Origin of the sequence: Polycladidibacter hongkongensis (genome assembly GCF_001561995.1) — a bacterium.
GTDB lineage: Bacteria > Pseudomonadota > Alphaproteobacteria > Rhizobiales > Stappiaceae > Pseudovibrio > Pseudovibrio hongkongensis.
On record NZ_LLWC01000012.1, the window covers coordinates 1 to 56,789 of the forward strand.

The window sequence follows — 56,789 nt, forward strand, 5'->3', positions numbered from 1 at the left end:
AGGTGCACAACGATTTTGCAGGGACGCCGCGCGTTGAGAATAACGGCCCGGGCCGCTACACCATGCAGGATATCGGCGAGCTGGCCTCGCTACTCTATCGCCAGCTGGATGCGCTGGCTTTGGCGCAATCGCGTCAACGCTTGGCAGACCGTGAGCCACCGGCAAGATACGGCATATTTGCCGATGCGCATGTGGATGACCGCTTTCGTGATGCGGGGGCAGTGCAGACACTGGCCTCCTCTGGCGGCGTCTTGGCGCTGGCACTGACACCAACCGTGCATAATCTGGCGCTGCAAACCGTGGCGACATTGCCCTACACGCTGGAACCAATTGTCGAGCAGCCCCTTAAAAACGACTGCGTGAAAATCAACCGCTTTGCCAATTTCGAGCCTGATCCGGCAGAGATCGAGGTTACTCCTGCCAGCGATTTCTGGGTGGATGTGCGCGAGGAATGGGCCAGCCAACGCACCCGCACCATTCGCGGCGGCGGGCCGCGCACGGTCAGCAGCGTGGAGCAACTGGGCGCCCGCGAGGAACCTGCCAGCTTCATCCGCGCGCAAACGCTGGCAATTGATCTCACCCGCATGGCCGCAGGCGAACGGTTGGAAACTCTGGAGTTTGACGGCGTGGACATGACGCCCGCAGGCGATCATGTGGCCGATGAGGACGGCGCTTTGCAGATCGCCCTGCAAATCCCTGCGCACACATTCCCCACCGGCGAAAAACTGGTGCGGGTGACGGGCATGGCTGGATCGTGGGCCGAGGCGAGCTTTACCGCCAGAGGGCGCACACTGGTGCAGATGCGGCGGCGCGTGATCACCCGGTTTGAGCAGGTGCCACGGCGGGTGCGCCGCCGCCGCAATGATCCGCGCGGCCAGATCGTCATATTGCCAGAGCAGGGCCGCCACCTGGGCGCGTTCTGGGTGGAGTTTTGCGCCATTGGCGACAAGGCGAAACCCGTGGTATGCGAGCTGCGCGCCGTTGGCGGTGATGGCGATGTGCTGGATGAGGTATTGGCGCAAACGCAGGTGGATATGAGCACTGTGAGCGCAGGCAACTGGACACAGTTTGTATTTGCCGATTTGCCTTATTTGCCACGTGACCGGCGCTATGCGTTGTGCCTGCTCACCGGCGATAATGATCACGCCATTTCCCGCGCCATTGTGGGCAATGCGGTGGATTTTAACGATCAGATCCGCGTGACGAAAAACGCTTACGCATTGGGCAACGAGGTGGAGAGCTCTACCGGTTCCAGCTGGAACCATTTGCATGACAGTGATTTGAAATTTGCCCTGCAAGCACCGCGCTTTACCCAGCTGGAAACCCGGATTTCCCTTGGCATGGTGGCGCTAACCGCCTGCTCGGACCTGCTCATTCGCGCCGCTGTGGAGCTGCCCGAGGCGGGGTGCAGCGTTCATTTCGAGGTGGAGCGCGCCAGCGGTGAACTGCTGGTGCTTGAGGCCGACACGCCGTTGCAACTGGATGCGTTTTTAGATGAGCATGTGGAGGTGTTTGCAGTGCTCAAAGGCACGGCCACCGCCAGCCCGGTACTCATGCCCGGTGTGCAGCTCATCGCCAGCCAATTGGCATCGAGCGGCCAGTATGTCAGCCGTGCATTCAAAGTGGGCGGTGCGGATAGTCTGCCGGTGCGGGTGGATGCGCGCCTGCCCGTAGGGGCAGGGGCTAAAATTAGCCTGCGCGATAAAGCGGGTGGCTGGGTGGAGCTACCGCAAACCGATAGCGAGCCGCTGGATCTGCCCGGCTGGCAGGATTTGCGCTTTAGCGCGGATCTCACCGGTCAATTGGGGCAAATGAGTGCGGTGAAAATCGAGATGACGGGCACACCGGCGGCGCGGCCCTACATTGCGGCCACCCGCGCTGCGGCGATTTAGGAGAGGTGAGCGGACATGGCAAAAACGGATAATCTCGGCCTTGATCTGATCGACGGCACCACCAAAAATGTCGCTGAGGAATGGCCCAAAATCAACCATAATGCGCAAAAACTCGACAGTGAGGTGAGCGCGGTTAAAACGCAAGTCGCGGCCAAAGCGGGGGCCGATCACGGCCACCAGATTGAGGAGGTGCAGGGGCTGGCGCTGGAGCTGGTCAAGAAAGCCCCGGCCAATCACGGCCATAAACTGGACCAGTTGAGCGATGTTGAGGCGCAGGCCGCGCCCATCGGGGCGGTGCTGGTGAAGCGCCCCTCCGGCTGGCAGCCACTGCCCGGCGCGGCTGCGGAAATCGCCAAGGTGAAGGATAAGGCCGATGCCGCGACCACAGCCACCGCTCTCCAGCAGGTAGAGGCAGATGTACAAACAGCGCTAGAGACAAAGGCGGATAAGACAGAGGTTGACGGGTTAAAAAGCTACGTCGGCATAGAAGAAATAATCATTACTAAGTCAGGCCCATTCCCACTACCTCAAAGCGCTTTCGGTCCTCTGAGTATCGAAGTTGTTGGCGGCGGTGGGTCTAGGATCAGTGGGGAATCCTATACCGGCGCTGGCGGGTATTCCAAAAAAATACTGTCTCCAATCCCGAGCGGGCTTGTTTTGGATTGCGAAGTAGGGCGCTCCTCCCGGCCCACTGGGGGGACAACATCAGTGACGGCGGTTGGCGTGAGTATGCACGCTACGGGGGGCAGCAAGGGCAGGAAACGGGGGCTAGGTAGCGGTGGGGACGTAAACCTTGGCGGCGGCCAAAGCATATACCCCACAGGGGAATATATTCCTATCAAACGCTCCGCCGTATGGCTCGTGCATGGCATGGGTGCGTGGGCGGGGAGTGGCGTTGAAGTAAATGGGCAGAACGGTGCAATCCGTCTCAGGTATCTAGTCAATAAGCCGTATAATGATGCAATCACCTTGTGAGGTCACATGACAGCAACCTTCAAAATATTGTCTACGAAAAATGTGATTGTTGGCCGCGCTACCCCTGAGTTTGAAAACTGGCTCACCGGCAAATACGGCGCGGATGGCTGGGAACGTGTTCCGGACCCAGAACCAGAGCCCCCAACCCGCACCGAGATAATCACGCAAATCAAAGCCGAAGCACATCGCCGCATTATCGCGTTTTGTCCCGAGTGGAAACAGCGCAACCTGACAGCTCGCGGCACCGAGTTTGCGCTTAAACTCTCGCAGGGCGGCACACTCACTGCGGCAGAGCAGGCAGAGGTCGAGGCTGGGCAGGCGATCTGGGACCACATCACCGCTATCCGCAATGCGTCGGATGCACTTGAGGCCATGGAGCCACTGCCTGATGACATAACCGCCGCTGAGCTGTGGCCTGATACGCCAGACTAAACCACGAAAACCATAACCCCATAGTTAAACCACCCCGCCCACTGAGGCGGGTTTTTTATTGCCTGCCGTCCGGCGGGGCGACACGCGATGGAGACCAGACATGAGCAAAATTATCGTTGGCTCTCGGGCCAGCTGGAGTATGGGCGGCGAGCCCCGCCCCGTCCGCAATGCGGATTTTTCCACCCTTGGCATTATCGGCACCGCGCCAAACAAGGCCGCTGAGCTGGAATTTAACCGCTGCTACACTGCGGCCAGTAATGATGCAGCATTTTGGAAAAAGCTGGGCGATGGCCCCATTGCCGAGCAAGTGCGGGCCAGCGCCATGGCACTGGCCGAGGGCATACACGCCCACTGGGTCACCATTGTCATCGTGCCGGAAGGGGAGAGCGACGATGCGCTCACCAAGGCGCGGCAGGAGGTGGCCAATGTGGCCGGTGATCCGGTGCTTGGCACTGGTATCTACACGTTTAAATCAGCGCCCGCGCATCAGGCGCGCACGCCGCGGCTGCTCTCTATCGCGGGTGGACTTTCTGCTGTGGAGCCGGCCGGCGGCGGCGCTAATCCGGCGGTGCAGGCCATGGCGGCGGTGTGTGACGCGCTTTACGGATTTGGCTTTGTGGATGGCAGCAGCAGCACACTGGCCGGTGCCACAACGCAGCGCGGGCTCTACACCTCCAAGCGGCTGCACATTATCGAGACAGCGGTAGAGGTGGCGCGGCCCGATGGTACGGCGATCAAACCGGCGTCCGGTTACGTTTGCGGCCTACAGGCTGCGGTTGACTACGAGCACGGCGGCATTCCCAGCCATGTGGCCGGTATGCGCGAGATCCGCGTGGCGGGGCCTGCCCGGGAGATCCCGTTCGCGCTCAATGATGGCAGCACCGAGGGGCAGCGTTTGCTGGAGCTTGGCCTCGGTATTCTGGTGCGCGGCGATGCGGCCTCCGATTTTGCGGCCAGTGATGGCGGTACGCTCTACATCGGCGCGCATACCTGCGCCAATGAACCACTGGAGCAGTTCATCAACGTGGTGCGCATGCAGGACTACATCGCCGTTAACCTGATGAAGGCGCTGCGGCCGTTTTTCGTCAAATACAACATGGCCGAGCGCGCGGTGCGGCAAGCGGCGGTGAAAACCCAGCAGCTATGGCTGAGCAAGCTGGCCCATAAAAATGTGATCTATCCGGACCCGCGGGTGAAGTTTGTCCCCGGCCCCAGCGCGCCGGAGGATTGGCGTCAGGGTAAATTTGTCACCACCGCTGCGGCAGAGCCCTCCGCTCCGCTGATGCGTATTGACACGCAGATTACGCGGGACCGGCAGGCGATCGAGCTGGAGATCGCGCAGATGCAGGCGTGGAGCGCCAACTACCTCTAGGCCCACGCTGGCCTACATGGTGAAGCCCTGATTTTTTAAAGCAACTGGAGGCATTTATGGCCGAAACATTCCGCATATTGAAAAAGGTGAGCGCCACCTGTTCGGCGCTGCCCGATGTACTGTTGAAAAACACCATCGAGGAGGTGGCGCTGCCGAACCTTGAAGAGGTTTTTGAGGATTTCGAGGGCGCAGGCAATGCGGGGCATACCGTGGAATTTTCCACCGGCCTGCGCGAAAAACTGGAGGTCACCCTAAAACTCATGGGCACCCATAGCGAGCTGCTGCCCGCCTTTGGCCAGCGTGCCATCTGGACGCTGAACGGCGTTGTCGAGGATGAGCGCGATGGCAGCCAGCAGGCGCTGGAGGCAGAGATCACCGGCCAGCTGGCCAAACTTACCGCCGACAGCAAAAGCGGGCGCGGCCTGCATGGCCACGATGCGGCGCTCAAGGGGATTATGAGTTACCGCCTCACCGACAATGGCGCGGTGGTGTATCACTGGGACTATTTCGGCGAGGCGGGGCCCGTCATCGGCGGCATCGATCGCGGCCTGCGTGAACGCCAGATCCTGATGGGCTAGGCGCAGCGGCGAATTAACTATCATTCACCCCTGAGGCGGGCCGCATGGGTCCGCCATTATTATGAGGTTTTATATGGACCAGATTGCTGTGATTGCCCATGAGGACGGGGCGGAGAAAATTATTCAAACCCTGCATCTGCCGCTAAAAACCGATGATGGCGCTGAGCAGGCAACGCTGATTTACCGCGAGCCGTCGCTGAGCCAAATTCGCAAAATCGATGAAGCGTTTAACGAGCGCGGTGCATTGGCGGGGCGGCTGGCGGCCATTGCGGCCATGAGCGGGGTCGCGGAGGATGAATTGCTGAAGGGCCTGCACCGACGCGATTGGGAAACAGCTGGGGCGATTGTGGATCGGCTGTTTTTCGGGATTGCCACTGAGGGTGACGCCAAAAAAAACAGTTAGCGCCGCTGGCAGCATGGCGCGGCTGGCAGTTGCCGCGCCGCCGCGCGCGCGAACTGGAGGCGTTTGCGCTGCTGGCGCGCACCTACGCGCTTTCCATGAAAGAATTTGAACAGCTTTCCTTAAGTGAAATCAAAGCATTGCTAAAGAGCATTGATAAATGAGGTGATGCCCCATGAGCCGGACAACAGTTGAAACCTCGCTCTCCGTAAAAGCGATTAACCAGCTTTCTGCGCCGCTGAAGAAAATGGCGGGTGATACCAGCAAATTTGCGCAGGCCGCCAAGAATGATCTGGCAAAGCTGGAGCGATTGCGCGGGCCGGTGCGGCTCATTGAGGATTTTCGCGGGGCCGAGCACGCCAGCAAAAGTGCGCAGGCAAAATTCCAGCGGCTGCGCGACCGTGTCCGCACGCTGAAAACCGAGATCAAGGCAACTGAAAACCCGACCAAGGCCATGCGGCGGGCGCTGGACAGTGCCCGCAAAGCTGCCGAAAAAGCCAACCGCCAGTGGCGGGAAACCACAGGTGCGGTGAAAGAAAAGCGCCGGGCCATGGACAAAGCGGGCATTGCTACCAGAAAACTGGCGGAAGAGGAGGAGCGGCTAACGCGAGAACTGCGCGGCTCCAAATCCGCGCTGGATAGCAATTGGCGTGCCTATAAAACCCATTTGCAACAGCGCGAGCGGGCCATGGAGCGCCACCGGCAGTTTCAGGAGCGTATGCAGCGCGGCATGGCGAAAGTGGGGGCGGGCGTCGCGGCAGGCTACGGAGTTGCCCGAGCTGGTGGTTATGCCTGGCGCAAAATCACCAGCGAGGCGCAGTACAAGCAGGACCTGACCCGTTTTGGCATTAAGGCCGAGATTGCCGATGAAGGGGCAAAAGACAAGCAAGGCAACCGCAAAATAGGCGTTGATGATTTTGATGCGCGCATCAACGCGGTGGCGCGCACCTACGCCATGGATCGTTTTGAAATTGCCCGTGCAGCGTTTACAGCAGCGGAAGCGGGCATGAGCGCGGATGATATTTTTGCAGCCCTGCCCACATGGGGGAAAATGGGACAGGTGTCGCTGGCCGAACAAACGGATCTGGTGAACCTGACAGACAGTCATCTGCGGCACTTGGGAATATCGAAAGACAACCTCGATAAAGCCTTGCAAATTCAATACGCCATTGGCAATGCGGGCAAGTTTGAAATGGATGCCATGGCCAAGTATGGCGCCACCATCGGCGCGAATATGAAGGCGTTTGGCTGGACCGGCATGGATGCGGTGGCTGGCATGTCTGCCGCGCTGCAGGTGAGCCGCAATGCAACGGGTGATGACAGCACCGCTGCCAACAATATGAGTAACTTTTTCTCAGCCCTTGGACAGCGGGAAACAAAAGAGAGATTTAGCAAGGCTGGGATCTCCATCGAGGATGAGTGGAAAGCCGCCATTGCTGCGGGCGCCGATCCGCTGCTTCACATGGTTGAGGTTATCCGCGATCACACAGGCGGCGACCAGTTTCGCATGGCCGAGCTGCTCGGCGATCGGCAGGCGCGTGATTTTGCTGTGGCGATGGCGCAGCAGCTGGAGGATTATCTGGGATACAAGGGGGTTGCCGATAAATCGGAGGGTGTGGTCACCCGCGATCTGGCCCGGATCCTGCACACACCGGCGGCGGATCTGGCCCGCGCCGCGCAGTCGCTGGAGCGCATCACCGGCAATGTGGCCGGATCATTGCAGGGCGCTGCTGCGGGCGCAGCACGTAGCACCCAAGGCACGCTTGACAAGGTTGAGGATTTCACCGCGCAAAACCCGGGTACAACGGCGGCAATAGCCGGTGCCGCAGCAGCGGGAACAACTGTCGTTGGCGGCTGGAGCGCCTACAAAATGTTCAGTGGTGCCCGCGAGATGCTAAAGGGCCTGCGTGGGCTGGGTGTGCGCGGGGCGGTTTCCGGCTCAACTGGGACTGGCGTTGCCACAGGGGCGGCAACAGGCAGTGCGCTTGGTAGGGCCGCAGGTTGGAGCGGACGGTTGGTCGGGCGTTTTGCCGGGCCTATCGGCTTGGGGCTGCTTGGCTATGAGACTATTGAATATTTGCGTGGTTTACGCGGGGAAAAAAGCCAAGAGCAGGTTGATGGCGAGCTTAAAGCACTGATGCGCACACCCTCGGCGACTGCGTCTGGCAAAACGGCTGCCGATGACGGCTTGGCAGAATTGCGCGGACTGCTGGCAGACGTGGAGCGGCAGATTGCGCAGATCAACCCAAACGGCCCGTTGGCAAGCACTTTGCTGCGGCCACTGGAGGCGGAGCGCGATGCTCTGGCCGCAGATATTGCCGAGATAGAGCGGGATATCGAGCGTTTTTCGCGGGAGATTGGTAGGGCGGCAGATGCGGCGCAAAACGCTGCGGCTGGCTTTAACCGCGCGGGCGGCAGTGCAGGGGCAGGGAATGATGCCGGGGCGGGCGCCAGTGGGCCCCAAGCTCCGTTGCAGCCGATGAGCTACCAGCCCACCATTCATATTCAAGGGGGCGGTAATCCGGAGGAAATCGCACAGGCGGTGCGTACCGCGATCGATGACAGCTACGCGCTGATGCGCGATCGCGCCTACCACAATCGCACATTCGCCTGATCCGGATCGGGGCGAATGGCGCAGAGCTGCAATGAACAGCTAAGGGGGACTTATGTCGGTTACTTATATTTTTGGCGGCGTGATGTTCGAGGGGCAGGCTATTGGCTCCATGCAGCTCTCGCGCGAGGCCGGCAATCGGATTGCGCGCCATCAGGTGCTGGATGGTGGCATCGCCATGGAGCGGGTTGGTACTGGGGAAGAACCCTTTGCGATCACGGGTGTGCTGGCGCCGTTTGCCGGTTTTTCCGCGCTCGATCTTATGGGGCAATTGCGCGCAATACAGGCGAGCCCACAGTTGCTCATGCGCGGCGATGGCCGCCTGCTTGGCTGGTACCTCTTGGAAAATCTTTCCGAGAAACACCAGTACATCAGCGGCGGCGGAACGGGGCGCAAGGTGGAGTTTACCGCCAAGTTTACTCGCATGGGCGGGGCAGGTGGCGGGGTATCCGGCCTCCCTGTTTTGGGATCACTCCCGCAGATTGCGCAGATGCCTGGCGTGGGGGCGCTAACCACGCTTTCCGGTTTGCCGGGGACGGCGGCCATACCTGGGCTGAGCAAAATCTCGCAAATTCTAGGCGGTGCGCGGCAGGTGGCAAACCAGGTGGCGCAGGTGCAGAAATTTGTCACCAAGCTGTTTTCGTAGGCTGCGCGGCAACGGGAGGTTGGGATGGCGGCAACTCTGGTAAAAATTGCAGGCACGACAACGGTAAAAACGCGGGGCATGAGCCTGTCGCGGTTTATCTGGCGGCATTTTGGCCAGCGCGATCCGCAGGTGCTCACTGCGGCGCTGGCACTTAACCGGCATCTGGCCAATGCCACCGAGTTACCGCTCGGGGCCACCGTGTATTTGCCCATGGGGCCGACGAGCGGCGCTGACAGCACTGCGGCGCAGGCAGAGGCGATTGTGCAGCTGTTTGATTGAGGCCGACAAAAAAAACAGGCGAAATGGGCATGGACGAGAGCTATTACCGGATTGTCATCAGCGGCAAGGCGGGGCAAAAAACGCTGGAAAACCGTTCTGGCGGCACCCTGCCAGATCTTGCGAAAACGCCGGGTGCAGGTGACCTGCTTTTGCTTAGCGTGAGTGATGTGGAGGGCAGCGCCAGCGACAGCGCCAGCCTGACATTTTGCGATAAAAACGGCGCCATGGTGCTGCCGAACGAGGATGACGAGATCGAGATTTTCCTCGGTCGTTCAGGTGCTTATGGTGGCAAACTTCATTCTGTGTTTAAAGGCCGCTTGCGGGCTCCGCGGGCCAAGGGCGGGGCGCAGGGACGCATCGTTGACGTGCGGGCCGAGGGCGTCGCGGCGAATTCTGCGGCCAATGCACCCAAAACCTGCCAATACAGGGGCCAAACCGTCACGATGATGCTGGCCGAGGCCGCAAAGGCAGCAGGCGAGCCAGCACCTGCGATAGATAAAACGCTCGGCGCGCAGAAAATCGATGTAGAATTACAGGACGGCGAGAGCTATCTGGAGTTCGGCGCCAGACTGGCGCGGCAACTCGGCGGCCAGTTTAAACAGGTGGCAGGGGAAAAGGCGGTGTTGCTGGCTGCAGGAAGCGGAAAATCGGCCAGCGGTAAACCTTTGCCGCGCATTGCTGCGCGCGCAGGCGAGGGCGGCAATCTCATCTCTTATGATATCGCACCGCGGGCGGAGCGGGCGCGGGCACAGGCCGTCATCTGCGCTTATTACGATAAACAGAGCGGCACCGTGAAACAGCTGCAAAAACGTGACGAAACCGGCACTGCGGCCGCCATGCACTTGCCCGGGCAAGCGGCGAGCAAAAAGGAGGCCAACGCCCGCATCGCGGCGGCGCAAAACCAGCTGGCGCGGGATGTGGGCTCGGGCCGCGTGGTGCTGCGCGGCGAGCCGCTGGCGCGCGCTGGCGGCCTGTGTGACCTCACCTGCCGGGCGGGGCTGGACGGGGAGTATCATATCAAATCGGTGCGCCACCAGCTGGGCCCTTCTGGCTGGCAAACCACGCTGCAGCTGGATCAGCCAAAAGGCGGTGCGGGCAAAGACAAGCGGGCCAAGCCACCGCCAAAGCCAACAGCCAAACCGGAGAGTGCAAGCACGCGCGGCGGCGCGGCGTCGCTCCGCCCCGCAGGATTGCAGGAGTAATCATCACCTCATTTATTTTGTTGAAAATTCGGGAATGGGTGGATCAATACGCGCATCTCCGTGGCCCGGCATGGGGGCGAACAGAGAGTTGAGAAGCACGGTGCGTTCGTTTGCTTCCACATTTCCATCAGCCACCAAGTGCTCATAGGTTTTCAGGAATGTCAGGCGCTGGCTGGCATCATCCATCAAGAGCAGGGATCTGAATGTAAAGCGGACAGACAAGCGCAACATCCAGAAATAGACAAATAGCGGCACCGTAATGAAGGCAAGCTTGCCGAATATGTTTGTCAGTTGGACGCTGACCAGTCCCGCTATCTCCGGTACTTGTGTCCCGTTCAGGCTTGTGGATATGCTGGAGATATAGGCGATGACGTTAGCATGGTGATCAAACAACAGCTTCAAAGGCAAACTAAATAATGCGATGCAAATAGCAGCGCTTGTCCAAAATGACTTTTTGTAGGCTTCTTCTTTGTCGGACCATTTTTTTTGCGCGGAGTTTAGATTTGCATTCTGTTCAATGGCCCTGATGCAGTCATCTTTCTTTTCTTCTAGCTGTTTTATCAGCTCTTTCGTCGTTGTCTCTCTGAGTTCTTTCATATCATTGGCAGCGGACTTGCTGAGTTCACTTAGATGCTTCTCGGTTCTATCGCTGAGTTCTTTTAGTTTCTGTTGTTTATCGCTTAGAGAGATTCCGGTTACATCAGTTGATTTCCCTACGTAGGTTGCAGCGTAAATAGAATAGGCTTCCGCAAAATTGCTATTTCCAGCGATGGCGCTTCTAATTTTACCTAGCAAGTCGGCATCTGCTTTTTGTAATTCATGCGCGATTGCGGCAAGCCCGATCATAGAATACACAGTCATTTGTTTTGATAAAATGTTTGCTGACTTTTCGTCTAGTGAGGATACTATAAATCGAATTTGGCTTCCTTTTGCTTCAACCAGCTTATTGCTCGGATTTTTAAGTGAAGCCAAAAGAGCGTCATATACAGCTTTCGTTTCGCTATCAATCGTACTAACTAACAACTTGATAAGTGCAGTGTAGAGGCGTTTTTGCTCGCGATCTAAGTTGAGCAAATCGTCATTAATGCTGACGCCTGGTGCTGCTTCGACGATTTTCTGCGTGGAGAAGAAAAAAACCAGCCACTCGCCATAGGCTTTATCACGATCAAACATAAACAACTCTCTTTGGTGGAAATAACTAATCTATTGCCACCATAAATAGTGGCCTTTGGCAATAGCAGCCGATGCAGTCTAGCAGAAGTGTTAGGATGCGATGTGCCGGCTGTATTCCCTAATCCCGATCGAAAAAGCCCAGGTGGGCGTGATGCAGGCCCACCTGCACAATGCGCTTGTTAAACCGCTTGTTGAGGTGATCCACGGCGCTTGAAAGGGCCTCATGCTTGTTTTGCTGGCCCGCCTCGTCTTGTAAAAACAAATCGGCGGTGCGCTGATCGAGCGCATAGAGCTCGGCAATGGAATAGATGCGGGCACGGTGAAGTTTTTAGGTTACTTTGCCACTGACCGATGGTATATCCCCTGTATTAAGAGGAGCTTAGTTGTAAAATTCTGCTGCCAGTTTTAGTTTGTGGGCAGGGGGATACTTGGCTTTTAACTGAATGGATATTAAGTGTCGCTTTTACAAGAAAACAAATTTTACGCACCTCCTACGTTTGAGGGGCCGAACAATACTTCGATAGAGAATTTCGTTCTTAGTTATGCAGCCGATTATAAAAAATGGAATGACTATTGTATGCGTGTTTCTGAAAGCCTCCGAGAGAAACCAGCCGCCGAAAAGCTTAGAGAGATGGATGGTTTTTCGGAGCTGTATCGGCTTTTTCTAACCCCATTTTTAGCAGATGGAGTCCATCTACAGTTGATAGCTTTTGGCACATCGGCGGATTTTGACCCCAACAGAATTTCCATTTTAAATATTAAAAATGACGTTTCTCGATATCGTGTATTTTTCAGTGTGGCGAGCGAACATTTAGATTGTAGCAACGATTTTTTCGCCGAGATTTCAAGCAATGACGCAGGTGACTGGTTGCTCCATCAGGTGTTTTACATTGATCCGTTTCCAGAAGATGGGAAAGTTTTTTTGCCGTATCTTTAGCGCAGTGCAGATAGTTTCCAACAGTACCCGAAAAATGGGCGTCGGTATTCTTTGGGAAATTTCCCTTGAAAGCTTTCGCTGCCGCCAGCATCCTGCGCAGCAGGCTCTGGTGCAGATTAAGCGAGGGGCGCACTAGTCCGTAAAGAACAAAACTTCATTCGATGTACTATGGAGATCTTGTGTGCGGGGCTTTGGCTCGACGCTTAGAATGACGCTGTCATTGTTTTGAAAAGAGTTTTTATAGTGAGCGGCAAGATTGATCGGGTCATTCTTGAATGCCGTAGCCTGGAGGCCAAAATCATCCATAACCCGCCCTATCAGCTTTCCGTTTTGTGTCTGGGTCAAGAATTTACTGATCAGTTCCTGTTGGGTGTCGCCCTGCCGTAATGCATGATCCAGAACCTCGATTGTTCTTTCATTGATGATGGTCGCAACTTCAATCTTTCTGGGCAGATCTCCATGGCGTATCTGGGATCCCGGCGTCTTGGTCGCTTGCTCATACTGAAACCGAATGACGTCGCTGCCGTAGAACTCTAAACCGGTGCTTGCGTGGCGGTAATGATCCTCAAACATCCAGTGGTTTGGCGAGAAACTGCTATTAAACAGATGAGATTTATCGATATCGGCAGGTGCGCGCATCTTTTGTGGAACAGAAGTTTGCACGGTTGTCCATTTCCCCTCAACTTCAACCTCCGTATCTATGAGCCACAAAGACGCCTCGCGAATACCTGCCTCACCATTATTGGCATCTCGCAGTGAGTTAAGCGCGTTTTTGAGGTTTGGATCAAAGTACCTTTTTAGTTTCCCGTTTTCTAATAGTGGATCGACGGAATTATAACCGGGGGTGCTGCGTGCGATAGTAAAAGAGCTGCTGGGCCCTGCGCTTTGGCTAAAAACATTCTGAACAGGCGCTAAATCCGAGGCGGTGTTAGGCGGCTCCCTTCGCAATCTCTTTTCGAGGTGCTGTTGGTCTTCAGGGCCAGCTGGCCTTTTATGTCCTGCGGCAGGAGTTCTCGCTAGAATGATCTCTCCGGCAGTCCTCTGCCCGCTGGTCTCTGTTTTAGGCAGTGCCGGTTGTTGAAGTGGTAAGCTGTTTGACTTTGATACATGAAAGGGCATGGCAAACTCCTCTATCGATAAAGTAACGGCATACCAAACAGCTTATTGTGTTGCAGAACACTCTATTCAATACCGCTAAATAGCGGGCGAACTACTCGCGAAACACTGGTGATCTCCAGTTCCACGTCAAAACCAAATCAGGAAAATCAATCATGGCAAATCGTTTATCGAGCCGTGGTGCGCGGTTTATTGCGCGCCACGAGGGTATTGTGACGACCGCATACCGGTGTTCTGCCGGGGTGATGACCATCGGCTGCGGCTTTACCGAGCGCAGTCGCATATTCAAAAGCTGGTGGCGGGCCAAGCACGGCCGCCCGTTGCGGCTGGGTGATAAAATCAATCGTGGTGATTGCCACATGCTGCTGAAAAAAATGTGTGATGAGGAGTATGGAGCGGCGGTAAGCCGTACGCTGCCAAAGCTGCGCGGCTATGAACACGACGCCTGCACCTCTGTCACGTTTAATCTGGGCACGGGCGCGCTCAAGTGGCGGTGGGCGCAGCCGCTAAAATCTGGCGGGATTAAACAGGCCGCGCAAATTCTGCGAGGGGGCTACAATCGGGCGGGCGGTCGTGTGCTGCCGGGGCTGACTGCGCGGCGTGAGAGTGAGGCGCGCCTGCTCGTATCAGGTGATTATGGTCTCGATGCCCCTGCGCCGCTCCCGGCTAAAGCTCCGGCGTTCCCAACCGCTAAAAAACAACTGGCGGCGCTCGGCTACGGCGGCGCGCATTTTGCCCGTGAGCTCAAGCGGTTTCAAAAAGATCATCCGCCGCTCGTGGCAGATGGCCAATGGGGCCCTGCCTCGGCAGCAGCCGTACAGCGCAAGCTGGAGCGGAAGCGAGCCGCGCAAAGCGGTGGAGGCCTCGCCGCGATAGGAGCGGCGGCAGTTGGCGGCGGCGGGCTCGACCCCGCCTCACTCGCGATCGGGCTGGCCAGCGCAGGCGTCCTGTTTGGTCTCTACCAGTTCCGCGGCAAGGTTTTAAAACGTCGGCGCACGTAAGCGCAAATCTCACATCTCACCAACACAACTTATGGAGGCTCTCATGTCACTTCTAAAAGGCTGGCGCACGCGACTTGCAGCGCTGTCACTGTTTTTGCTCGGGCTATTGGAGGCGGTAGATCCACATCTGCTGGTGACGTTTCTGGGCGAAGAGGCCCGCTCAGGGGTGCTGTTGTTCTACGCGGTTGCCTTTTATGGCCTGCGGCAGATCACCAGCACTCCCGCAGGCCGCAGCGAGGAGCCCCCGCGATGACATGGTTCCTCTCTAAAATTATGGGAGCGTTGGGGGGCGGTTTGTTCGACCGCCTTTTCCAATCCATAGACCATGCCGGCCTGCAGGAAACCGAACGCCAACGCCTGCGGGCGCGGGTGATCGAGGCGCAGGTTGAGGCGGATGCGGCAACGCGGCAGCAGGCCATGCAAAACAAATGGTTTTGGCGGGCATGGTCATTATTCGCCTTGCCGTTGGGGCTGTGGTGGGCGCTGGTTCTCATCGATACGGCGCTCGATCTGCCCATTGTGGTGCACGATTTGCCAGACTCAGTGCGGCCATGGGCCGATACGATTTTTTATGGGCTGTTTGGGGCAGGCGCGGGCCTGCGTACAGCTGAAACCATAGCAAGCGCCATCACGCGGCGGCGCTAACTAACCGGAGCCAACATGAGCGACCCAATTCAGGCCCTGCTGGGCCTCAAAATTATGCATCTGATCGCCGGGCTCTGTGGTGGTCTGGTGCGGGTGATCGTGCATCCGCGTGCCAGCCTTGCTAACACCATCGGCGCAACTGTGGTGGGGGCGCTGGTGGCGGGCTATCTTACCCCTGTGGTCGCGCCCGTGCTGGAGCGCTGGCTCGGCCCGACTGATGCAGGCGTGGAGGGGGCTACCGGTTTTATGCTAGGCATGTGCGGCCTAGCGCTATCGGAGGGACTTATTAAACTCGCCCGCCGCTGGCGCGATGACCCGACACTGCCTAAGTAGGTGGATAAAAAAATCAAATAACTGTGCTGTAATATTTAATTGTAATTCCTGATTTGAAGTAGTAAATGCCGAATAAAAAAAGTACTGTGGGTATAATTGCAATGATTACAGAAATGATATGTAATAGTAATTTAAAGTAGGTAAAGTGATTTTCGTACTTACTACCTCGGTTATTCATTACTGATAGGGCAGTGAAATTTGTAAGGTATGCTAAGGCAATAGAAAAGACCGCTAGAGCTGTTCCTACAGAAAAACAAGTTAACGCATTTGCTGCATATGGTAGTATGTTAATCAAGTATTTTTGTTCTTTTAAAATTGAACTTAAAAACCAAGTATTGAAACTGCGGCTCCACCATTGATAAATAGAGAGCTCTTTAAATAAAAATTTGCAGTCTCAATGGTTTTCTCATTAATCATTTGAAATTGCTCAAATGCAGCGCGATTGCTCTGGTCTAATTCATTCATAGTTACCTCATAAAACTCATAGTCGTTAATAATGTTGGCACTTTGTTTCAATTGCAAGATGTATCTCACTGTGAAACTAATATCAGAGTTGAGATGGGAGAATTGCAAGATGAATAGGTTACTATATTCACTGTCATTTTTACTGTTAATCGCTTCGCAGGCTTATGGGCAGCCTGTGACCATCATGGCCTACAACGTCGAAAATCTGTTTGATGCCACTGACGATACGGGCAACCCGCGTGATGACACCTTCCTCTCCTTGAGTGACAAGCAGCAGCGCGGCGCGGCACACCGCCAAGCCTGCCTTGAATACAACGAGGAGGGCTCGCGTTATTTCAAGGAGTGTATGGAGCTGGATTGGTCACCGGCCACCTATGCAAGCAAGTTGGCCAGTTTGCGTAAGGTATTTGCAAGCTTTGCCCCTGCGCCGCAGGTGATTGTTGTGCCAGAAACAGAAAACCGGCAGGTGCTTGAGGATTTGGTGGACGGGTCGCTTGCCGCAAAGGGCTACAACACCATTGTGCAGCTGGATACATCGGACGAGCCGCAAAGCCGTGGCATCGATGTGGGCATGGTCGCATCATTGCCCTTGACCGGCTCACCGCAAGCCATCAAGGTGTTTGACGCGGCGCATCCGGCACCGCAGGACTGCCGGCCGACGCGCGATATTTTGAAAGCGCAGTTTGAATTGCCAGGCGGTGAGGGGCTGACGGTGTTTGGCGTGCATTTTCCGGCGGGACGCGGCTATGAATGCCGCAAGGCTGCCATGCGTGTGTTAAATGCGGAAGTGGCGAAGTTGCCAACCGGTGCGTTGGCCGTGGCTGCGGGTGACTTTAACTTCAACTGCGATGATTTGAAAAATGGTGAGTTTCAGGCGTTGGCGAAGGCAGGTGGTTGGCTGTTCCCGCCGGAGATCGCCGGTTGCCGGGCGCCGGGCAGCTCGTTTTACGGTCGCAATCAGACCTGGTCCTTTCTGGATATGATTCTGGTGAGTGAAAGCTTGAACCCGGAGCAGGTTCCGCCAAACAATTGGGTAGCAGATCTTGGGAGTTTTAGAACTGTGGTGACACAGCCCGGCCAATATATGGTTGATCCTAAATACAAGAATTTCAAGCCGCGCCGGTTTGATCCAGCCACTGGTGAAGGGGTGAGTGACCATTTCCCGATTGAAATGCAGCTGCTGCCCATTCGGTAGGCTGCTTTGCACCTCTACACTAGTTTAAAATCGTCAATCTCAGAACCACATTTCAAGAAAAAATGTTCGATATAAAGCGCGTAAACAATGGCAACAGTCTCAGATTGATTTACAGTTCTTTAATTTAGTATGGCTGTATGTATATGGAGGAGTGTGGACGCGCCGTAAAAAGCAGAGAGTTTCTGGGGGCCAAACAAAGAACAACTGTTGGTAATCTGTTGGCACATTCAAACAAAAAGTCCCAATAGCTCTAAAAAAAGACCGATTTCAACCACGGTTTGTTCTTTTTTAAGCAACAAAAAAGCCCACTCGAAAGCGGGCTTTTTTTGTTTACTATCAATAGGATAGTGGCGGAGAGGGTGGGATTCGAACCCACGAGACGCTTCCACGCCCGCCGGTTTTCAAGACCGGTGCATTCAACCACTCTGCCACCTCTCCGGCTGTCGTGGTTGAGCGCCTTTTGCGCTATTCGGAGCCTCCTGTCAAGCAGCACCAATCATTTCCCACAGGATAGCCTTTGTCCCTGTCAAAACGCACCGGCAAAAATGCTCAAGCCACGAATATTTGCGTATTACGCCTATGATTTTTCTTGCCTTAATTATTTCGAAGGATTCTTTCTCTTATTTTTGCTAATATCTAGTCGTTGTCCTGTGTCACCACAAAGACCACTCATTGAATTTGCACCGAGTATCCAATGATCCACTCTGTTTTTTCGCCAGATATGAAGGATTGCACCTTGTCTTTTAGGCGTAGTCGTGCCTCCGCACTTTTAACCACCGTGGCACTGTGTGTAGCGGTTGCCAGTTGTGGTGATAGTGGTAAAGTCAAATTCTCTGAGGAAAAGTATGGCGTAGCCGCGAGTCCACGTGTTGTTGCCAACAATAAATCCGTGCCCAAGGGCGGGGGGCGAGCGGTGGTCGGCAAACCCTACAAGGTTGCAGGCAAATGGTATAAACCCAAAGTCGACCCGAACTATAGCAAGGTTGGTTTGGCTTCTTGGTATGGGCCCACATTCCATGGCCGCATGACTGCTAATGGTGAGGTGTTTGATCGCAACGGCCTCACTGCGGCGCACACTACCATGCCGTTGCCAAGCTACGCCAAGGTGACCAACCTAAACAATGGACGCTCTATGGTGGTGCGGGTAAATGATCGTGGGCCATTCCACGGGAACCGTATTATTGACTTATCTGAGCGCGCGGCAACCCTGCTTGGCACCAAATCGGCCGGTGTGGGCAAAGTTAAGGTAGATTACATTGGGCGTGCGCCATTGCATGGCCGGGATGAGCGCTATCTGCTGGCCTCGCTTTCCGGTCCCGGTGCGCCGGCCTCCTCCGGTCACGGACAAACCATGCTAGCCTTCGCTTCTGGGACAACAGGCGCTCCGGCGATCGTAGGTCCGGCACCTGTGCCCCATGCCCGCCCTTATCATCCCGCTGCGCCGGACCCGTATGTAGCTATGGTAGCTGCCGCAGATCCCGGACAACTCTACGAGCAGATGGGGCGCGTCGACGTGGCCGCAGTTCAAAGCTTTTCCGACCAGATTGGCGCCTACTTGCAAACACAGCCGAACGCGACCGGGCAAGCCGTTGCGCTGCCCCAGCAAACCACCCAAATCAATGGAACCAAATCGACCATTATCTACCGCAACACACCGCAGCCACCGCAACCGGCATGGCAACGCCCGCAAGATTCCGCGCTATCCTCTTATAGTGCACAGCAGCGCGTGGAAGCTGCAAGTCCGGCCTTTGATCACATTGAAGGGGGAATGGGACTGAAAGCGCTTTTGATTGCTTCGGCAAAACGTCAGCAATAAATGTGTTTGAGTGTGCTGGCCCTTCGTTGCGATGCCGCGCTCCGCTACACCGCAAAAAAAACACGCAAGGACGGGTCAGGGCTGCTGTGATATTCTGATGCGGAAGTAAAGAGGTCAAAAGCAGATGGCGATGCATACTCCGCAAAAGAATTGGCGAATAAGGGCAGGGCAGCAACTGCAAGCAGTAATAATTGCAGCTGCGCTTTGCTGCGGCGCTGGCAGCGCGGCGCTGGCCGTAGACTTACAGTCAAAATCTGCACTGCTCTTAAACGACACTGATAAAACCCTCGTGTTTTCTCGGCAAATTGATCGACGCATTCCCCCAGCAAATCTAACTAAGCTTCTTGTTGCTGCCACGGTTATGGATGCCGTGCGCAAAGGGGAAATCGCGCTTGAGACCACACTTAAAGTGAGCGAGCACGCGTGGCGTACCGGCGGTGCACCAGCGCAAGTCACGACCATGTTCGCACGAGTAGGCTCGCTGGTGAGCGTTGAAGATCTGCTGCGCGGTTTGATTATCCACTCAGCGAACGACGCGGCAATTGTGCTTGCCGAAGGCATCGACGGTTCACAGCTGCAATTTGCACAGCGAATGAACAAACTTGCGCAAGCAATTGGCATGGGCTCAAGCAACTTTGTCAATCCCACCGGTTATCCCGATAAAAACCAGTATACAACCCTGCGAGATCTGGCACGCCTTGCCAGCCATATGGGCCGTAATGAAGCAGGCCTGACACGCCTTTACAGTGCGGAAGACTTCACATGGAACAAGATTCGCCAGCGCAATAAAAACGAACTAATTCGGGATATTAAAGGCTTAAATGGTTACGGACAGGCATACTCCGAGGATGAGGGGTTTCTCGGCCTTGGGCGCATGCAGGTAGGAAACAAGCAGCTCATTGCCATTGTTTCCGGTGCGTCTTCCAAGCAAGACCGGCTATCGGACATGGAATTGCTGCTCAATCCGGCCTCGAAAGGCTGGCGTATTCGTCCTTTGTTTGCAGAGGGCCAATATGTCGGCGGGGCAAGAGTTTATGGCGGAAAAAAGGACTATGTGTCGCTTGTAACCCCGGATGCGGTGGCAACTTTGCTAAATCCTTCGGTTAAGGAAGGGTACTCATTAGAGTACAGCTATGACGGCCCGCTAAAAGCACCGGTAAAACCCGGTGTAATCGTCGGAGAATTGCGGGTTATGCAAAAAAAAGACGTGATTTATCGCGCCCCGCTGGTTACAGGTGAGGCGGTGGCACGGGGCTCGCTGAGCGAGCGGGCCGGGGACGCTGTCGGGGAGTTGCTCTACAAATCCACGCAGGGCCTCGTTAATCTTATTCGCCGTTAGGCGAGCGCAAACGTTTTGGGGTGGCATTGGCGCATCAACATCAGCAGCTGCAAGGAAAGTTGATCACATTTGAAGGCGGCGAGGGGGCCGGGAAATCGACCCAGATCCGCCGCTTGAGCGAACACTTGCAACAGCGCGGGCTGCAAACGGTGGTGACGCGTGAGCCGGGCGGTTCTGCTGGCGCAGAGATGGTGCGTGAGGTGCTGCTATCGGGCGCTGCACGTGAGCATGGCCCCATGGTTGAAGCGCTGCTGTTTGCCGCCGCCAGAACCGACCATATAGACGAGCTGATCCGGCCCGCAATGCAAGCCGGCAAGTGGGTGCTTTGCGATCGCTTTGCCGATTCCTCAAGGGTGTACCAAGGGGAGGCAGGCGTTGCCAGCAACACCATCGAACGGCTGCAGGATGTGGCACTGGATGGCATTAAACCACACACAACCGTGCTTATCGATGTACCTGCCGAAGTTGGGCTGCGCCGCGTGGGTTCTCGAGCTGGGCAGGCACCTGAAAATGCGCCGGATCGCTTTGAGCAAGATTCGCTTGCCACCCACCGCCGTCGCCGTGACATGTTTTTGGCCATGGCAGAGGCCGAACCAGACCGTTTTGTGGTTATTGATGGCACCATGTCGCCCGATCAGGTCGCCAGCAGCATCTGGCAGGCTATGGTACAGCGATATCCTTACCCGCTTGATGAAAAGGTGCAAAAACCGTCATCCAATCCGGCGAGCAAGCGCAGCACGTCACGGCGGGTGCGCTCGCGCCGTAAATCGTAGGTTCAGGAACGCGCCATGGCCAAAGCCCCTATCATAGAAGTGGCACCGGAAGTAGATAGCCTCGAAAATGCCCCCTTGCCACGAGAACAGCAGGCGCTCTTCGCCCACCACGGCGCTGAGCAAGAGATGCAGGAAGCGTTTGCTGGTGCGCGCATGCACCACGCATGGCTGCTGGGAGGCCCGAAAGGCATTGGCAAAGCAACACTAGCCTTCCGTTTCGCCCGCCACATATTGGGGCAGGGAGAGGGGCAAACACCTCAACACACCACGGCACAAATCTCGGCAGGCTCTCATGCCGATCTTTTGCATTTGCGCCGCCCGTGGGATGATAAAGGCAAGCGCTTTAAACGGGATCTTCCGGTAAGTGAAGTGCGCCGAACCTTGTCGTTTTTCGGGTCAACCGCTGCTGGTGGTAACTGGCGCATCTGCATAGTGGATGCCGCAGATGACATGAATGCGTCGGCCGCCAACGCCCTATTAAAAATTTTGGAAGAACCGCCAAAGCAGGCACTGTTCCTGCTGCTGTCGCACAATCCCGGCCGCCTATTGCCAACCATCCGTTCCCGTTGTCGCCGTCTGGATCTGCGCCCGCTTTCTGCGCCGCAAATACTGGAAGCGCTTGCCGCCATGGGAGAGCAGGTGCCACAGGCAGGAGAAGACCGCCGCCGCCTCACCACACTTGCAGATGGCAGTTTGCGCAAGGCGCTGTTGTTGTGCTCTGGAAGTGCGTTGCAACTGGCAGCCGAATTTGAAGCTTTGATGGCGCATCCGCAGCAAATGGATTTTGCCGCCGCGCACAAATTTGCAGACAAGGTGGCCGCCCGCGGGGCAGAGGATGCATGGGAGACCTTTCAAGACCTTGCCCGCAATTTTTTGTCAGCCAATCTGCGTAAAGACACCGCCGCCACCGCATCCGCCCTTGTCACTTGGGCTCAGCTATGGGAAAAGATGGGCCACGCCGTGGTGCAGGCTGATGCCTTGAACCTTGACCGCAAACAAACCGTGCTCTCGTTCTTTATGGATGTACGCAGCGCGGCCCGCGGCTAAGGCCGACCACGCAACATAATTCGTCCGCTGCAGGGCTTGCCGCTTTCCACGCGGCCAGCTCCCAACAACACCGAGATCAAGCTCGCATTATGAGTACCAAACAGCCCTTTTACATCACCACCGCCATTTCTTATCCCAACGGTGTGCCGCATATCGGCCACGCCTACGAAGCGCTGGCCACAGATGTCCTCGCCCGTTTTCAGCGTCTGGACGGCCGCGAAGTCCATTTCCTGACCGGCACCGATGTGCATGGCCAGAAAATGCTGCAAACCGCGCAGAAACTTGGTGTGACACCAAACGATCTGGCCAATGAAAACTCCATGGCGTTTCGTGAGATGGTGGCATTGATGGGGTGCTCCAACGACGACTTTATCCAAACCAACGAGCCGCGCCACTATGAGGCGTGTAAGGCGATCTGGCAAAAAATGCTGGACAATGGCGACATCTACAAGGACAGCTACGCCGGCTGGTATTCTGTACGCGATGAAGCGTATTATCAGGAGGGCGAGACAGAGCTGCGCGAGGATGGCGTGCGCTACGGCCCGCAAGGAACACCCGTTGAATGGGTTGAGGAGGAAAGCTATTTCTTCCGCCTGTCGGCCTATGAAGACAAGTTGCTTGCGCTTTATGAAAGCCAGCCAGACTTTATCGGCCCGGCCACCCGCCGCAACGAGATCATCTCTTTTGTAAAGGGCGGCTTGCGCGATCTGTCTATCTCCCGCACAACGTTTGACTGGGGCATTCCGGTACCCGGCGATGAAAAACACGTCATGTATGTGTGGGTTGATGCGCTGACCAACTATATCACGGCCCTTGGCTATCCGGATATGGATGGTGATATGGCCAAATTCTGGCCAGCAAATGTGCATGTGATCGGCAAAGATATTATCCGCTTCCATGCGGTGTATTGGCCGGCGTTCCTCATGTCTGCCGGTGTGCCATTGCCCCAGCGCGTGTTTGCTCACGGCTTTTTGTTTAACTCTGGCGAGAAGATGTCTAAATCTCTGGGTAACGTGATCGCGCCAGCTGATCTGGTTGGTCAATACGGTCTTGATCAGATTCGTTATTTCTTCCTGCGCGAAGTGCCCTTTGGACAGGATGGCAACTACTCCCACGAGCAAGTGGTAGCGCGCATCAACGCTGATTTGGCCAACGACCTTGGCAATCTGGCGCAGCGCTCCATCTCCATGATCTTTAAGAACTGCGAGGGCAAAATCCCGCAACCCTCTGCGTTCTCTACAGCAGATAGCGAAATCTTGGGCATGGCAGATGCCATGCTGGAAAAGTGCCGCGTTCACATGCAGCGCCAAGAGATCCACAAAGCGCTTGATGTCATCTGGACGGTTGTAGGCAAAGCCAACCAGTATTTTGCTGGGCAGGAGCCTTGGGCACTGAAAAAAACCGACCCAGAGCGCATGAACACCGTGCTTTACACCACCGCTGAAATTATCCGTAAAGTGGGTATTCTCATTCAGGCAGTGATGCCGACATCCGCTGAAAAGCTGCTCGACCTTTTGGAAGTGCCGCAAGATGCGCGCAGCTTTGCCGCCCTGGAAGGGGAGGTTCGCTTGCAAGCTGGCACGCCGATCAGCAAGCCAGCAGGTGTATTCCCACGCTACGTGGAGCCAGAAGCCGACGCATAAGGCGTCATTTCAATCTGCTAAAACGGAGCGGGGCAGGCCTGTGGTGCTCCCGCTCCGTTGCCTTTTTGCCTTCTTCTGCCGCCACCCCCCCCAAGCGGCCACTTTCCAAGGACTGCCGATGCTCGTAGATAGCCATTGCCATCTGGATTTTCCCGATTTTGCCGAGGAGCGCGATGAGCTGATTGCCCGTGCCAAAAGTGCAGGTGTCGGGCTCATGGTCACCATTTGCACGCGTGTGCGCAAATTTGATCAGGTGCAAGAAATCGCCAATGCCTATGAAGAGGTGTATTGTTCGGTTGGCACACATCCGCACAACGCCGCAGAAGAGCAGGATGTTACCCTTGAGGAACTGCTTGCACTGGCAAACCATGAGAAGGTTGTGGCCATAGGAGAGGCCGGGCTCGATTACTTTTACGATAAAGCCCCGCGAGAGGCGCAGGAAAAAGTGTTGCGCACCCACATTGCCGCCGCCCGTGAAACTGGCTTGCCGCTGGTCATCCATAGCCGCGATGCCGATGAGGACATGATCCGCATCTTGAGTGAGGAAACCGAAAAAGGGGCGTTTCCTGCGCTGCTGCACTGCTTCTCCTCAGGAGAGAAACTGGTGCAGGCCGGATTGGAACTTGGCCTTTATGTGTCGTTCTCCGGCATTTTGACCTTCAAGCGCTCGCAGGAGCTGCGAGATATCGCGGCCAAACTGCCCATGGATCGCTTGCTGGTCGAAACCGATGCGCCTTATCTGGCACCCCAGCCATGGCGGGGCAAGCGCAATGAACCGGCCTATGTCGCCCACACCAACAAAGTATTGGCAGAGGCGCACGGGGTGAGTGAGGCAGAAATGGCCGCCGCCACCACTGCCAATTTCCGCCGTTTGTTTACCAAAGTCCCCGCCAGCGCTTTTTAGCGTAGCCTAAAGCATACTTGTAAAGAGGCCCGCACATGGACACACAGCTGAACATCACCATTCTTGGCTGTGGCTCGTCCACAGGCGTTCCGCGCATTGGTGGAGATTGGGGCAACTGCGACCCGCAGGAGCCCAAAAACCGCCGTCGCCGCTGCGCTTTGCTGGTGGAACGGCACGGACCGCAAGGCACAACAACACTGCTGGTTGATACCGGCCCGGATATTCGCGAGCAGTTGCTGGCCGCCAATACCCAGCACATCGACGCAGTTCTTTACACCCATGCCCATGCCGACCATGTGCATGGCATCGATGATCTGCGTTTCTTCGTTATGGTGTCAAAGCGAAAAATGCCTGTTTATATGGATGCCAGCACCAGCGAACGTATGATGCAGGCTTTTGGCTATTGCTTTGAAACCCCGCCGGGCTCCAGCTATCCGCCAATCATGCAGGAGCACCGCCTGCAAAGCGGGCAACCGCTGATCGTAGAAGGGGCTGGCGGGTCAATCCCCGTGCTGCCGTTTCTTGTAAATCATGGCGATATTGATGCCCTTGGTTTCCGTTTCGGCGGGCTGGCCTATTCGCCTGATCTGCATGATATTCCGCCTGAAAGCTTGCAGCTGCTGGCCAATCTTGATCATTGGATCATTGATTGCCTGCGCGAAAAACCCCACCGCAGCCACCTTTGCCTGGCTGATGCACTCGCGTGGCTGGAGCGGTTGCAGGTGCCCTCCGCAACCTTGACCAACATGCATGCGGATCTGGATTATAACGCGCTGCGTAGCCGGTTGCCGCAGCATATATCACCAGCCTATGATGGCATGGAGTTGCTGCACGAATTTCGCAACTATTGTGCCGAGAGTGCGAATTCGTAGGCCATAAAGCCAGAGCCAGAGAGGAGGGCGTATGCATCGTTCCGCTGGAGTTCGTGATTGGGACGCCGCCTACTACAACACAGGCGTTGTTCCCCAAGCCCCTGAAATCTTTAAGGTGTGGTACCAAAAGGCAGACGCATTTCGAGTGGAGCTCGCCGCCCAAGGCCGCGCCCGCCTTGATATACCCTATAATGCCAAGCAACAGCTGGATGCAGATGGGCAGACCCGCTGCGCCTATGATTTGTTTCTCCCGGCGATCGCGCAACCAAAGGGGCTGGTCACCTTCGTCCATGGTGGGTACTGGATGGCATTTGATCGCAAAGGCTCTTCGCATTTGGCCGCTGGCGCGCTCGCGCACGGCTATGCAGTCGCCATGCCCGGCTATCAACTGTGCCCGCAAGTCTCTATCACCACGATTACTCATCAAGTGCGACAAAGCATATGTCATGCGGCCAGCACTATCGCAGGGCCGATCTTCTTGACCGGCCATTCCGCTGGTGGCCATCTGGTTGCTCAGTTGCTTTGCAAGGACCACGCTTTACCGCAATCACTGGCATCGCGCCTATGCCATGTGCTGGGCATTAGCGGCGTTTACGATTTACGTCCGCTCACCCGCACAAAGATGAACGAAACTCTACGTCTGACCTTTGAGGATACACAGACACAAAGCCCGCTTTTACAAGAGCCGCTAGAACATAGTAATTTCACTGCATGGGTCGGCGCTGAAGAGCTACCAGAGTTTCTGCGTCAATCCCGCGCTCTCTATCAAGTCTGGGGTGGAAGCGAGCTGGATGTGTCATTCTACGCCGCTCCAGATAAGCACCATTTTAATGTGGTCGATGATTTATCTGATCCCGATAGCAAGCAAATAGCGCAACTCTTGCAATTATGAATATGTTCCATAATTCTGATTATCCGATTTTTGGATTTTAAGGTTCTATGCGCTTAATCATTTGCCACTCCTGAATACGTATTGTTAATATCCATTGGCCCTGAATTATTTGGAGAGACTTTCAATGGGTAATCTGAGTGGCGGATGCCAATGCGGTGCTGTTCGTTTTACAGCTGATGGTGCGCCTGATCGCGTTGGAATCTGCCACTGCATGGATTGTCGCAAGCACCACGGTGCTTTGTTTCACGCTAGTGCGGTCTACCAGCAAGATCGTGTCAGGATCAGCGGTACCACTAGGGATTATCAGGGGCGCCATTTTTGCCCAGAATGCGGGTCTTCGGTGTTTTCGACGAGCCCGGGCGAGATTGAATTACACCTTGGCGCGTTTGATACACCCGACACACTCACCCCCACCTATGAGTTATGGGTATGCCGCCGCGAACAATGGCTGCCGCGCTTCCCTCAAACCATCCACTATGAGAAAGACCGGGAAGACAAAAGCTAAACATAGCCGCTGAACCAAAGGAAAATGAGCGCCTGCCCGCCATAGTAAAGAAACCACAGTGTGATCGAGACAAGCTTGTTTTGCCCCCCGTTGGGGCCCATTCGAAACAGCTGTAGCGACAAAACAATGTCCGAGAGTACAAACAGCATGGCCCCCACCATCAACACAGCCGTAACCTGACTGGCAAGCAGACCCATAATACATATTAGCACCACGTAGCCTAAGACAGGGATCTTTAGCTCTCCGGTATGCGGCAACAGCCACCAACGTGTTGATAGCGCAAGTGTGCCAAAAACCAACCCGCCAAGTACGAGCCTTACCTGATCTACTTCGCTAACTAATTGAACATAGAGAAGTATGTAAAAAATATGTGCGCAGGCGAAGCTCACCAGCCCAAACAAGAAGCGTTTGTCGCCCTCCTCTGCCAACGCAGCATCTCCTATTGCCGAGAGTGCCAGGGCGCCTACAAGCAGCAAAGGTGCTGATTGTAGATAGGCTGCGATGGCCAGCAATGCCAAGCAAGCTGTCTTTAACAGAGTTTTCGCAACGGACCCCAAACGCCAACAAAAAAAGAATCCATAAACAACAGCAGCAGTAAGGCTGAGAAAAACCAGGAGTTCAATTTGGTGCAAAACCCACCTCCCCAATCATGTCTACTAATGGATACTACTTAGCCTTATTGGTTGAGTAGGTGCAACAGGGACAATTTGCTAGGATTTAGTGCTTGCACCCGCGGGATTTAGAAGAAAACTCTTAGTTTTCCATCGGGATATCGCGGTGCCCTTGCCATTTAAGCTGACAAAGTTGTCAGGGCCCTGTATTTTAAACCATTAAAACCAGCGGTAAGAAAAACTGAAATTGCCATGATGAAACTTGATCCAACGGTCCTGCGGGCCCTTGCTCCTTTTGCCGAAGCAACAGAGGAGGCAATCAGCCGAACCATGTCCACCGGATCAGTCCGCCTGATTGCCAAGGAAACCGCAATCTTTGATCAAGGTGCCGCAGCCACTCAGTTTTTTGCACTTATTGATGGTTATGTTCGTGTGGTCTCCTCGAACGCGCAAGGGGAACAAATAATAATGCGCTACATATGCGCTGGCAGCTTGTTCGGCCTCGCCCCTGCCCTCGATAGAGACACTTACCCGGCCTCGGCCATTGCGGCAAAGGACTGTGTGCTAATATCTTGGCCACGCAGTTGCTTTGATGAGTTTTGCAACATCATTCCCGGCTTTGCAAAAAAAAATGCACAAACCATTGCCTGCCGTCTGCAAGACACTCAGGCTCGGGTCATGGAACTGTCGATTGCGCACGTGGAAAAACGTGTGGCTGCAACATTACTCCGCCTCACCGAGACCGCCGGCAAACCCGTTGCCGAAGGCATCGAAATCAACTTTCAAATCTCACGTCAAGACATTGCCGAGCTAACCGGCACAACCCTTCATACCGTCTCGCGCCTGCTTTCTGCATGGTCGAGCAAAGGCTATGTGAGCACTGGCCGAAAAAAAATTATTGTTTGCAACATGAACGCTTTAGAGGCCATGGGCGTCAATGCCGAGATTTGACGCCCCAACGTAGCTAGGCCAACAGATCGCGCAGCGTTCGCGCAATCACTTTGGTTGCTGCCATGAGGTCGGCCAGTTCCACATGCTCATCAGCGCCATGTGCACCGGCCTCAAGTATCGAGCGCGGACCAGCGCCGTAAAGTACCGTTGGCACACCAGCGCCCGCATAGTGGCGCGCATCGGTATAAAGCGGAACGGCATTTGGCTGCACATCTACCCCCAAAACATCCCGTGCGTTGTTGCTCAGGGCCTCTACCAGTGGCTGTGCCCCGGACAGAGCGCGCAATGGCTCTGCCAGCATAATCCGGCGGCACTCGACTTCCAGTCCAAGGCTGGGGGGCACCGCCCGCTGCAGCAGTTCCTCAAGCGAGGCTTCGATCTGCTCGCCATGCTCTTCAGGAACCAAGCGACGATCAATGCGCATGCAAACACGATCAGGCACCACATTGGTGTTAATCCCGCCGGAAATAAGACCTACAGTAATCGTTGGGGAGCCAATTCCCGCAACAGGGCTATGAACACGCGCAAGCCGTTTACGCTCTGCATAGACTGCGCCTAGAATATAGCTTGCGCCTTCAAGAGCATCTGCACCGCTTTCTGGCATAGCGGCATGGGCTTGCTTGCCGCGAACAATCACTTCCATATGCAGGCAGCCATTGTGTGCTGTGGTAATTGCATAGGAAAAACCGGCTGCAATGGCCAAGTCCGGTTGGCAATGCCCTTGCTCCAACAACCACTTAGGGCCGATGAAACCACCCGCCTCCTCATCATAAGTTAAATGCAGCTCAACGGTACCATTGAGCCCGTCACCGTTGTCCCGCAGCGCCAGCAGCGCAAACAGGTACGTGGCAAAGTCTGACTTGGAAACGGCCGCGCCGCGCCCATAAAGTGCCCCCCCTTGCACCTCACCACCATAAGGGTCTTTGGTCCAGCCTTCGCCAGGGGGCACCACATCCCCGTGAGCATTTAAGGCGATAACGGGCCCTTGCCCGTCACCGAAGCAGTGTCGCACAATGAGGTTGCAAGCCGAGATCATACCGTGTTGGCGCACAAACGGCTCTGGAACCGGCAAGCGCTCCACGTCAAAACCATAGGCCTCTATCAGCTTCGCACTCAGCTCCGCATGAGCTGCCGTATCACCAGCAGGATTGTCACTTGGCGCTTGTACCAGCTTTTGTAAAAACGCCACTTGCTCATCAAATCGTCCTTCAATCGCGGCGTCCATTAACAAATCCTTCCCTAAACAATATATCTTCAATCCAGTTGGCCATAGCCAAAACACACAGGCCTAAATCATCGGGCAGTGTCGCTTCGCTTGGATTGTGGCTAATTCCTTTTTCACAACGAACAAACAACATCGCAATAGGACAAAGGGCTTGCATTGCCTGCCCATCATGCCCGGCACCAGATAAGATCGGCGCCCCTCCGCAGCCAAGAGCAGCAAGCGTGTTCTCTAGCGCGTTTTGCAGGCGGGTATCGCAGGGTATGCTCTTGCACTCATGGTATTTATCAAAGCAGATTTCGCAGGCGCGTGCCTTGGCAATTTGTTGCGCCGCGACCATAATTTCATGCTCGGCCTGCAAGCGCAGTGCATCTGCCGGTGCGCGCACATCCAGCGACAACTGCACTCCGGCAGCAATAACATTAACTGCACCAGGGCGAACTGTGACTTCCCCTATGGTTGCAACCAGTCCATCATTGCTGTGTTTTCGCGCGATGCTCTCAACGGCTAGTGTCAACTCCGCGGCAGCGCACACTGCATCCCGTCGCAAAGACATGGGAACAGTGCCCGCATGCCCGGCCATGCCACTTACATCAATATGGAAGCGGCTCGCGCCTGCAATCGCGCTGACAGCACCCAAGGCACGTCCCTGCGCTTCTAAAACTGGACCTTGCTCGATATGCGCTTCCAGATAACCAAGAACGTCCCGTCCATTGTAACCAATCGCGCCATGGGCAACACCGCTGTTGAACCGCCCAAGTGCATCGCCTAGGCGCACCCCCTCTCCATCACAGAGCTCTTCCGCTTGACGCAGCTGCTCTTCGCTGTGATATCCGGCAATCGCGGCAGAAGAGAGCAGAGTTGTTGGAAAACGGACGCCCTCCTCATCGCCAAATGCGAGCAAATCAATATCTGCGGCGAAAACCAGTCCGCGGCGCTGTAACTCCCGTAAGGCCAGCGCGCCAGCAACTACGCCAAGCGTTCCATCGTAAACCCCGGCATTTCGCACCGTATCGATATGCGAGCCTATTAATAGCACGGGGCGCTCACTTGTGGGGAGGGAAGCAGCGCCGGCCAGATGCCCGCAGATGGTACCATAGGTGTCTTGCTTAACCTGCAACCCGCAGTCTTGCATCAATGCAGCAACAAAACCGGCAGCCTGCGCATGCTCATCGCTTAGAAAAAGGCGTGTTAATCCACCCTCCAAGCTGGAGAACGCGGCAAGCTCTTGCAGCAATTGCTCACACTCTGCCCCAAGCGATGCGATGTGCTGCGCCGCGTTATACTCTTTATGCATTGCCCAAAGCATCCTCTAGTCGAAATGCGATTATTCGCGAAATCTGCCGCAAGGCCTCTGCCTGCTCCGCTTCAGACGAGTTTTGCAGCCGCCGCCGAAATGCATCCAGAATGTCGTATTTATGCGCACCTCGAACCGCATAAATAAATGGAAACCCAAAGCGCTGTCGGTAGGCTTCGTTCAGCTCGGTAAACTCTCGCAACTCTTTCGGGCGGAGTTTGTCCAACCCTGCGCTCTGCTGTTCTTGTTCTGAGGCTGCAGCGACATCCCCGGCCAACGCAGCTCGGCCCGCAAGATCTGGATGTGCACAAATCACATCAAGTTGCTGTGCGACATCGGCGGCATTCAACACCTCTTCAAAAGCCAAATGCATTGCAGTTACGTCGGCAAATGGGCGCCTATGCGCTGCCGCATCTGCCACCCATGAAGATTGCTCAACAACGTCCCCAAACCTTGCAACAAATGCTTGGTGGGAAAGCTGATTAACTTGTTCCACGAAACCTCTATTATTTTCAGGGTGCTTAAACGCTAATACCAAACCACTATCTCCCACAATGCCCAAGGATAATTCTAGCAGTTTATCTTGCCAAAAGAAAAGCACCCAATTTCATTCTCTCTGCAGATGTCATACCTGTTTCATTCCCCAGGGGCATCTGTTCGCTGTAAACGACTTGCCGCAGGATTTCAGCGCGAAATCGGCGCAAATCAGCCTCGGTTTTCAGCACCATTCCCTTGGGAGCGCTAGAAAAACTCTCGTGCTGCGGTATTGTGTCGTGGCAGGTCACGCAGTGCTGCTCGACAATTTTCAACGCTTGATGAACACCAACCGGTTTTTCACGCGGAGCTAAAGATGCGTCTGGCATCAACAGCCACATCAATGTGCCCAATGCCAGCACAGCACTGGTGATCGCAAAACGTAAGTCGGCGAACGCACGGCCCGCCTCGTGCGAAATCCATAAGTGTCGCAGGCTTGCACCCAATACAAGGATAAGCAGCACCACAACCCCATGCCATTCATAGCTTGATAACACAGCATAGTGCGGGCTCAGCATCAGCGCCAACACCGGCAGGGTGAAGTAGGTATTATGCATAGAGCGCTGTTTACCAATTGCGCCAAGGCGTGCATCCGGCACATCGCCAACCAGAAGCGCCCCTACAATTTTCCGCTGGTTGGGAATGATCACCAAGAACACATTGCAGGCCATGATCGTACCCATTAACGCACCGGCATGGAGCAACACCGCACGACCACTGAAAACCGGTGTGAGCAGCGTGGTGATTAAGCCTAGCAACGCAACTACGCTCAACCCGAGCAGCCATGGCCACCGCGTCAGACGGCTTGCACACAAACCCGAATAGGCGAGCCAACCGCCACCCAGTGCCAGTACAGATATGCACACACCCTCCAAAGGGCGCAAACTGCTCTCTGGTGCCAACAAATAGCTGGAAGCATTGACATAGTACTGCAGTGAAAGCAGCACAAATCCGCTTAAAAAAGTGAGATAGGCCTCCCATTTGTACCAGATCAGATTACTCGGCAAATGGGCAGGCGCCACGAGATACTTCTTGGTCTGGTAAAAGCCGCCGCCATGAACTTCCCAGGCACTGCCTAACAGCTCATCCTCATCGCCCTCTTGTTTCTGCAACGAAAAATCGAGGGCAACAAAGTAAAACGATGCGCCAATCCACCCAATTCCAACAATTATGTGTGAAAATCGGGCGAGTAAGTTCGCCCAATCAAGAAAATAGGAATAAAGCATAGCAACACTCTAGCACCTCCCTTGTAATTTCCTAGAGCGGTCTTGGCGCGCACGTGAAACAACATTAGGCAATCTGCGATGATCTTCAGGGCGTTATGCCGGTTTTTTATTCTTTGCAAACAAACTGGCATAACTCTACTTCTGGGAAGACAAAAATCTTAGTTCGGCAGCTTACCGTCCATGCCTTCAAGGTAAAAATTCATTTGCAACAGCTGCTGATCTGTCGCACTGGCGCCTTTGGCCAGAAATGAGCTGCCATCTTGCTTGTTGAGCGGCCCTTGAAACACGATGATTTCGCCGTTCTCCAGCTTTCCTATGGTTTCCTGTGCCCGCTCGGCGATGGATTCTTCGACATTTGCTATGGGCGACAGCTTGACCATGCCGGTTTTAAGCCCGCCCCAAGTGTCCTGTGCTTTCCAGTTGCCATCCAGCACCGCCTGCACCCGCTCAATATAATAGGGTGCCCAGTCATCCACGATTGAAGTCACCTGCGAATTGGGCGCAAACTTTGCCATGTCAGAGGATTGTCCGAAGCCGATGATACCCTTTTCCTGCGCAATCTGCAGCGGTGCTGGCGAATCTGTATGTTGCACCAGCACATCAGCGCCCTGATCAATCAAAGCCTTGGCAGCGTCCGCCTCTTTCGCCGGATCATACCATGAGTTGGTCCACACCACTTTGATCTTGAAATCGGGATTAACCGTGCGCGCGCCAAGAACAAAAGCGTTCATGCCACGGATCACTTCCGGTACGGGAAACGGCGCTACATAGGCCGCAATTCCTGCCTTGGAAATCTGCCCGGCCATTTGACCAATTACATAGCGCCCCTCATAAAACCGAGCTGAATACGTACCAACGTTTTTTGCTTGCTTGAAGCCGGTGGCATTCTCAAACTTGACCTGAGGATATTTTTTCGCCACGCGCAATGTCGGGTTCATAAACGAAAACGAAGTGGTGAAAATAAGCGTGTTGCCATCGCGTGCCAGCCGCTCAATCGCGCGGATCGCATCGGCCCCGCCAGCCACATTCTCAATGAAGGTCGTCTCGACTTTATCGCCAAAATGCGCATCAACCGCCTTGCGCCCCTGTTCATGTTGGAAAGACCAGCCGTGGTCACTGATTGGCCCGACATAGAGGAAGCCGACTTTTAGCGGTGCAGCAACACTGGCACTGGAAGAAAAAGCTCCCAGAAGGGTTAGCAGTGGAATGGCAATAAGCAAATACAAACGGCGCATGAATGTGGGCATGACAAAGCTCCCTTGGTTAGCATGGGTCTTTGTCGCGCAAAAAAGGCGCTGTTGACCAGCGCCCTCTTGGGATGGGGCAAACCATGCGTATCCGCTGCAGTTGCAATTTTACCTAGTATGCCACACAGGATCACTTAGTTAGCGTCACTAAGATCCTGCGCAAGCATCATCGCATTGCCATCAGGATCGTAAAAAGTTGCAGTGCTAACCATGCCTTCAATCGTCTGTGTCTCGCCGTCAAATACCACACCAGCCCCCTCCAGCGCATGGCGAGCAACGACAATATCACCTACGCCGAAAACGGGTGTGGTGTTGCCCGGCTTCGCCTCGCTCTGCTCCCCAAGACCAAGCGTTACGCCCGTTGTTTTGGTGCGCATCTCGCTCCAGCCCGCCTCATCAAGATGATAGAGCAGCTCAAACCCCAGTTTCTCCTGATACCACTGCGCGGAGGCATGCCGGTCCCTTACAGAAATGGCAAGGGTAATCGTATTTTCCAAAGAAACAAGTGACATCAAACTTCCCTCCAATCAAAAAATAAAGTAACTATACTTTATGGACATTAAGCAGTTTGTCAAGCTCACTTCAAGGGCTTGGTCGCTAGAAATCTTGACGCAAATACATTCAGGCACCGCTGCTCGCCAAGCGCCGTTGATCACTGCAACCGGCGCAGGGCGCACGGCATTCTCGCAGAGCCTGAAACACCTGATGGATCTGGGTTTGTTAGATAAGAACCCCGGCCATGGCCATCCGTTGCGCCCCGAGTTTCGACTAACGAAAACGGGACAAATAGCGGCTGCTAGCGCCGCAGCAATTTTACAGATCATTGAGAAACCTGAGGAACGCGCACTGCTGCGGCGCAGCTGGGTCCTTCCGGTCCTCGCCCTATGTGCAGAGCCCACGCGTTTCAAAGACTTAAAGCAAAACCTAGCACCTGTAACCGACCGCGCCCTGTCCGCCGCCCTACAACAACTGGAGGCGCAAGGTTGGTTGGAACGCATGGTGGTTCTATCTGCGCGCGTCCCCTACCCTCTCTATCGCGCCGTAGGCTTGGGCTTGAAGCTGAACAGTGCAATAAATTTACAGTAGTGCAGCATTCAATACGGCGGACACCGTCACACCATAAAAAAGGGCGACCACTTGGCCGCCCTCAATGATTGTCCAAACAGGATTTTCTGGTTAATTCGGCAGCTTGTCGTCAACACCTTTGATGAAGAAGTTCATGGACAACAGCGAGCCATCCTCCGCCACTTCCCCGTCTTTCAGATAGACAGAACCATCTTGCTTGGTGATCGGGCCGGTAAATGGCTTGAAGGTCCCTGCGGTGATCGCATCAATGGTTTTCTGCGCTTCAGCGGCAATCTCGTCATCCAGATTGGTGAACGCAGCCATGTGCACCATATCGGTATCCATACCGCCCCAAGTATCCTGTGATTTCCAAGAGCCATCCATCACAGCTTGCACCCGGTCAACGTAATAATTGTCCCACTTGTCGACGATCGCAGTCAACTGCGCTTCAGGCGCAAACTTGATCATATCCGAGGCCTGCCCGAAGCCAACAATACCGCGCGCCTGTGCCACTTGCAGCGGTGCCGGAGAATCAGTGTGTTGCAGCATCACATCAACGCCCTGATCAATCAGCGCCTTGGCCGCATCAGCTTCTGCGCCCGGGTTGTACCAGGAGTTCACCCAAATGGTTTTGATTTTGAAATCAGGATTGACCGACTGCGCCCCAAGCATGAACGAGTTCATGCCGCGCACCACTTCAGGGATCGGGAAAGAGCCGATGTAACCGGCGGTACCCACTTTAGAGACTTTCGCAGCAATCTGGCCCAGCACATAGCGGCCCTGATAGAAACGTGAACCGTAGGTGGACACGTTCTTGGCGCGCTTATAGCCGGTTGCGTGCTCGAATTTCACCTTTGGAAATTTCTTGGCAACTTTCAAAGTCGCATTCATGTAACCAAACGAGGTAGTGAAGATCAGCTCGTGGCCAGAACGCGCCAGACGCTCAATCGCGCGCTCCGCATCAGCCCCCTCCGGCACGCTCTCAATATAAGTGGTTTCTACCTTATCGCCAAACTTGGCTTCAATGGCTTTACGGCCTTGGTCGTGCTGGTAAGACCAGCCGTGATCACCCACCGGCCCAACGTAAATAAAGCCCACCTTGAGTGGATCGGCAGAAAGTGCAGCACCAGTACCCAGCCCCAGTGCAATAGCCGCGGTCGCAGCCAACTTGACAATCTTGCGCATCGAGCAGTTCCCCATTTTATCAGTCCGTTTGTTGTGTTGTGAACCACTCCCCCGGCGGACTGAAGGCCGATGGGAGCGGCCTGTAAGTCACCTATCGGGACTAAACGGCTTGCCCAAACACGCCGGGCTATTGGTTTTCGTTAGTTGGCGGTTTTGCGAAATAATCACCAGCACCACAATTGTCACCAAGTACGGCAGCGAGCTCATCAGCTGCGATGGCAGCGTGACGCCGGAAGCTTGCGCATGAAATTGCAAGATAGAAACCGCGCCAAACAGATAGGCCCCAATCAACACCCGGCCCGGCCGCCAGGATGCAAATACCACCAGCGCTAGCGCAATCCAGCCGCGCCCCGCGCTCATGCCCTCGGTCCATTGCGGCGTATAGGCGAGCGACAGATACGCCCCGGCAAGGCCTGAACAAGCGCCGCCAAACATCACCGCCAGATACCGCACCCTTAAAACAGAGTATCCAAGCGCGTGCGCAGAAGTGTGGTTGTCGCCCACCGCACGCAAAATCAACCCCCAGCGGCTGCGGAACAACACATAGGAGGTCAGCCCCACGATGGCGAAGGACGCATAGACAAGCACATCTTGCCCAAACAACACCTTGCCCACCAATGGCAAATCTGAGAGCATCGGAATGGAAATCTGACTGAGCTTAACGCCCGGTTCGCCAACAAAACTCTCGCCAATCATTCCAGAAAGACCAAGGCCCAAAATCGTCAGCGCCAAGCCGGTTGCCACCTGATTACACATCAGCCGCAAGGTTAAGAAGCCAAAGAGTAGGGAGAGCGCAACAGCTGCAAGCATACCGGCAACAATACCCAGCAGCGGTGAACCGGTGGTATACGCGGTGCCAAAGGCCGCGACCGCGCCAACAATCATCATACCCTCAACCCCAAGGTTCAGGACACCAGAGCGCTCGCATACCAGCTCGCCTATTGCTGCCAGCAACAGCGGCGTAGAGGCGGTGATAATGGTGAGCAACATCGGTTCAAGCGCGCTCATCAGCTTGCCTCCTTCGCGGGGGCGCTGCGCACAAGGCGCAAGCGATAGAGAATAAGAATGTCGCAGGCCAGCACATAGAACAGCAGCATCCCTTGGAACACGTTGGTCATCTTATTGCTGATGCCCACAGAGACCTGCGCCGCCTCACCTCCCAGATAGGAAAGCCCCAGCAACAAGCCGGCAAAAACAATCCCAATCGGGTTCAGGCGGCCAAGGAACGCCACGATAATCGCGGTAAAGCCATAACCCGGAGAAATAACAGGGGTAAGTTGCTCAATCGCGCCTGAAACCTCCGAAAGCCCGGCGATACCGGCAAACGCACCGGAAAGCAGGAAACCGAACCAGATGGTTCTATTCTGCGAGAAACCGGCGAAGCGCCCCGCCCGCGGCGCTTGGCCGATGACTTTGATCTCGAAGCCCTTCAGACTCTTGGCAAGCAGGAACCAGATCAGCAGCACCGCCACCACTGCAAGCGCAATACCAAGGTGTAAGCGGCCATCGCCAAACTTGGGCAGCACATGCGCGGCATCAAACAAGCGGCTTTCGGGGAAGTTGAACCCGTCAGGATCCCGCCATGGCCCGCGCACAAGAAAATCAAGCAGATACTGCGCCACATAAACCAGCATCAGTGACACCAGAATTTCGTTGGTATTGAACTTGGTGCGCAGCAACGCCGGTATGGCCGCCCAAACCATGCCCCCAAGAGCGCCCATCAGGATCATCAGCGGCAGCGCCCACGCAGAGGTGAAATCAAAATACAGCACCGGGATAACCGATCCGAAAATCGCCCCCATGGTGAATTGGCCCTCAGCCCCGATATTCCATGTATTGGAAAGAAAACAAACAGATAAGCCAACCGCGATCAACACCAACGGCCCGGCCTTAACCAGCAGCTCTTCCCATGACCACACACTGGTGAGCGGCTCGACAAAAAATGCATGGAGGCCCGCCAGAGGCGCAACGCCCAAGGCGATAAACATCAAGGTGACGGAGATCCCCGTCAGGGCAATGGCGATCAGCGGCGAAAGCACGCTCATCCTTTTTGAGGTCTCGGCCCGTTTTTCCAGTTCCAAGCGCATGTTAGTGTCCTTTACCCGCTTTGGCCTGCTTTGCTTCACCCAGGCCGGCCATCAACAGGCCAATTTGCTCGCGGTTCATGCTGTCTTTTGGGGCTGGCTCTGACAATTGCCCGCGCGAAATCACAGCAATCTTGTCTGCCACCTCGTAGATCTCGTCCAGATCCTGCGAAATCACGAGAACCGCCGCCCCCGAGCGCGCCAGATCGATCAGCGCCTGTCGGATAAGCGCCGCCGCGCCAGCATCCACGCCCCACGTGGGTTGATTGATAACCAGAACCCGTGGTGAGCGGTCCAGCTCGCGGCCAACGATGAATTTTTGCAAGTTCCCGCCCGAAAGCGCCCGCGCCTCGGGGTTCTCATGGGCCATGCGCACATCATATTGCGCTGCAAGGCGCCGTTCACTGCGCAGCGCTGCACCGCGCGACAGCAAACCGGCGCGCACCAGATCCTTGTCGCTGGCATGACGGGTAAGAATAACATTTTCAGAAAGCGGCAGGTCTGGCGCCGCCCCATGCCCAAGCCGCTCTTCAGGGACAAAGGCCGCCCCAAGCCTGCGCCGATCATTGATCGAACGCCGTCCCACCGGCACCCCGAGTAAATTGATGTCGTAGGCCGCCTTGGTCTTCACCTCACCGGAAATCACATCAAACAACTCACCTTGCCCATTGCCCGCAATACCGGCAATGGCCAGCACCTCGCCGGCATGCAGCGACAAGTTGATGCTCTCCAGCGCCACAGCAAAGGCACCTTCGCCCGCATGGTTCAAATCAGTGAGCTGTAACAGCGCTTTACCCGGCATCGCCTGCGCACCCGCATCAACCGCATGCACATCTCCGCCCACCATCAACTGCGCCAGGCTGGCCGCCGTCTCCTTAGCCGGATCACAAGCGCCAACCACCTTGCCATGCCGCATAATGGTAGCCCGGTGGCAAATGCGCTGCACCTCTTCCAGACGGTGAGAAATGTACAGGATCGCGCAGCCCTCATCCGCAAGGCGCGTCAAGGTTTTGAACAGATCCTCCGCCTCCAGAGGCGTTAGCACGGAGGTCGGTTCGTCCATGATGAGCAGATCAGGCTCTTGCAGCAAACAGCGCACGATCTCGATCCGCTGCCGAATACCAACGGGTAGATCCGCCACAATGGCGGTGGGATCGAGTGGCAAGCCGTATTTGCCTGAAACCTCGATAATATCCGCGCAAAGCTGTTTTAGCGGCACACTTTTCGGCAGGGCCAACGCGATGTTCTCTGCCACGCTGAGCGCCTCAAACAGCGAGAAGTGCTGGAACACCATGCCGATACCAAGCTTGCGCGCCGCCGCCGGATTGGCCACCTTCACAAGGTTCCCTTTCCAATGCAGGCTGCCGCCGCCGGGCTCCAGTGCACCATAAAGAATTTTGACCAAGGTGGATTTGCCAGCGCCATTCTCGCCAAGCAGCGCGTGGATCTCGCCTTTGTTCAAGCATAAATCCACATTATCGTTGGCCAGCGTTTCGCCAAAGCGTTTGCTGATACCTTTTGCTCGGATTAATTCCGTCCCGGATGCCACCTTGCCGCTGCTCCTGTTGTTGCTGCCCGCATGTGTCGCTTGCAAGTCGTGCTTGCAGATTTATCAAGTATTCCTGTCTGGGCAGTTGCCCGGCAAGATCAAATTTTCTGCAGCGTGCGCCCTGTTTTTAGGCAGTTTTGCGATGCCGACAACTGCAGCAATTGCGCGCACACCGAAACGGCAATTTGCTTTGGTTGCTTCGAGTTTAACCCCGCAATACCTATAGGGCACACCAGTTTTTCCAGTTGCGCTGGCAGAACACCTAAAGCGCGCAACCGTCTCAGGAAGCGCGCGCGTTTGGTTTTGCTGCCAATAAGCCCAACAAAGAAAAGATCTGATCTGCATAATAGCGCATGCACCACCTCCAGATCGATTGCGTGATCATGGCTCATAACCAGCGCAATTCCGCCACTTGGGAGGTACCCTACCGCTCTTGCCGGTTCCTTTAGATGAAAGTTCTTTGGATTGGAAGAGTGCAACCCGTTAAAAATATCGGGCCGATTATCAACCAGCGTGACATCAAAGCCCACTTCAGCCAGTAAAACGCTTAAAAAACGGCCGATATGCCCCGCCCCCCAAATAAAAACGGGCGTATCGACACTATTAAAACTCTCCACAAGAGATGTGCTCTTAAGCTCAATATTGTCGCAAAGAAGTTGTGGACGGCACTCTCGAGGGCCAATACGCCCACCGTGAAGCACTGCACTTGCACTGAACTTGCCCCGCGCCTCAAATACGCAAAGTTTTACAAGTTCAGAATATTCTTTCGCTGAAAAATATTGCAGTAGCGCAATAATTCGCCCACCGCAGCATTGTCCAGTATCCGGCCCGAGGGTAAATGAGCGCGTCACATAGGCCGGACCCTGCATTTCCTGCAGAGCCTGTACGCAAGCTTGAGAACCACCGCTCTTACTTGCCCCCTCCTCTCGCAGGGCGACCAGTTTTTCTTGAGGTGAACTCAAGATGTCACGGGAAAGTTGCAAAAGCGCATATTCCAGCTGCCCCCCGCCAACAGAACCTTCAATGCGCCCATCAGCGCCCATCACCATGAACGCGCCGTTTTCTCGGGGGCTGGACCCTTCAACTTTTGCAAGTCGAACAAGCACCGCCGCGCCGGTGGTGCGAACGGCTTCCTCGCAGGTTTGCCAAAGCCGCGCTGCCATTGCTAGGACCCGTTCTGCGCATGGGCAAAGGGCAATACCTTGGCCCCGCCAAGCTCTTTTTGTGCCTGTGCGCAGCGCCAAATTTCCTCTGGCGTCGCTGGAGCTCTTAGCTGCGGAAAGTGACCCGGTGCCAACGAATGCAAAGCATCCCCGATGGCACAGAACACCGCGTTTGCCAGCATAACCGGCGGCTCGCCAACTGCCTTGGATCGATTGACCACATCCTCGGGATTTCCAGCGGAGTTGAACAACTCCACCTCCATCGCCGCTGGAACGTCTCTGGCACATGGGATCTTGTAGGTAGAGGGGGCATGCGTACGCAAGCGCCCCGCATCATCAAACACCAGCTCCTCACTGGTAAGCCAGCCCAGCCCCTGCACAAACCCGCCTTCAATCTGGCCCCGATCAATGGCAGGGTTGAGGGAATGCCCCACATCTTGCAGGATATGAACCGCTTCCAGCCGCATTTCCCCGCTGAGCGTATCAACGAGTACCTGCGCGCAAGCTGCGCCATGAGCAAAGTAGTAAAATGGCCGTCCACTCGCGCTTTCGCGGTCCCAGTCCAGTCTGGGTGTGCGGAAAAACCCTTGTGCTGAAAGTGAAATCCGCGCTTGATGTGCCTGCTTGGCCAGTTGGGCCAATTGCATCACTGCCTTGCCTTTAACCAGTACTTGATCCTCGGAAAAACTGATATCTTGCACCGCCGCGCCGCTTTGCGAGGCGAGAAAGGCTTTCAGTCGTGCTTGAATCTGCCCGATTGCATCCAGCACCGCCATGGCGTTTAGATCAGTGCCGGAAGAGGCCGCAGTTGCCGAGGTATTGGGCACTTTTCCGGTGGAGGTGGCCGCCAAATGGATCTTATCCAGGCAAACGCCCATGCCCTGCGAGGCGACCTGAGCGATTTTTTGGTATAGCCCCTGCCCCATTTCCGTGCCGCCATGGTTCAGATGCACCGACCCGTCACGATAAAGGTGCACCAAAGCCCCGGCCTGATTAAGCTCGGTCAAGGTGAATGAAATTCCGAATTTAACCGGCGTCAGCGCAAGGCCCCGCCGCAAATGGCCGCCTTTCTCGTTAAACGCTGTCACTGCAACCCGCCGCTCGCGGTAGCGGCTACGCGCCTCCAGCTGGCTCAGTAGCGCCTGTAAGGTGTCCGCCTCCTCATAGGCCATGCCATAGGGGGTGGTTGTACCCCTTTGGCCATAGAGGTTGGCGTAACGTATATCCAGCGGATCGCGCCCCCGCGCGCTGGCAACCGCATCCATCAGGCGCTCTGCGGCAAGCATCCCTTGCGGCCCGCCAAAACCTCGAAACGCCGTGTTCGACACACTGTCGGTCTTCAGGCGCCGCGACTTGATATGTACCTCGGGATAATAATAGGCGTTGTCCAGATGAAACATGGCCCGATCATTAATGCCAAGCGAGAGATCAGCGGAATGTCCGCAGCGCGAAGCAAGATCATAGGTGACCGCCTCAATCCGCCCCTGCTCATCAACGCCTGCTTGCGCCTTGATAAGAAAGTCATGCCGCTTGCCCGTTGCGATCATATCATCATCGCGATCCAGACGGCATTTGCAGGGCCTGCCCGTTTTATGCGCCGCCAGCGCAGCCAACGTCGCCCATTGATTGGCCTGGGATTCTTTGCCGCCAAAGCCCCCGCCCAGACGCCGGACATTTACATTCACAAAACTCTCGGGCAGATCGAGCACCTTGGCGACTGTGTGCTGCACTTCACTTGGATGCTGGGTAGAGCTGTAAACCTCTAGCGCACCACCATCCTGCGGCAGCGCCATTGCTACTTGCCCCTCAAGGTAAAAGTGATCCTGCCCCCCCACATCCAGCTCAAGTTCGACCTGTTGGACACTGCGCGCCATACCGCTGGCAATGTCACCACGCCCGAAAGCATAGTCGGGCAACACACTGTCGCTGCTCTCGATCGCTTCACGCAAATGAACCACCGGCTTATGTTTTTCAACTTCCAGAAAGGCCAGTTTCGCCGCCCGCCTAGCCGCTTTGCGCGAGGTAGCTACCACCGCAAACACCACTTGCCCATGAAATGATATGGCCTGCTGCGCCATCACCGGATCACCGCCAAAGCCGGGAGAGCAATCATTCTCCCCGGGAATGTCTGCAGCGGTTAAGACGCAAACAACCCCGGCAGCATTTTTCACGCTGGTCAAATCCAGCTGCAAGATCTCGCCAACCGCAGCGCCGCGGCACAACCCCGGAACCACATGTAAGATACCGGTTGGTTCGGGAATATCGTCCACGTAGCGTGCAGCACCAGTTACATGTGCGTGGGCGCTGTCATGCGCCAGCGCTTTGCCAATCACTTTTGCTGGTGTGTTCTTGCCACCTTGCCCGTAAATACCACTAGAAGACATGGGACACCTCCCCGGCATCAAAACGGTGCAGCCGCTCCAGCCCCGCTCCCTTGCCCGGTAGCTCCGCCAGCGCACGCAGCAGCATTTGCTTGGCAGCTGCCAACCGGTACTCTCGCGAGGCCCGCATGTCGCTTAACGGTTGAAAATCCTGCTCAAGCGCGTAATACGCAGGGTGCCCGTTATCGATGCCGGCAATGCTGCTGCCCCGCAGCGCCGCCTCACATCGTCTGGCGCGCTTTGGTGTTCCTGCCATACCGCCAAAGGCAATGCGTGCCGAGGTAATGCGATTGCCAGTCACCCGCAGACAGAAGGCGCCCAATACTGCTGATATGTCCTGATCAAACCGTTTCGTCAGCTTGTAACAGCTAAAGCGCTGATCCGGCTGGCGGTAGGGCAGCGCGATGCGCGCGACGATTTCCCCCGTCTCAAGCGCCTGCTTGCCATATTCAATGAAAAAATCCTCCAGCTCCAGCCAGCGGCGTTCCGATTTTTTCTTGGCAAGTTCCACACGCGCCCCAAGGGCGATAAGCAGTGGCGGCATATCGCCTATGGGTGAACCATTGGCAATATTGCCACCAATCGTACCTGAGTTGCGCACTTGAACAGAGCCGATACGCCCCAGAACCTGCCCCAGATTTGGATACATCTCGCAAAGAGTCTCGCTGGCCTGAGAATAGGTAACAGCAGCGCCGATATGAACCGCATCGCTTTTCCATTCGACGCGCTTCAGGCTTTCCACACGTGTTACATCAATCAGGCTCGGCAATTCCTCACATTGCTTGGTAATTTCTAGTGCAAGATCGGTGCCACCTGCCAGCAGCCGCGTGCCCGGCGCTCTGTCATAAAGTGCCAGCAAGTCCTCCAGATCCGTAGGGGCCGCAAAAAATCCGTTGGGTGTAGACAGAGCCATCGCCGGTTCAGTGTTTAAGTGCCGCAGCAGCACTTCTGTCTTATGACGCCGCGCAAAAAACTTGTCAGCCACAGGCTTGTGACAGGCCGCAAGCGCTGCCTCAACAAGCGGCGTGTAACCGGTGCAGCGACAAAGATTGCCCGCAAAACTATCCAAGACATGACGGCGCTCCAATTTTTCAAAGCGCCTCCCCCCGTCCTGATGTGCCATCTCCATCGCCAACAAACGCTGCTGATAAAGTGCAAAGCAAGACATGACAAAACCGGGTGTACAAAAACCGCATTGTGAGCCATGGTGGTCAACAATTTGCTGCTGAACAGGGTGTAACTCTCCTGCCTCGGCCAAGTCTTCCACCAATATCAATTCGCGCCCGTCCAGCTGCCCAAGCAACATGATGCAAGCGTTCACCGCGCGGTAGCGAACCCCTTCTTCCTGCAGTTCGCCAATCACCACAGTGCAAGCGCCGCAATCCCCCTCGGCACACCCTTCCTTGGTGCCCTTAAGCTGTAAATCCTCACGGATGTAATCTAAAAGGGTGTCATCTGCATCCCGTCCCCGCAGTTCGATTATACGTCCCGCCCGAACATATTTTAGTACCTCACGCATATCAGCTCCCCCTATAGGTGGTGTAGCTGAAGGGCGAGATCAGCAACGGAACATGATAATTCGCGGAACCATCTGTCACTGAGAAACGAACGGGCACATCTTGATAAAAGCTCTCTTGGCCGCGCGCGCTAAAAAAAGTCCCTATTGCAAAGCGCAACTCATAAATACCGCAGGGCATCGGTGTCCCACTGCGCAGCGGTGCATCACAACGCCCGTCTGCATTGCTTAACGCCTCGCTGACTTGCACCCAACTTCCGCCCTCAGACAAGTGCCAGAGCTGCACCGCAACACCTGCCGCAGGCTGTCCAGCGGCAGCTAAAAGAATATGCGTCGAGATCTTGCCCATGGCATCTCCTAGGATTTAGGTGCACCAAAGGTGCGAAAAAAGCCCAATTATGCCCAAAAACATAGCTAGAATAGCCGGGCACACGGCATTAAAATCAAAATAGTAAAGCGACAGGGCGGGCTTGCACCATGACATATTTGGGCAAAACTCTAAGCCCCGCGCGGAAACAATGCATACTGCGCGAGTTTGTACGCAACTGCTTTATCTCAGGGCAATAGCAACGTGGCGCCGGTTGTCTGTCGTCCTTCAAGTGCCACATGCGCCTGCGAGGCCTCCGCCAGCTTGAAACGCTGGTTTATGCATATTTGCAAGGTGCTATCAGCCACTTTCTCCAGCATTTCGCCCGCACAAGCCAGCAATGCCTCCCGCGTTGCCGTATAGGCAAACAAGGACGGCCGCGTGGCAAATAACGAGCCTTTCTGCGCTAACAGCCCCAAATCAAATGAAGGCAAGGGCCCTGAGGACTGGCCAAAGGAAACAAACATCCCTCGCGGGCGCAAACAATCAAGCGAACCGGGAAACGTAGCTGCGCCAACCCCGTCATAAACAACGTGGCACTTCGCTCCACCGGTGATCTCAGCGGTGCGGGCGACAAAGTCTTCCTCACTATAATTGATGATATGCGCATAGCCATGTTGACGCGCCAGTTCCGCCTTTGCCGGATTACTGACCGTTCCGATAACATTCGCCCCAAGGCTTGCCGCCCACTGGCCAAGCAACAGCCCAACACCGCCAGCAGCAGCATGAAACAACACCCAGTCGTCCTGCTGTACTTTGTAGGTCTGGCGCAGCAAATATTGCGCGGTCATTCCTTTCAGCATCACTGCCGCTGCCTGCTCATCACTAACACGATCGGGAATAGCAACGAGATGGCGTGCTTCGATCAGCCGCTCACTTGAATAGGCGCCAAGCGGGCCTGCATAGGCCACACGTTGCCCAACTGCGACATCCTCAACTCCCTCGCCGACTGCCAGCACAACACCGGCCGCTTCATTTCCCGGCGTAAAAGGCAATCCGTTTGGTGAGGGATAAAGGCCAGAGCGAAAATAGGTATCAATGTAGTTCACACCAATCGCGGTGTGCTTTAGCAGGACTTCACCGCGGCCCGGCGCCCCAACCTCACAGTCTTGCAGGTGCAACACCTGCGCACCGCCTGTTTGGTTGACAAAGATCGCTTGGCTCATCCGTTCCTCCCGACAAATCTATATGGAACAGCAGAGTAACGCAGTGTGCCGACGGCACCTAGCGGTTTTTGTAGGTATTTCGATGCAATTTTCGCCAAGATCTGCGGAAATTTTCAGCAACTATCCGTTTTCGTGCCGCCATATCACCAGTTGTTGTACGCCGCCCACGCACAGCAAATAAAGCGACGTCGCTGTGATAACCCCGTAAACCGCGCCGCTAATGATAAAGTCATTGGCAAAGGAAATCCACAAACCTGTGGTCCAGATTGCCAGCACAACAAGTGTTAGTGGCCGCCACATTTTGGTCCGCACCGGATGCACAAACTCCAGAGGAACGAAGGTGAGAATTGAGCAACCGACAATCAGCACAACACTCACCGCAACAGGCACCTGCAAACCGATGATCACCGCAATCACCATATTCCAAACTCCGGGAAAGCCACTGAACCCACCGGTTTTGGTTTTCATGTCGCCATCAGCAAAGTAGATCGCACCCGTAAATACAATCAGGCAGCCACCAGCCAAAGCCATCCACTCTGGGAGTACCCCGCTTTGATAAAGTGCAAAGGCAGGCAAGAAAACATAGGTGGCGTAGTCAATCACCAGATCGAGAATAACCCCGCTCCAACGCGGCAAACGCTTGGCAAGATCGTAATGGCGCGCCAGTGGGCCGTCGATCCCGTCAACGAACAAAGAGACTAACAGCCAAAAGAACATCTGAGCCAGATCGCCATTCGCTCCGGCAATCAAAGCCAACAAAGCCAGCGGTGCCCCAACTGCGGTCAGCAGGTGGATCAAAAACAGGCTCCGATCAGATTTGCCATTGTTTGCGTTGGCGGTCACGGCATTTGTCCTTTAGCTGTGGCTAGAAAATCATCCAGCGACTATTCGCGAAAAGAGATGCGAAAGAATCTGCACATCACCAGAAGTGAAGTAAAGATATGCCCCGCCCCATGCAAGCAAAACCACACCGATGATGTAGCTTAAGCGGCGTGAACCCACGGTTTTTTCAAGAGCCATCACACCGCCAAGTAGCGCAATCCAGAGAATGTTCATCACACCAACGGCAAACATCAACGCCATCAACGCCCAGCAACACCCAAGGCAGTATATTCCCTGCTCGACGCCAAACGCGAAGGCAGAGCGCTGTGATGTCCCTGCCTTGGCCGCCTTAGCCACAACAGGCACCCGGCAACGATAAAGACATGCCTGTTTAAGCGGCGTAAACTGATAGATCCCTGCAAAGACAACCGTGCTTGCCGCAAATACACCTAGTGTCGGCGCCATCATCGGGCTGAGTGCCCCCGCAATCTGTAAGAGATACTGCCCGCCACTCGCTAACAGACAAAACGCCGCCCATGCGCTGAGATAGCCACCTGCAACCTGCAACATGCCCCCCGCATCACGCGCACTCTCAAATGCACGCAACATGGGCAAGGCCGTTGGCAGCATCATCGCCAACACCATCATCAACCACATCAGCAAGATCAAGGCAAAATCCCGCAGTGATGGCTCCAACAGAGCGGGCATACCAAACCCTGAGGCTGCTTGCGGCAAACACAGCGCGGCCAGCTGAAGGCGCACCTCCTCCGGCAGCCCGGCAAACACGTTAAACTGGTTGAAAATCTGCATCCCCGGCCCCATGGCGCCCATATCCATGATCTGCACCATGTCAGCGACCATAAACCCAAGATAGACCCAGCCAAGCGCAGCACAGACGAGCAAAAACACGTAGGCCGAAGCCGTTCGGGCCCGCTCGCTAAGCAAAAAGCTGGTGGAAGCCTCAAGCATTTTTATATCCAACTGTTGCGTCCTGTGGGATAGCTCCCCCTAAATGCTCTATATAAGCCAATGCTCCTACGCGTGCAAAAGCCAATTTGCGTGCCTGCGCGTTTTACAATCGCGCGAGGGAAGCAAAGGCCTGACAGTTTTATAAGGACGCCGCCCGATGACCACGCCAAACAGCGCCACTGCCCCAAACACACAGCAGCACTACCAAATCGCTGTGGTCGGCGCCGGACCGGCAGGCATGATCGCCGCCCTTGCTTTCGCCAGCCAAGGTTTTGAAGTGGCACTCATCGGCCCACCAGCCAATCTGGCTGACGAGCGCTCCACCGCACTGATGCAAGCCTCCATTCAACTGCTAGAAAACATCGATGTCTGGCCAGAACTGGAAGCAGAAGCGATCCCGCTTGTGAATATGCGCCTGATCGATGGCTCAGATCGCCTGTTTCGCGCGCCGGAAATCACCTTTGGCGCAGCAGAAGTCGGCCTGCCCGCCTTTGGCTACAATATCTTGAACAGTCGCCTGAATGAGCTGCTGGATGGCCTGATAAATAAAAGCAGCAAAATAACGCGTATTGAAGGGCTGCTGCACACCATGCAAAGCGACGATGCTGCGGCGCACCTGCGCATAAAAACCGCATCTGGGCTGACAGCGCTCAGCTGTCCGCTGGTGATCGCCGCTGATGGCCGCCGTTCACAGGTGCGCGAGGCCGTGGGCATCAGCACCCGCAGTTGGTCCTACCCGCAAACCGCTCTAGTGCTTAATCTGGCCCACACAGGCAGCCACGCAAGCACCTCCACCGAATTTCACCGTAAGACCGGGCCCTTCACCCTTGTCCCAATGGAGGGCGACGCCTCTTCGCTCGTTTATGTGGAAACGCCGGAGCGCGCCAAACAGCTCACCGCACTGCCAACCGAGGAGTTGGCACTGGAGCTGGAGCGCACCTGTCAGTCCGTGCTGGGAAAATTCACCGTTATCTCCAAATTGCAGAGTTTCCCCATGTCGGGCCATAGCGCCCAGAAACTGGCCTCAAGCCGTGCTCTGCTGATCGGCGAAGCGGCGCATGGCTTCCCCCCCATTGGCGCGCAAGGGCTCAATCTGTCTCTGCGTGATATCGGAGCAGCCATGGAACTGGCGCAATCTGCAAGGCAGGAGCAGCAGGATCTCGGCAGCCGGGAGATCATGCAGGTCTATCATAAGATGCGCTGGTTTGACATGACCTCGCGCACAGTCGCCGTTGATCTGCTCAACCGTTCGCTGCTTTCCAGCGCCATTCCGGTGCAATTGCTGCGCTCCATTGGCCTGATGGCCCTCTCGCGCTTGCCCTTCCTGCGTAAAATACTGATGCGCGAGGGCATCGCCCCTTCGTGGCGCACCCCGCCCACCATGAGTAAGCGCCGTTAAAGGCGACCCTGCTCGATCAAATAGATAAACACCGGCAGAGACACCACAGAAAGCAAAGTGCCCACTAATACCGCGGTGGATGCGCGGTCCTTGTAGGTGTCATAGTGCTGCGCCAGAATGAAAACATTGGCCGCAGGCGGCAGCGCCGCCATCAGCACCGCAGTCGCAATCCACTGCGTGTTGGTGACACCGATCCAGTGCAGCACGTTGTAGACGAGCAGTGGATGTACCACCAGTTTGAGGACGAGGAGAAACGGCAGCTCCACAGTACCGCGTCTCCCCGGTTGTAGTGCAATCGTGATCCCCATGGCAAACAGCGCACAAGGCGCCGCTGCGGCCCGTAAAAACTCCAGCAATTGGTTGATTGCTTGTGGTGGCTTGAAGCCAAGCACAGCTGCCATGATCCCTGCCCCAACTGCAATGATGAAAGGGTGGGTGATAATATCCAGCGCGATTTGCCCCGCCACTTTTAAAGGGCTTTGGTCACGCGTGCCGGAAATCGACATCATCAACGGCACCAGAATAAACAACAGGATCGTATCAAAGCAGAGAATCAGCGCAGTCGGTACCGCCGCCGCCTCGCCCAGCACCGCCAAGGTCACTCCCGGCCCCATGAATCCGATATTGGAATAAGAGCCTACCAATCCTTGGATCGTCGCCTCGTCCATGCGCCCTTGCGAGGCCAGCACGCCCACAAAGAAGGCCAGCACAAACACGGTAAACGTGGAAAGGGTTGTGGCTGCAATGAAGGTGAAATTGGTAAGTTCCTCAATCGGCGTGGCCGAAAGCAGCTGAAAAAACAGCGCAGGCAACGCCAGATAAACGACAAAGAAGCTCATCCAAGCCAAGCCATCTTGCGGATGCGGCCCCAACCGGCCAGAACCATAGCCCAAAAAGATAATGAGGAAAAAAGGGAGAGCTAAGTTTAGCACCTCAAGCATGCGTATATCCTTAAATACCGTTTGGCTCGCACAATCCATTAGGATTCTGCCATAAACCTTGCGTGGAAGTCCTTAGCATTTAACGGGAGATTAGCGACAATGTGGCAAGAGGGTAAACGTCTGTTTGCAATTCGGGGACAAACCGTTTAGGCAAGCCACTCAACTTTGCGGTGCGCAAGCGGAAGACCTCTTGCCCGTCGCGGTTTCAAGTCATTGGTATTAAACGGGACTATGCGCGCTAAAAGCTCCAAGAAAATCTCGCATCTTGTCGAATTTGCCGGATTGCGCTTTGCAATTGCCGTGATGCACATTTTGCCCTTGGATTGGGCCACCGGTCTTATGGGCTATTGCTGGGAAAAAGTCGCCCCGCGCACCAAGCGCCACCCTCGCGCCCTTGCTCATTTGGCCGCCGCCTTTCCCCACCATACCCCTGCAGAAAACGACGCGATCGCCCGGCGCATGTGGAACAATCTCGGCCATGTCGCCGCTGAAACTGTCCTGCTAGATAAGCTGGGGGCAGATCCACACCGCATCAACGTGATAGATCGCGACGTTTTTGACAGGGTGCAGAAAAGTGGCAAAGCAGCGGTCTACGTCACCTTGCACGCGGGAAATTGGGAAACCGCTGGCCTGTGCGCCCGCGCAGTCGGTAGCGGCATAGCCGGAGTTTATCAACCGCTCTCCAACCCCTATTCGGAACGCTATCTGGCCGCACTACGGCGTCCATTCTATGCCCATGGCCTGTTTCGCAAAGCGCACAACACTGGGCCAAAGCTGATGTCCTTGTTGAAAAGCGGCGGTTCTGTCGCGTTTGTAGCAGATGTGCGCGATCGCCGCGGTGTTGATATCGAGTTCTTTGGCAAAGCGGCCACCGCAACACATATTCCAGCGCTAATGGCCCGCGTTTTTGATTTGCCCTTGATTGCTGTCTATGCAAAGCGCACCAAGGGCTCGAATTTTGATGTCTATGCGCAGGAATTGCAGCAGGTTCGCACCAATGACAAGCGCGCCGACGCAACCGCAACAACGCAGCGCATCCACAATTGCTTCGAGGCGTGGATTCGCAAGGATCCGGCGCAATGGATGTGGATCCTCAAAAAATGGCGGTAGCAAAGCCGTCTAGTTGGTTCTTTCCTCACCTTTTTGTTAGGTTTTTGCAGTGCAGCATCTCTGCTATTCTGGGCACAAGGTGAGGAGCAAACGCTTGGCTCACACAGTGTCTTTAGGGTCTGCCACATACGGCATCTGTTTGGAGAGAGCGAATGAGCCAAAAACTGCCGCATGCCTTTTTTGCCCCCCTTGCCATTGGTGCTCCCCGCCCACAAATGGAGCCGCCGGTCAATGTGGAGCGGATGATTCACTTCATTCCGCCGCATCTTGAAAAAATCCAAAGCAAAATTCCGCAATTACAGCAGGAAGTTGATGTCATCCTCGGCAATCTTGAGGACGCCATCGCCATAGAAGACAAAGAGGCTGCCCGTGCTGGCCTTATCAAAATCGCCAAGGAAAATACTTGGGGTAAGTGCGCTCTCTGGGCAAGGATCAATGCACTGGAAAGCCCATGGGCCCTGCAAGACATTTGCCAAATCGTAGCAGAGGCGGGAAACCTTGTCAGCGTTTTGATGCTTCCAAAGGTGACTGGGCCTTGGGATATACACTATCTCGATCAATTGCTTGCCCAATTAGAGGCGCAGCACAAGGTGCAAAGTCCAATCCTGATACATGGCATCATTGAAACCGCCGAAGGCGTGGAGAATTTGGGGGCTATTGCCCGCGCCTCCCCTCGTATGCAGGGCCTAAGCCTAGGTCCTGCCGATCTGGCCGCCTCGCGCGGAATGAAAACCACCAGGGTTGGCGGTGGCCATCCCGACTATCGTATCCTTGCAGATCAAGGTGGTGACAATGGCATACGCAATCACTACCAACAGGATCTATGGCACTATACATTGGCTAAACTGGTAGATGCTTGCCGTGCCAACGGTATCAAGGCCTTTTATGGCCCCTTTGGCGATTTCGCAGATACCGATGCGTGCCACGCGCAATTTATGAATGCATTTTTGCTTGGTTGTTCGGGCACTTGGACACTGCATCCCTCGCAAATTCCAATTGCCCGGCAAGTGTTTAGCCCTTCAAAAGAGGAAATTGCATTTGCGCGAAAGATCATTATGGCTCTGCCAGATGGCGCCGGTGCAGCAATGATTGACGGCAAGATGCAAGACGACGCCACATGGAAGCAAGCAAAGGTGATCGTGGAATTGGCAGATCAAATTGCTGCGCGCGATGGCTCTGCGAAGCCGTAACGCAGGGTGGCTGGTAACACGACACCATTGGCAAGAACTTGACAATTGTGCCAAGACGTGACTTTAACAGGCGCAACAGACGTTTCTTTAAAGAAAGCTTGATAGCGCAGCAATGCAAAGCATTAGAACGGCAAAATTCGGGATTGGCAAGGTCGTGCGCCACCGCACCTTCGGGTTTCGCGGCGTAATTTTTGACGTCGATCCTGTTTACGACAACACCGAGGAATGGTGGCAGTCGATCCCAGAGGATGTGCGTCCCCACAAGGACCAACCCTTTTACCATCTGCTGGCAGAAAATGATGAGGAAGAATACGTCGCCTACGTATCTGAGCAAAATCTTGTCGAGGACAGCAGCGGCGAGCCCATAACCCACCCACAGCTTGACGACGTGTTCTTCGAAGATGAAGACGGCGCTTTGGTCGCACGGGACATCTACCTGCAATAAACAAGCCGCGCGCTCCAGATTGATGGGAACCAGACAAAAATAAAGGCCACCCTTACCGGGTGGCCTTGTTATTTTTGTCGCACTAGAGCGCTCTACTGACCCTGAGAAGCCTTGCGTTGCTGCTCAATCAGCTTTTGCCTTGCAGCTTCCGCCCGTGCTTGCAGCTCAGCCTGCAAACGTTCCTGTTTGGCTTGCAGCTCTTCTGGTTTGATCGCAGCACCGTCGTAAACTTTAGTGAAGCCTTTCAAAGTCATCTCAAAAGGACGGGCCTTACCCTGTTGGTTCAAGGTTGTAACAATCAGCTTACCGCCTCGTTTTAAGCCAGTGATGAAATCATTGCTGATAACCATTTCGGCAATACAGGCATTTGGGAAGCAGATGGTATAAGGCGCTTTTGCTGGCTTATTTCCGTCAACTTGGATAAGCAGGCCCTGCTGCAGCAACATCCCTGGCGGCACAGCAATATGCAGCAGCTTGCGATCTTCTCCGGTAATCTCACGCACAGCAGCCTGCACCAGCACCTGACCAGTGGCAGCCCGCAATTCCTGAGTGATAAGGCAGTGCTCTTTCTTCGACTTTGGATCGGTATTACAGATTTTCGTCCATGCATCATCAGCGCTTGCTTGTGCATTGGCAGATACAGCCATGCTGGCAAAGCCGAGTGCGGCAACGAAAGCACCGCCAACTAATTTCCTAAACATAATTGCCATCCCAATTCTCTGGTGTACCCAACGCCGTCGCCATGGCCAAATGAATGCACGCCAACGTGAGTGGACAGGCTGTTCCCGTCAATCCTTCACAAACTGTTGGGTAACCGCTTTGAACACGAACCGGCACCCGTTCCAACGTCCTTAATAAACATCTCCCCATCAAATTTCCACCTGTAGATGGCGCAAAGTGACCAGCTTTTCCAAAGCTGCGTATACTGGCGCTTGCCGGGAAACGAATCCCAGCTAATGTCGCATTGGTAAAAACGGCATAAGAACAGGGCGTATGCAAGGTAAAACAATCCTTGCAACCCAGACCGGCAAACTTTAAGTGAGGGCGAAATGAAGCAGATGAAGATATTGACAAGGCACAGTGTTGTAGGTGCCAGCCTCTTGCTTCTGCTTGGCCCTTTGGGCATCGCCACCAATGCCGCCCCAGATGAGGACGTGCCGTGGCGCCACGCCATTGCTATGCACGGGGAACCCGCCTTGCCCGCAAATATCAAGCATTTTCCCTATGTCAATCCGAAGGCCAACAAAGACGGCAACATCACCTTTGGCGTGCAAGGAACGTTCAACAGCTTGAACTCCTATGCACTAAAAGGCGCTTGGACATCGGCTCGCGGCATGCGGGAACGGGAGATGGGCTCGAATGTTTTGGAGAGCCTGTTGGCGCGTTCCTACAACGAACCCTTCAGCCTATACGCACACTTGGCCGAGGCCGTACGCCTGCCTGAGGACCGTTCGTGGATAGAGTTTCGGCTAAACCCCAAAGCGCGGTTTTCCAACGGTGACCCGGTGACCGTTGCAGATATTATCTTTTCGCTACAAACAATTCGTGATCATGGCCGCCCGCCCTACCGCGGCTGGTATGCGAAAATCAAAGAGTTTAAAGTAACAGGCGAGCGCAGCTTGAAACTGGTGTTCGAAAACGGTGATGATCGGGAATTGCCGCTGTTGATCTCGCTCGCACCAATTTTTAACAGCCGGACAACAAACCCGCAGGGCTTTGAGGCAACCACACTTACACCGCCCATTGGCTCCGGCCCCTACACGTTCAAAGTGATCGAGCCGGGCCGCCGCACCGTCTATGAGCGCGACCCGAATTACTGGGCAAAAGACCTGCCTCAAAAAACCGGCTTTGATAACTTTAAACACATTACTGTCGACTATTATCGCGACTATAACGCCTTGCAAGAAGCATTCCGTAAAGGGGATGTGGATGTGCTGGTCTACTCCAATCCCAGCCTTTGGCAAAAAGCGCTAGATTTCCCCGCTGGTAAATCGGGAGAGGTGGTGAAAGACGTCTTTGCGCGGCAAACTCCGGCAAACTTCCTCGGCATCGCCTTCAATACCCGTAAAGATGTGTTTAAAGACAAACGCGTGCGCCAAGCGTTGGCCATGCTGTTCGATTTTAAAGCGATAAATCGCACTCTGTTTAGTGATCTCTACCAGCGTACTGGCAGCTACTGGCAGAACTCGGAGTTATCCGCGCTTGGCCACCCAGCTGGTGAGTGGGAGAAGACGTTTTTCGCCAAATATCCAGATTTGGTTGAGCCTGAGGTAATGCAAGGCACATGGCGACCGACAGAAGCGAATGGCTCGGGGCGTGATCGCAAGATTCTGCGGGCGGCCCTGCAAAAACTGCAGATGGCTGGCTATCAGCTGGAAAACGGCAGTTTGAAAAGCAACGAAACCGGGGAGCAACTGTCCTTCGAACTATTGGTCCGTGATAATGACGAGGAAAAAGTAGGGCTAAGCCTAAAACGCACCCTCAAGCTTGTTGGCATAGTTCTGCGTTTACGCCGGGTTGATGCCGCCCAGTTTGAAGAACGACGCGTCAATTTTCAGTTCGATGCAGTATTCAACACTTGGTTCGCCTCGCTCTCCCCCGGTGGTGAGCAATATGCAAGATGGTCTAGCAACGCAGCCGATACGCCCGGGTCGCGCAATATTGTTGGCGCAAAGGAACCGGCGATTGATGCGCTCATTGACGCTATGGTAGGTGCGAGAGATCGCGAAGAGTTTGTACAAATCGTCCGCGCTTTTGATCGAGTTCTTATTTCAGGCGCCTATGCAATTCCGCTGTATCACGCCCCAGCGCAATGGTATGCCCGTTGGACACATTTACAACGCCCTGAAACAACACCGCTTTATGGTGTCGAATTTGACATCTGGTGGGCAAACAACAATTTAACAAATAATCAGTAGCCCTGGAGTGGCCTTGGAATGATCCTGTCGGATGAGCAAACTATTGCCGACTATAGCAAAACTGGCGTCTGGGGAAATGTCACCTTGGACGCGCTTTTTCGCCGCGCTGCCCAACAAAACCCGCAAAGGATAGCCCTTGTTGACGCGCCAGACCGTGAAAGCTGGACCAGCGGCGCACCGCGCGCGCTAACCTATGCCGAAGCAGAGCAGGAAATCCGCGCCCTTGCAGGCTTTTTCAGCGCCGTCGGCTTGGAGCCTGATCAAATCATTGGTCTACAAGCGCCAAACACAGTAGATACGGTTCTCACCATCCTAGCTGCCATGCGCGCAGGGCTCGTTGTTGCGACCTTTCCGTTGCATTGGCGTCACAACGAAGTCTTGCCCGCGC

57 protein-coding genes and 1 tRNA gene (1 of these 58 running past the window's edge) are annotated in these 56,789 nt (G+C 55.2%); 34 read left to right on the plus strand and 24 right to left on the minus strand.

The window, feature by feature from the left end:
* From AYK82_RS05740 to AYK82_RS05785, 11 genes are all read left to right on the plus strand, one after another.
* Positions 1-1,892: DUF4815 domain-containing protein (locus AYK82_RS05740; protein WP_156453270.1), on the plus strand; the 1,892-nt coding region annotated here is incomplete at its 5' end.
* A gap of 15 nt (positions 1,893-1,907) precedes the next feature.
* Positions 1,908-2,867: a hypothetical protein gene (locus AYK82_RS05745; RefSeq protein ID WP_068312539.1), complete on the plus strand. Its 960-nt coding sequence runs from the start codon at positions 1,908-1,910 to the stop codon at positions 2,865-2,867.
* A gap of 6 nt (positions 2,868-2,873) precedes the next feature.
* Positions 2,874-3,299, plus strand: a complete 426-nt coding sequence (locus tag AYK82_RS05750) for a hypothetical protein (protein WP_068312542.1) — start codon at positions 2,874-2,876, stop codon at positions 3,297-3,299.
* A gap of 100 nt (positions 3,300-3,399) precedes the next feature.
* Positions 3,400-4,671, plus strand: a complete 1,272-nt coding sequence (locus tag AYK82_RS05755; protein WP_068312545.1) for a phage tail sheath protein — start codon at positions 3,400-3,402, stop codon at positions 4,669-4,671.
* Positions 4,672-4,727: 56 nt separating this feature from the next.
* Positions 4,728-5,249 carry a phage major tail tube protein gene (locus AYK82_RS05760; protein ID WP_068312547.1) on the plus strand — a complete coding sequence of 174 codons (522 nt, stop codon included), beginning with the start codon at positions 4,728-4,730 and terminating at the stop codon, positions 5,247-5,249.
* Between the two features lie 73 nt (positions 5,250-5,322).
* Positions 5,323-5,652: a hypothetical protein gene (locus AYK82_RS05765; RefSeq protein ID WP_068312550.1), complete on the plus strand. Its 330-nt coding sequence runs from the start codon at positions 5,323-5,325 to the stop codon at positions 5,650-5,652.
* Between the two features lie 29 nt (positions 5,653-5,681).
* On the plus strand, positions 5,682-5,813 hold the full coding sequence (locus AYK82_RS18470) for a hypothetical protein (RefSeq protein WP_279626412.1): 132 nt from the start codon (positions 5,682-5,684) through the stop codon (positions 5,811-5,813).
* An 11-nt stretch (positions 5,814-5,824) separates the two neighbouring features.
* Positions 5,825-8,263: a phage tail tape measure protein gene (locus AYK82_RS05770; protein WP_068312553.1), complete on the plus strand. Its 2,439-nt coding sequence runs from the start codon at positions 5,825-5,827 to the stop codon at positions 8,261-8,263.
* A 52-nt stretch (positions 8,264-8,315) separates the two neighbouring features.
* A complete protein-coding gene (locus AYK82_RS05775) occupies positions 8,316-8,906 on the plus strand; it encodes a phage tail protein (protein WP_068312556.1) in 591 nt (196 codons plus the stop codon).
* A gap of 24 nt (positions 8,907-8,930) precedes the next feature.
* On the plus strand, positions 8,931-9,185 hold the full coding sequence (locus tag AYK82_RS05780) for a tail protein X (protein WP_068312558.1): 255 nt from the start codon (positions 8,931-8,933) through the stop codon (positions 9,183-9,185).
* A 29-nt stretch (positions 9,186-9,214) separates the two neighbouring features.
* Positions 9,215-10,387, plus strand: coding sequence for a phage late control D family protein (locus AYK82_RS05785; protein ID WP_068312561.1), 1,173 nt, complete (start codon positions 9,215-9,217; stop codon positions 10,385-10,387).
* Positions 10,388-10,399: 12 nt separating this feature from the next.
* Here AYK82_RS05785 and AYK82_RS05790 read toward each other — a convergent pair whose 3' ends face one another.
* On the minus strand, positions 10,400-11,560 hold the full coding sequence (locus tag AYK82_RS05790; RefSeq protein WP_068312564.1) for a hypothetical protein: 1,161 nt from the start codon (positions 11,558-11,560) through the stop codon (positions 10,400-10,402).
* A 454-nt stretch (positions 11,561-12,014) separates the two neighbouring features.
* Here AYK82_RS05790 and AYK82_RS05795 point away from each other — a divergent pair, with 454 nt between their 5' ends.
* Positions 12,015-12,497 carry a hypothetical protein gene (locus AYK82_RS05795; RefSeq protein ID WP_156453272.1) on the plus strand — a complete coding sequence of 161 codons (483 nt, stop codon included), beginning with the start codon at positions 12,015-12,017 and terminating at the stop codon, positions 12,495-12,497.
* Positions 12,498-12,629: 132 nt separating this feature from the next.
* Here AYK82_RS05795 and AYK82_RS05800 read toward each other — a convergent pair whose 3' ends face one another.
* Entirely contained in the window at positions 12,630-13,616 is a 987-nt protein-coding gene (locus tag AYK82_RS05800) for a hypothetical protein (RefSeq protein WP_068312570.1), read from the minus strand.
* Between the two features lie 152 nt (positions 13,617-13,768).
* Between AYK82_RS05800 and AYK82_RS05805 the strand changes: the two genes are divergently transcribed.
* From AYK82_RS05805 to AYK82_RS05820, 4 genes are read left to right on the plus strand one after another with little or no spacing between them, the layout of a single operon-like run.
* A complete protein-coding gene (locus AYK82_RS05805) occupies positions 13,769-14,614 on the plus strand; it encodes a lysozyme (RefSeq protein WP_068312572.1) in 846 nt (281 codons plus the stop codon).
* 43 nt (positions 14,615-14,657) lie between these two features.
* Entirely contained in the window at positions 14,658-14,867 is a 210-nt protein-coding gene (locus tag AYK82_RS05810) for a hypothetical protein (RefSeq protein WP_068312575.1), read from the plus strand.
* Positions 14,864-15,259, plus strand: coding sequence for a hypothetical protein (locus AYK82_RS05815; RefSeq protein WP_068312578.1), 396 nt, complete (start codon positions 14,864-14,866; stop codon positions 15,257-15,259). Before AYK82_RS05810 ends, AYK82_RS05815 begins: the two co-directional genes overlap by 4 nt.
* Before the next feature lie 15 nt (positions 15,260-15,274).
* A complete protein-coding gene (locus tag AYK82_RS05820; protein ID WP_068312581.1) occupies positions 15,275-15,592 on the plus strand; it encodes a hypothetical protein in 318 nt (105 codons plus the stop codon).
* A 321-nt stretch (positions 15,593-15,913) separates the two neighbouring features.
* On the opposite strand, the gene AYK82_RS17935 is transcribed toward AYK82_RS05820, so the two are convergent.
* A complete protein-coding gene (locus AYK82_RS17935; protein ID WP_156453273.1) occupies positions 15,914-16,057 on the minus strand; it encodes a hypothetical protein in 144 nt (47 codons plus the stop codon).
* 109 nt (positions 16,058-16,166) lie between these two features.
* On the opposite strand from AYK82_RS17935, the gene AYK82_RS05825 reads away from it, so the two are divergent.
* On the plus strand, positions 16,167-17,252 hold the full coding sequence (locus AYK82_RS05825) for an endonuclease/exonuclease/phosphatase family protein (RefSeq protein WP_068312583.1): 1,086 nt from the start codon (positions 16,167-16,169) through the stop codon (positions 17,250-17,252).
* Positions 17,253-17,600: 348 nt separating this feature from the next.
* On the opposite strand, the gene AYK82_RS05830 is transcribed toward AYK82_RS05825, so the two are convergent.
* Positions 17,601-17,690: transfer RNA gene (locus tag AYK82_RS05830), tRNA-Ser, on the minus strand.
* Between the two features lie 298 nt (positions 17,691-17,988).
* Between AYK82_RS05830 and AYK82_RS18475 the strand changes: the two genes are divergently transcribed.
* The 9 genes from AYK82_RS18475 (at position 17,989) to AYK82_RS05875 (ending at position 27,043) form a co-directional block, all read left to right on the plus strand.
* Positions 17,989-19,068 (plus strand): septal ring lytic transglycosylase RlpA family protein, encoded by a 1,080-nt coding sequence (locus AYK82_RS18475; protein ID WP_279626413.1) that lies wholly within the window; start codon positions 17,989-17,991, stop codon positions 19,066-19,068.
* Between the two features lie 124 nt (positions 19,069-19,192).
* Positions 19,193-20,407 (plus strand): D-alanyl-D-alanine carboxypeptidase family protein, encoded by a 1,215-nt coding sequence (locus AYK82_RS05840; RefSeq protein WP_208976410.1) that lies wholly within the window; start codon positions 19,193-19,195, stop codon positions 20,405-20,407.
* Positions 20,408-20,433: 26 nt separating this feature from the next.
* Positions 20,434-21,180 (plus strand): dTMP kinase, encoded by a 747-nt coding sequence (tmk, locus tag AYK82_RS05845; protein ID WP_244265717.1) that lies wholly within the window; start codon positions 20,434-20,436, stop codon positions 21,178-21,180.
* Positions 21,181-21,195: 15 nt separating this feature from the next.
* Positions 21,196-22,227: a DNA polymerase III subunit delta' gene (locus tag AYK82_RS05850; RefSeq protein WP_068312587.1), complete on the plus strand. Its 1,032-nt coding sequence runs from the start codon at positions 21,196-21,198 to the stop codon at positions 22,225-22,227.
* An 89-nt stretch (positions 22,228-22,316) separates the two neighbouring features.
* A complete protein-coding gene (gene metG / locus AYK82_RS05855; RefSeq protein ID WP_068312590.1) occupies positions 22,317-23,870 on the plus strand; it encodes a methionine--tRNA ligase in 1,554 nt (517 codons plus the stop codon).
* Positions 23,871-23,988: 118 nt separating this feature from the next.
* Positions 23,989-24,774 (plus strand): TatD family hydrolase, encoded by a 786-nt coding sequence (locus tag AYK82_RS05860; RefSeq protein WP_068312593.1) that lies wholly within the window; start codon positions 23,989-23,991, stop codon positions 24,772-24,774.
* Positions 24,775-24,809: 35 nt separating this feature from the next.
* The gene (locus AYK82_RS05865; RefSeq protein WP_068312596.1) at positions 24,810-25,646 is read left to right on the plus strand and encodes an MBL fold metallo-hydrolase; all 837 of its coding nucleotides are present in this window, start codon (positions 24,810-24,812) and stop codon (positions 25,644-25,646) included.
* A gap of 31 nt (positions 25,647-25,677) precedes the next feature.
* Positions 25,678-26,538, plus strand: coding sequence for an alpha/beta hydrolase (locus AYK82_RS05870; RefSeq protein WP_068312600.1), 861 nt, complete (start codon positions 25,678-25,680; stop codon positions 26,536-26,538).
* A gap of 124 nt (positions 26,539-26,662) precedes the next feature.
* Positions 26,663-27,043 (plus strand): GFA family protein, encoded by a 381-nt coding sequence (locus AYK82_RS05875; protein ID WP_068312603.1) that lies wholly within the window; start codon positions 26,663-26,665, stop codon positions 27,041-27,043.
* Here the strand turns inward: AYK82_RS05875 and AYK82_RS05880 are convergent.
* The gene (locus AYK82_RS05880; RefSeq protein WP_082733782.1) at positions 27,040-27,690 is read right to left on the minus strand and encodes a lysoplasmalogenase family protein; all 651 of its coding nucleotides are present in this window, start codon (positions 27,688-27,690) and stop codon (positions 27,040-27,042) included. The two genes, AYK82_RS05875 and AYK82_RS05880, sit on opposite strands and share 4 nt — an antisense overlap.
* 216 nt (positions 27,691-27,906) lie before the next feature.
* Here AYK82_RS05880 and AYK82_RS05885 point away from each other — a divergent pair, with 216 nt between their 5' ends.
* Positions 27,907-28,605: a Crp/Fnr family transcriptional regulator gene (locus AYK82_RS05885; protein ID WP_068312610.1), complete on the plus strand. Its 699-nt coding sequence runs from the start codon at positions 27,907-27,909 to the stop codon at positions 28,603-28,605.
* A 13-nt stretch (positions 28,606-28,618) separates the two neighbouring features.
* Here AYK82_RS05885 and AYK82_RS05890 read toward each other — a convergent pair whose 3' ends face one another.
* The 6 genes from AYK82_RS05890 to AYK82_RS05915 all read right to left on the minus strand — a co-directional run bounded on the left by AYK82_RS05890 (position 28,619) and on the right by AYK82_RS05915 (position 34,643).
* Positions 28,619-29,830, minus strand: coding sequence for a M20/M25/M40 family metallo-hydrolase (locus AYK82_RS05890; protein ID WP_068312612.1), 1,212 nt, complete (start codon positions 29,828-29,830; stop codon positions 28,619-28,621).
* The gene (locus tag AYK82_RS05895; protein WP_068312615.1) at positions 29,814-31,124 is read right to left on the minus strand and encodes a M20 family metallo-hydrolase; all 1,311 of its coding nucleotides are present in this window, start codon (positions 31,122-31,124) and stop codon (positions 29,814-29,816) included. Before AYK82_RS05895 ends, AYK82_RS05890 begins: the two co-directional genes overlap by 17 nt.
* A complete protein-coding gene (gene uraD, locus AYK82_RS05900; RefSeq protein ID WP_068312705.1) occupies positions 31,117-31,620 on the minus strand; it encodes a 2-oxo-4-hydroxy-4-carboxy-5-ureidoimidazoline decarboxylase in 504 nt (167 codons plus the stop codon). The genes AYK82_RS05895 and uraD overlap by 8 nt, the downstream gene beginning before the upstream one ends.
* Positions 31,621-31,702: 82 nt before the next feature.
* On the minus strand, positions 31,703-32,884 hold the full coding sequence (locus AYK82_RS05905) for a urate hydroxylase PuuD (RefSeq protein WP_068312618.1): 1,182 nt from the start codon (positions 32,882-32,884) through the stop codon (positions 31,703-31,705).
* A 158-nt stretch (positions 32,885-33,042) separates the two neighbouring features.
* Positions 33,043-34,119, minus strand: a complete 1,077-nt coding sequence (locus AYK82_RS05910) for a BMP family ABC transporter substrate-binding protein (protein ID WP_068312708.1) — start codon at positions 34,117-34,119, stop codon at positions 33,043-33,045.
* A gap of 146 nt (positions 34,120-34,265) precedes the next feature.
* Positions 34,266-34,643, minus strand: coding sequence for a VOC family protein (locus AYK82_RS05915; protein WP_068312621.1), 378 nt, complete (start codon positions 34,641-34,643; stop codon positions 34,266-34,268).
* Between the two features lie 40 nt (positions 34,644-34,683).
* On the opposite strand from AYK82_RS05915, the gene AYK82_RS05920 reads away from it, so the two are divergent.
* Positions 34,684-35,217 (plus strand): winged helix-turn-helix transcriptional regulator, encoded by a 534-nt coding sequence (locus tag AYK82_RS05920; RefSeq protein WP_068312624.1) that lies wholly within the window; start codon positions 34,684-34,686, stop codon positions 35,215-35,217.
* A gap of 90 nt (positions 35,218-35,307) precedes the next feature.
* Here AYK82_RS05920 and AYK82_RS05925 read toward each other — a convergent pair whose 3' ends face one another.
* The 11 genes from AYK82_RS05925 to AYK82_RS05975 form a co-directional block, all read right to left on the minus strand.
* Complete coding sequence (locus tag AYK82_RS05925; protein WP_068312627.1) at positions 35,308-36,381, minus strand: BMP family ABC transporter substrate-binding protein; 1,074 nt, start codon at positions 36,379-36,381, stop codon at positions 35,308-35,310.
* 87 nt (positions 36,382-36,468) lie between these two features.
* The gene (locus AYK82_RS05930; RefSeq protein ID WP_068312630.1) at positions 36,469-37,389 is read right to left on the minus strand and encodes an ABC transporter permease; all 921 of its coding nucleotides are present in this window, start codon (positions 37,387-37,389) and stop codon (positions 36,469-36,471) included.
* Positions 37,389-38,468 (minus strand): ABC transporter permease, encoded by a 1,080-nt coding sequence (locus AYK82_RS05935; RefSeq protein ID WP_068312633.1) that lies wholly within the window; start codon positions 38,466-38,468, stop codon positions 37,389-37,391. The genes AYK82_RS05930 and AYK82_RS05935 overlap by 1 nt, the downstream gene beginning before the upstream one ends.
* 1 nt (position 38,469) lies before the next feature.
* A complete protein-coding gene (locus tag AYK82_RS05940; RefSeq protein WP_068312711.1) occupies positions 38,470-40,014 on the minus strand; it encodes an ABC transporter ATP-binding protein in 1,545 nt (514 codons plus the stop codon).
* 98 nt (positions 40,015-40,112) lie between these two features.
* Positions 40,113-41,177, minus strand: coding sequence for a xanthine dehydrogenase accessory protein XdhC (gene xdhC / locus AYK82_RS05945; protein ID WP_068312636.1), 1,065 nt, complete (start codon positions 41,175-41,177; stop codon positions 40,113-40,115).
* A gap of 2 nt (positions 41,178-41,179) precedes the next feature.
* A complete protein-coding gene (gene xdhB / locus AYK82_RS05950) occupies positions 41,180-43,561 on the minus strand; it encodes a xanthine dehydrogenase molybdopterin binding subunit (protein WP_068312640.1) in 2,382 nt (793 codons plus the stop codon).
* The gene (xdhA, locus tag AYK82_RS05955; RefSeq protein WP_068312643.1) at positions 43,551-45,077 is read right to left on the minus strand and encodes a xanthine dehydrogenase small subunit; all 1,527 of its coding nucleotides are present in this window, start codon (positions 45,075-45,077) and stop codon (positions 43,551-43,553) included. Before xdhA ends, xdhB begins: the two co-directional genes overlap by 11 nt.
* 1 nt (position 45,078) lies before the next feature.
* Positions 45,079-45,423 carry a hydroxyisourate hydrolase gene (gene uraH, locus AYK82_RS05960; protein ID WP_068312646.1) on the minus strand — a complete coding sequence of 115 codons (345 nt, stop codon included), beginning with the start codon at positions 45,421-45,423 and terminating at the stop codon, positions 45,079-45,081.
* Between the two features lie 206 nt (positions 45,424-45,629).
* Positions 45,630-46,607: a quinone oxidoreductase family protein gene (locus tag AYK82_RS05965; RefSeq protein ID WP_068312649.1), complete on the minus strand. Its 978-nt coding sequence runs from the start codon at positions 46,605-46,607 to the stop codon at positions 45,630-45,632.
* A 120-nt stretch (positions 46,608-46,727) separates the two neighbouring features.
* A complete protein-coding gene (locus AYK82_RS05970; RefSeq protein WP_068312652.1) occupies positions 46,728-47,450 on the minus strand; it encodes a CDP-alcohol phosphatidyltransferase family protein in 723 nt (240 codons plus the stop codon).
* 30 nt (positions 47,451-47,480) lie between these two features.
* The gene (locus AYK82_RS05975) at positions 47,481-48,398 is read right to left on the minus strand and encodes a DUF2182 domain-containing protein (protein ID WP_082733783.1); all 918 of its coding nucleotides are present in this window, start codon (positions 48,396-48,398) and stop codon (positions 47,481-47,483) included.
* 157 nt (positions 48,399-48,555) lie between these two features.
* Between AYK82_RS05975 and AYK82_RS05980 the strand changes: the two genes are divergently transcribed.
* Positions 48,556-49,797 (plus strand): UbiH/UbiF family hydroxylase, encoded by a 1,242-nt coding sequence (locus tag AYK82_RS05980; RefSeq protein ID WP_068312655.1) that lies wholly within the window; start codon positions 48,556-48,558, stop codon positions 49,795-49,797.
* On the opposite strand, the gene AYK82_RS05985 is transcribed toward AYK82_RS05980, so the two are convergent.
* Positions 49,794-50,738, minus strand: coding sequence for an AEC family transporter (locus tag AYK82_RS05985; protein WP_068312717.1), 945 nt, complete (start codon positions 50,736-50,738; stop codon positions 49,794-49,796). The two genes, AYK82_RS05980 and AYK82_RS05985, sit on opposite strands and share 4 nt — an antisense overlap.
* A gap of 231 nt (positions 50,739-50,969) precedes the next feature.
* Here AYK82_RS05985 and AYK82_RS05990 point away from each other — a divergent pair, with 231 nt between their 5' ends.
* The 3 genes from AYK82_RS05990 (at position 50,970) to hspQ (ending at position 53,483) form a co-directional block, all read left to right on the plus strand.
* Positions 50,970-51,848 (plus strand): lysophospholipid acyltransferase family protein, encoded by an 879-nt coding sequence (locus AYK82_RS05990; protein WP_068312658.1) that lies wholly within the window; start codon positions 50,970-50,972, stop codon positions 51,846-51,848.
* A gap of 152 nt (positions 51,849-52,000) precedes the next feature.
* Entirely contained in the window at positions 52,001-53,038 is a 1,038-nt protein-coding gene (locus AYK82_RS05995) for an HpcH/HpaI aldolase/citrate lyase family protein (protein ID WP_068312662.1), read from the plus strand.
* Between the two features lie 112 nt (positions 53,039-53,150).
* Positions 53,151-53,483, plus strand: a complete 333-nt coding sequence (gene hspQ, locus AYK82_RS06000; RefSeq protein WP_068312665.1) for a heat shock protein HspQ — start codon at positions 53,151-53,153, stop codon at positions 53,481-53,483.
* Positions 53,484-53,575: 92 nt separating this feature from the next.
* Here the strand turns inward: hspQ and AYK82_RS06005 are convergent, their stop codons facing one another.
* A complete protein-coding gene (locus AYK82_RS06005) occupies positions 53,576-54,184 on the minus strand; it encodes an invasion associated locus B family protein (protein WP_208976412.1) in 609 nt (202 codons plus the stop codon).
* Between the two features lie 348 nt (positions 54,185-54,532).
* Here AYK82_RS06005 and AYK82_RS06010 point away from each other — a divergent pair, with 348 nt between their 5' ends.
* Both AYK82_RS06010 and AYK82_RS06015 read left to right on the plus strand, forming a co-directional pair.
* Positions 54,533-56,401: an extracellular solute-binding protein gene (locus AYK82_RS06010; RefSeq protein ID WP_068312671.1), complete on the plus strand. Its 1,869-nt coding sequence runs from the start codon at positions 54,533-54,535 to the stop codon at positions 56,399-56,401.
* Between the two features lie 18 nt (positions 56,402-56,419).
* A protein-coding gene (locus AYK82_RS06015) for an AMP-binding protein (RefSeq protein ID WP_068312673.1) crosses the window boundary here: on the plus strand, positions 56,420-56,789 show its beginning. The gene runs 1,265 nt beyond the window's last position; the window shows 370 of its 1,635 coding nt (coding positions 1-370); its start codon is at positions 56,420-56,422; its stop codon lies beyond the right edge, outside the window.

Excerpts from the sequence above, each read along its gene's own strand:
- metG (WP_068312590.1), top strand. The coding sequence starts at position 22,317 with ATGAGTACCAAACAGCCCTTTTACATCACCACCGCCATTTCTTATCCC.
- AYK82_RS05750 (WP_068312542.1), top strand. The coding sequence starts at position 2,874 with ATGACAGCAACCTTCAAAATATTGTCTACGAAAAATGTGATTGTTGGC.
- AYK82_RS05850 (WP_068312587.1), top strand. The coding sequence starts at position 21,196 with ATGGCCAAAGCCCCTATCATAGAAGTGGCACCGGAAGTAGATAGCCTC.
- AYK82_RS05990 (WP_068312658.1), top strand. The coding sequence starts at position 50,970 with ATGCGCGCTAAAAGCTCCAAGAAAATCTCGCATCTTGTCGAATTTGCC.
- AYK82_RS05790 (WP_068312564.1), bottom strand. The coding sequence starts at position 11,560 with ATGTTTGATCGTGATAAAGCCTATGGCGAGTGGCTGGTTTTTTTCTTC.
- AYK82_RS05910 (WP_068312708.1), bottom strand. The coding sequence starts at position 34,119 with ATGCGCCGTTTGTATTTGCTTATTGCCATTCCACTGCTAACCCTTCTG.
- AYK82_RS05825 (WP_068312583.1), top strand. The coding sequence starts at position 16,167 with ATGAATAGGTTACTATATTCACTGTCATTTTTACTGTTAATCGCTTCG.
- AYK82_RS05775 (WP_068312556.1), top strand. The coding sequence starts at position 8,316 with ATGTCGGTTACTTATATTTTTGGCGGCGTGATGTTCGAGGGGCAGGCT.
- AYK82_RS05965 (WP_068312649.1), bottom strand. The coding sequence starts at position 46,607 with ATGAGCCAAGCGATCTTTGTCAACCAAACAGGCGGTGCGCAGGTGTTG.
- AYK82_RS05760 (WP_068312547.1), top strand. The coding sequence starts at position 4,728 with ATGGCCGAAACATTCCGCATATTGAAAAAGGTGAGCGCCACCTGTTCG.
- AYK82_RS05820 (WP_068312581.1), top strand. The coding sequence starts at position 15,275 with ATGAGCGACCCAATTCAGGCCCTGCTGGGCCTCAAAATTATGCATCTG.
- AYK82_RS05980 (WP_068312655.1), top strand. The coding sequence starts at position 48,556 with ATGACCACGCCAAACAGCGCCACTGCCCCAAACACACAGCAGCACTAC.
- AYK82_RS05905 (WP_068312618.1), bottom strand. The coding sequence starts at position 32,884 with ATGCTTTATTCCTATTTTCTTGATTGGGCGAACTTACTCGCCCGATTT.
- hspQ (WP_068312665.1), top strand. The coding sequence starts at position 53,151 with ATGCAAAGCATTAGAACGGCAAAATTCGGGATTGGCAAGGTCGTGCGC.
- AYK82_RS05745 (WP_068312539.1), top strand. The coding sequence starts at position 1,908 with ATGGCAAAAACGGATAATCTCGGCCTTGATCTGATCGACGGCACCACC.
- xdhB (WP_068312640.1), bottom strand. The coding sequence starts at position 43,561 with ATGTCTTCTAGTGGTATTTACGGGCAAGGTGGCAAGAACACACCAGCA.
- AYK82_RS06010 (WP_068312671.1), top strand. The coding sequence starts at position 54,533 with ATGAAGCAGATGAAGATATTGACAAGGCACAGTGTTGTAGGTGCCAGC.
- AYK82_RS05770 (WP_068312553.1), top strand. The coding sequence starts at position 5,825 with ATGAGCCGGACAACAGTTGAAACCTCGCTCTCCGTAAAAGCGATTAAC.
- AYK82_RS05800 (WP_068312570.1), bottom strand. The coding sequence starts at position 13,616 with ATGCCCTTTCATGTATCAAAGTCAAACAGCTTACCACTTCAACAACCG.
- AYK82_RS05995 (WP_068312662.1), top strand. The coding sequence starts at position 52,001 with ATGAGCCAAAAACTGCCGCATGCCTTTTTTGCCCCCCTTGCCATTGGT.
- AYK82_RS05975 (WP_082733783.1), bottom strand. The coding sequence starts at position 48,398 with ATGCTTGAGGCTTCCACCAGCTTTTTGCTTAGCGAGCGGGCCCGAACG.
- AYK82_RS05780 (WP_068312558.1), top strand. The coding sequence starts at position 8,931 with ATGGCGGCAACTCTGGTAAAAATTGCAGGCACGACAACGGTAAAAACG.
- AYK82_RS05895 (WP_068312615.1), bottom strand. The coding sequence starts at position 31,124 with ATGCATAAAGAGTATAACGCGGCGCAGCACATCGCATCGCTTGGGGCA.
- AYK82_RS05915 (WP_068312621.1), bottom strand. The coding sequence starts at position 34,643 with ATGTCACTTGTTTCTTTGGAAAATACGATTACCCTTGCCATTTCTGTA.
- xdhA (WP_068312643.1), bottom strand. The coding sequence starts at position 45,077 with ATGCGTGAGGTACTAAAATATGTTCGGGCGGGACGTATAATCGAACTG.
- AYK82_RS05920 (WP_068312624.1), top strand. The coding sequence starts at position 34,684 with ATGGACATTAAGCAGTTTGTCAAGCTCACTTCAAGGGCTTGGTCGCTA.
- AYK82_RS05885 (WP_068312610.1), top strand. The coding sequence starts at position 27,907 with ATGATGAAACTTGATCCAACGGTCCTGCGGGCCCTTGCTCCTTTTGCC.
- AYK82_RS05815 (WP_068312578.1), top strand. The coding sequence starts at position 14,864 with ATGACATGGTTCCTCTCTAAAATTATGGGAGCGTTGGGGGGCGGTTTG.
- AYK82_RS05860 (WP_068312593.1), top strand. The coding sequence starts at position 23,989 with ATGCTCGTAGATAGCCATTGCCATCTGGATTTTCCCGATTTTGCCGAG.
- AYK82_RS05805 (WP_068312572.1), top strand. The coding sequence starts at position 13,769 with ATGGCAAATCGTTTATCGAGCCGTGGTGCGCGGTTTATTGCGCGCCAC.
- AYK82_RS05785 (WP_068312561.1), top strand. The coding sequence starts at position 9,215 with ATGGACGAGAGCTATTACCGGATTGTCATCAGCGGCAAGGCGGGGCAA.
- AYK82_RS06005 (WP_208976412.1), bottom strand. The coding sequence starts at position 54,184 with ATGTTTAGGAAATTAGTTGGCGGTGCTTTCGTTGCCGCACTCGGCTTT.
- AYK82_RS05985 (WP_068312717.1), bottom strand. The coding sequence starts at position 50,738 with ATGCTTGAGGTGCTAAACTTAGCTCTCCCTTTTTTCCTCATTATCTTT.
- AYK82_RS05755 (WP_068312545.1), top strand. The coding sequence starts at position 3,400 with ATGAGCAAAATTATCGTTGGCTCTCGGGCCAGCTGGAGTATGGGCGGC.
- AYK82_RS05935 (WP_068312633.1), bottom strand. The coding sequence starts at position 38,468 with ATGCGCTTGGAACTGGAAAAACGGGCCGAGACCTCAAAAAGGATGAGC.
- AYK82_RS05865 (WP_068312596.1), top strand. The coding sequence starts at position 24,810 with ATGGACACACAGCTGAACATCACCATTCTTGGCTGTGGCTCGTCCACA.
- AYK82_RS05930 (WP_068312630.1), bottom strand. The coding sequence starts at position 37,389 with ATGAGCGCGCTTGAACCGATGTTGCTCACCATTATCACCGCCTCTACG.
- AYK82_RS17935 (WP_156453273.1), bottom strand. The coding sequence starts at position 16,057 with ATGAATGAATTAGACCAGAGCAATCGCGCTGCATTTGAGCAATTTCAA.
- AYK82_RS05840 (WP_208976410.1), top strand. The coding sequence starts at position 19,193 with ATGGCGATGCATACTCCGCAAAAGAATTGGCGAATAAGGGCAGGGCAG.
- AYK82_RS05810 (WP_068312575.1), top strand. The coding sequence starts at position 14,658 with ATGTCACTTCTAAAAGGCTGGCGCACGCGACTTGCAGCGCTGTCACTG.
- AYK82_RS05765 (WP_068312550.1), top strand. The coding sequence starts at position 5,323 with ATGGACCAGATTGCTGTGATTGCCCATGAGGACGGGGCGGAGAAAATT.
- uraH (WP_068312646.1), bottom strand. The coding sequence starts at position 45,423 with ATGGGCAAGATCTCGACGCATATTCTTTTAGCTGCCGCTGGACAGCCT.
- AYK82_RS05875 (WP_068312603.1), top strand. The coding sequence starts at position 26,663 with ATGGGTAATCTGAGTGGCGGATGCCAATGCGGTGCTGTTCGTTTTACA.
- xdhC (WP_068312636.1), bottom strand. The coding sequence starts at position 41,177 with ATGGCAGCGCGGCTTTGGCAAACCTGCGAGGAAGCCGTTCGCACCACC.
- AYK82_RS05870 (WP_068312600.1), top strand. The coding sequence starts at position 25,678 with ATGCATCGTTCCGCTGGAGTTCGTGATTGGGACGCCGCCTACTACAAC.
- AYK82_RS05925 (WP_068312627.1), bottom strand. The coding sequence starts at position 36,381 with ATGCGCAAGATTGTCAAGTTGGCTGCGACCGCGGCTATTGCACTGGGG.
- AYK82_RS05890 (WP_068312612.1), bottom strand. The coding sequence starts at position 29,830 with ATGGACGCCGCGATTGAAGGACGATTTGATGAGCAAGTGGCGTTTTTA.